At 44.7% G+C, this 57,671-nt stretch carries 52 protein-coding genes (1 of these 52 running past the window's edge); 17 read left to right on the top strand and 35 right to left on the bottom strand.

What is annotated here, in order from left to right; genetic code table 11:
* The 25 genes from RG47T_RS20765 to RG47T_RS20645 all read right to left on the bottom strand — a co-directional run.
* Positions 1-39 carry the 5' end (the start) of a hypothetical protein gene (locus RG47T_RS20765; protein ID WP_074491354.1) on the bottom strand. Its footprint begins 405 nt before the window's first position, so 39 of the gene's 444 nt are visible here — the first part of the coding sequence; its start codon is at positions 37-39; its stop codon lies off the left edge, out of view.
* Positions 36-2,054 carry a type IV secretion system DNA-binding domain-containing protein gene (locus RG47T_RS20760; RefSeq protein ID WP_074491352.1) on the bottom strand — a complete coding sequence of 673 codons (2,019 nt, stop codon included), beginning with the start codon at positions 2,052-2,054 and terminating at the stop codon, positions 36-38. The genes RG47T_RS20765 and RG47T_RS20760 overlap by 4 nt, the downstream gene beginning before the upstream one ends.
* Positions 2,055-2,134: 80 nt before the next feature.
* Positions 2,135-2,455 (bottom strand): RsmD family RNA methyltransferase, encoded by a 321-nt coding sequence (locus RG47T_RS20755; protein ID WP_245770842.1) that lies wholly within the window; start codon positions 2,453-2,455, stop codon positions 2,135-2,137.
* Between the two features lie 163 nt (positions 2,456-2,618).
* Positions 2,619-8,138: a helicase-like domain-containing protein gene (locus RG47T_RS20750; protein ID WP_074491348.1), complete on the bottom strand. Its 5,520-nt coding sequence runs from the start codon at positions 8,136-8,138 to the stop codon at positions 2,619-2,621.
* On the bottom strand, positions 8,128-8,502 hold the full coding sequence (locus tag RG47T_RS20745) for a hypothetical protein (protein ID WP_074491346.1): 375 nt from the start codon (positions 8,500-8,502) through the stop codon (positions 8,128-8,130). The genes RG47T_RS20750 and RG47T_RS20745 overlap by 11 nt, the downstream gene beginning before the upstream one ends.
* Before the next feature lie 27 nt (positions 8,503-8,529).
* Entirely contained in the window at positions 8,530-9,351 is an 822-nt protein-coding gene (locus RG47T_RS20740) for a DUF4138 domain-containing protein (protein ID WP_074491344.1), read from the bottom strand.
* Between the two features lies 1 nt (position 9,352).
* Positions 9,353-10,519 carry a conjugative transposon protein TraM gene (locus RG47T_RS20735; protein ID WP_074491342.1) on the bottom strand — a complete coding sequence of 389 codons (1,167 nt, stop codon included), beginning with the start codon at positions 10,517-10,519 and terminating at the stop codon, positions 9,353-9,355.
* 2 nt (positions 10,520-10,521) lie between these two features.
* The gene (locus tag RG47T_RS20730) at positions 10,522-10,968 is read right to left on the bottom strand and encodes a hypothetical protein (protein ID WP_139235715.1); all 447 of its coding nucleotides are present in this window, start codon (positions 10,966-10,968) and stop codon (positions 10,522-10,524) included.
* Entirely contained in the window at positions 10,946-11,560 is a 615-nt protein-coding gene (traK, locus tag RG47T_RS20725; RefSeq protein WP_074491338.1) for a conjugative transposon protein TraK, read from the bottom strand. The genes RG47T_RS20730 and traK overlap by 23 nt, the downstream gene beginning before the upstream one ends.
* Before the next feature lie 15 nt (positions 11,561-11,575).
* A complete protein-coding gene (locus tag RG47T_RS20720) occupies positions 11,576-12,721 on the bottom strand; it encodes a TraJ family protein (RefSeq protein ID WP_074491336.1) in 1,146 nt (381 codons plus the stop codon).
* The gene (locus tag RG47T_RS20715; RefSeq protein WP_074491335.1) at positions 12,721-13,500 is read right to left on the bottom strand and encodes a hypothetical protein; all 780 of its coding nucleotides are present in this window, start codon (positions 13,498-13,500) and stop codon (positions 12,721-12,723) included. The genes RG47T_RS20720 and RG47T_RS20715 overlap by 1 nt, the downstream gene beginning before the upstream one ends.
* Positions 13,497-14,162: a hypothetical protein gene (locus RG47T_RS20710; RefSeq protein WP_074491334.1), complete on the bottom strand. Its 666-nt coding sequence runs from the start codon at positions 14,160-14,162 to the stop codon at positions 13,497-13,499. Before RG47T_RS20710 ends, RG47T_RS20715 begins: the two co-directional genes overlap by 4 nt.
* The gene (locus tag RG47T_RS20705) at positions 14,159-14,830 is read right to left on the bottom strand and encodes a hypothetical protein (RefSeq protein WP_074491333.1); all 672 of its coding nucleotides are present in this window, start codon (positions 14,828-14,830) and stop codon (positions 14,159-14,161) included. Before RG47T_RS20705 ends, RG47T_RS20710 begins: the two co-directional genes overlap by 4 nt.
* 64 nt (positions 14,831-14,894) lie before the next feature.
* Positions 14,895-15,557 (bottom strand): hypothetical protein, encoded by a 663-nt coding sequence (locus tag RG47T_RS20700; protein ID WP_074491332.1) that lies wholly within the window; start codon positions 15,555-15,557, stop codon positions 14,895-14,897.
* A 1-nt stretch (position 15,558) separates the two neighbouring features.
* On the bottom strand, positions 15,559-18,006 hold the full coding sequence (locus RG47T_RS20695; RefSeq protein ID WP_074491331.1) for a TraG family conjugative transposon ATPase: 2,448 nt from the start codon (positions 18,004-18,006) through the stop codon (positions 15,559-15,561).
* Positions 17,987-18,280 (bottom strand): plasmid transfer protein, encoded by a 294-nt coding sequence (locus tag RG47T_RS20690; RefSeq protein WP_074491330.1) that lies wholly within the window; start codon positions 18,278-18,280, stop codon positions 17,987-17,989. The genes RG47T_RS20695 and RG47T_RS20690 overlap by 20 nt, the downstream gene beginning before the upstream one ends.
* Positions 18,277-18,585, bottom strand: coding sequence for a DUF4134 domain-containing protein (locus RG47T_RS20685; RefSeq protein ID WP_074491329.1), 309 nt, complete (start codon positions 18,583-18,585; stop codon positions 18,277-18,279). Before RG47T_RS20685 ends, RG47T_RS20690 begins: the two co-directional genes overlap by 4 nt.
* A gap of 72 nt (positions 18,586-18,657) precedes the next feature.
* Positions 18,658-18,945 carry a DUF4134 domain-containing protein gene (locus RG47T_RS20680; RefSeq protein ID WP_074491328.1) on the bottom strand — a complete coding sequence of 96 codons (288 nt, stop codon included), beginning with the start codon at positions 18,943-18,945 and terminating at the stop codon, positions 18,658-18,660.
* A complete protein-coding gene (locus tag RG47T_RS20675; protein ID WP_074491327.1) occupies positions 18,946-19,254 on the bottom strand; it encodes a hypothetical protein in 309 nt (102 codons plus the stop codon).
* Positions 19,251-19,586: a hypothetical protein gene (locus RG47T_RS20670; RefSeq protein WP_074491326.1), complete on the bottom strand. Its 336-nt coding sequence runs from the start codon at positions 19,584-19,586 to the stop codon at positions 19,251-19,253. Before RG47T_RS20670 ends, RG47T_RS20675 begins: the two co-directional genes overlap by 4 nt.
* 4 nt (positions 19,587-19,590) lie before the next feature.
* On the bottom strand, positions 19,591-20,235 hold the full coding sequence (locus RG47T_RS20665; RefSeq protein ID WP_074491325.1) for a ParA family protein: 645 nt from the start codon (positions 20,233-20,235) through the stop codon (positions 19,591-19,593).
* A gap of 19 nt (positions 20,236-20,254) precedes the next feature.
* Positions 20,255-21,379 carry a relaxase/mobilization nuclease domain-containing protein gene (locus RG47T_RS20660; protein ID WP_139235714.1) on the bottom strand — a complete coding sequence of 375 codons (1,125 nt, stop codon included), beginning with the start codon at positions 21,377-21,379 and terminating at the stop codon, positions 20,255-20,257.
* Positions 21,380-21,735: 356 nt separating this feature from the next.
* Positions 21,736-22,140 (bottom strand): plasmid mobilization protein, encoded by a 405-nt coding sequence (locus RG47T_RS20655; RefSeq protein WP_074491323.1) that lies wholly within the window; start codon positions 22,138-22,140, stop codon positions 21,736-21,738.
* A gap of 174 nt (positions 22,141-22,314) precedes the next feature.
* A complete protein-coding gene (locus RG47T_RS20650; RefSeq protein WP_139235713.1) occupies positions 22,315-23,277 on the bottom strand; it encodes a DUF8464 domain-containing protein in 963 nt (320 codons plus the stop codon).
* An 8-nt stretch (positions 23,278-23,285) separates the two neighbouring features.
* The gene (locus RG47T_RS20645; RefSeq protein WP_074491321.1) at positions 23,286-23,561 is read right to left on the bottom strand and encodes a hypothetical protein; all 276 of its coding nucleotides are present in this window, start codon (positions 23,559-23,561) and stop codon (positions 23,286-23,288) included.
* A gap of 727 nt (positions 23,562-24,288) precedes the next feature.
* Here RG47T_RS20645 and RG47T_RS20640 point away from each other — a divergent pair.
* The 3 genes from RG47T_RS20640 (at position 24,289) to RG47T_RS20630 (ending at position 27,123) form a co-directional block, all read left to right on the top strand.
* The gene (locus RG47T_RS20640) at positions 24,289-25,254 is read left to right on the top strand and encodes an alpha/beta hydrolase (protein WP_074491320.1); all 966 of its coding nucleotides are present in this window, start codon (positions 24,289-24,291) and stop codon (positions 25,252-25,254) included.
* A 93-nt stretch (positions 25,255-25,347) separates the two neighbouring features.
* The gene (locus RG47T_RS20635) at positions 25,348-26,265 is read left to right on the top strand and encodes a helix-turn-helix domain-containing protein (protein WP_074491319.1); all 918 of its coding nucleotides are present in this window, start codon (positions 25,348-25,350) and stop codon (positions 26,263-26,265) included.
* Positions 26,266-26,292: 27 nt separating this feature from the next.
* Positions 26,293-27,123 carry an SDR family NAD(P)-dependent oxidoreductase gene (locus tag RG47T_RS20630; RefSeq protein ID WP_074491318.1) on the top strand — a complete coding sequence of 277 codons (831 nt, stop codon included), beginning with the start codon at positions 26,293-26,295 and terminating at the stop codon, positions 27,121-27,123.
* A gap of 199 nt (positions 27,124-27,322) precedes the next feature.
* On the opposite strand, the gene RG47T_RS20625 is transcribed toward RG47T_RS20630, so the two are convergent.
* The 5 genes from RG47T_RS20625 to RG47T_RS20605 form a co-directional block, all read right to left on the bottom strand.
* Positions 27,323-28,003 carry a peroxiredoxin family protein gene (locus RG47T_RS20625; RefSeq protein ID WP_074491317.1) on the bottom strand — a complete coding sequence of 227 codons (681 nt, stop codon included), beginning with the start codon at positions 28,001-28,003 and terminating at the stop codon, positions 27,323-27,325.
* A 38-nt stretch (positions 28,004-28,041) separates the two neighbouring features.
* The gene (locus RG47T_RS20620) at positions 28,042-28,305 is read right to left on the bottom strand and encodes an RNA polymerase sigma factor (RefSeq protein WP_074491316.1); all 264 of its coding nucleotides are present in this window, start codon (positions 28,303-28,305) and stop codon (positions 28,042-28,044) included.
* Between the two features lie 76 nt (positions 28,306-28,381).
* A complete protein-coding gene (locus RG47T_RS20615) occupies positions 28,382-29,101 on the bottom strand; it encodes a LytR/AlgR family response regulator transcription factor (RefSeq protein ID WP_074491315.1) in 720 nt (239 codons plus the stop codon).
* On the bottom strand, positions 29,098-30,150 hold the full coding sequence (locus RG47T_RS20610) for a sensor histidine kinase (RefSeq protein ID WP_074491314.1): 1,053 nt from the start codon (positions 30,148-30,150) through the stop codon (positions 29,098-29,100). Before RG47T_RS20610 ends, RG47T_RS20615 begins: the two co-directional genes overlap by 4 nt.
* Before the next feature lie 70 nt (positions 30,151-30,220).
* Positions 30,221-32,662, bottom strand: a complete 2,442-nt coding sequence (locus RG47T_RS20605; protein WP_171972576.1) for a TonB-dependent receptor — start codon at positions 32,660-32,662, stop codon at positions 30,221-30,223.
* Positions 32,663-32,971: 309 nt separating this feature from the next.
* On the opposite strand from RG47T_RS20605, the gene RG47T_RS20600 reads away from it, so the two are divergent.
* From RG47T_RS20600 to RG47T_RS20555, 10 genes are all read left to right on the top strand, one after another.
* Positions 32,972-33,562 (top strand): RNA polymerase sigma factor, encoded by a 591-nt coding sequence (locus tag RG47T_RS20600; RefSeq protein ID WP_074491312.1) that lies wholly within the window; start codon positions 32,972-32,974, stop codon positions 33,560-33,562.
* 94 nt (positions 33,563-33,656) lie between these two features.
* Positions 33,657-34,814: a FecR family protein gene (locus RG47T_RS20595; protein ID WP_074491311.1), complete on the top strand. Its 1,158-nt coding sequence runs from the start codon at positions 33,657-33,659 to the stop codon at positions 34,812-34,814.
* A gap of 289 nt (positions 34,815-35,103) precedes the next feature.
* Positions 35,104-38,487, top strand: coding sequence for a SusC/RagA family TonB-linked outer membrane protein (locus RG47T_RS20590; RefSeq protein WP_245770841.1), 3,384 nt, complete (start codon positions 35,104-35,106; stop codon positions 38,485-38,487).
* Between the two features lie 11 nt (positions 38,488-38,498).
* On the top strand, positions 38,499-39,917 hold the full coding sequence (locus RG47T_RS20585) for a RagB/SusD family nutrient uptake outer membrane protein (protein WP_074491309.1): 1,419 nt from the start codon (positions 38,499-38,501) through the stop codon (positions 39,915-39,917).
* A gap of 78 nt (positions 39,918-39,995) precedes the next feature.
* Positions 39,996-40,931 (top strand): ABC transporter ATP-binding protein, encoded by a 936-nt coding sequence (locus tag RG47T_RS20580; protein ID WP_074491308.1) that lies wholly within the window; start codon positions 39,996-39,998, stop codon positions 40,929-40,931.
* 3 nt (positions 40,932-40,934) lie between these two features.
* A complete protein-coding gene (locus RG47T_RS20575; RefSeq protein ID WP_074491307.1) occupies positions 40,935-43,250 on the top strand; it encodes a Gldg family protein in 2,316 nt (771 codons plus the stop codon).
* A 1-nt stretch (position 43,251) separates the two neighbouring features.
* The gene (locus RG47T_RS20570) at positions 43,252-44,595 is read left to right on the top strand and encodes a MutS-related protein (protein WP_074491306.1); all 1,344 of its coding nucleotides are present in this window, start codon (positions 43,252-43,254) and stop codon (positions 44,593-44,595) included.
* Positions 44,592-45,917, top strand: coding sequence for a MutS-related protein (locus RG47T_RS20565; protein ID WP_074491305.1), 1,326 nt, complete (start codon positions 44,592-44,594; stop codon positions 45,915-45,917). The genes RG47T_RS20570 and RG47T_RS20565 overlap by 4 nt, the downstream gene beginning before the upstream one ends.
* A 41-nt stretch (positions 45,918-45,958) precedes the next feature.
* A complete protein-coding gene (locus RG47T_RS20560; protein ID WP_139235712.1) occupies positions 45,959-46,336 on the top strand; it encodes a hypothetical protein in 378 nt (125 codons plus the stop codon).
* Positions 46,337-46,504: 168 nt separating this feature from the next.
* Entirely contained in the window at positions 46,505-49,345 is a 2,841-nt protein-coding gene (locus tag RG47T_RS20555) for a M16 family metallopeptidase (protein WP_083627478.1), read from the top strand.
* Positions 49,346-49,552: 207 nt separating this feature from the next.
* Here RG47T_RS20555 and RG47T_RS20550 read toward each other — a convergent pair whose 3' ends face one another.
* The 4 genes from RG47T_RS20550 to RG47T_RS20535 are packed head-to-tail and all read right to left on the bottom strand — an operon-like array spanning position 49,553 to position 53,540.
* Entirely contained in the window at positions 49,553-50,350 is a 798-nt protein-coding gene (locus tag RG47T_RS20550) for a helix-turn-helix domain-containing protein (RefSeq protein ID WP_074491303.1), read from the bottom strand.
* 40 nt (positions 50,351-50,390) lie between these two features.
* Complete coding sequence (locus tag RG47T_RS20545; RefSeq protein ID WP_074491302.1) at positions 50,391-51,203, bottom strand: oxidoreductase; 813 nt, start codon at positions 51,201-51,203, stop codon at positions 50,391-50,393.
* A gap of 22 nt (positions 51,204-51,225) precedes the next feature.
* Positions 51,226-52,098 carry a hypothetical protein gene (locus RG47T_RS20540; protein WP_074491301.1) on the bottom strand — a complete coding sequence of 291 codons (873 nt, stop codon included), beginning with the start codon at positions 52,096-52,098 and terminating at the stop codon, positions 51,226-51,228.
* Positions 52,098-53,540, bottom strand: a complete 1,443-nt coding sequence (locus RG47T_RS20535; RefSeq protein WP_074491300.1) for an alpha/beta hydrolase fold domain-containing protein — start codon at positions 53,538-53,540, stop codon at positions 52,098-52,100. The genes RG47T_RS20540 and RG47T_RS20535 overlap by 1 nt, the downstream gene beginning before the upstream one ends.
* A 200-nt stretch (positions 53,541-53,740) precedes the next feature.
* Here RG47T_RS20535 and RG47T_RS20530 point away from each other — a divergent pair, with 200 nt between their 5' ends.
* Positions 53,741-54,640: an alpha/beta fold hydrolase gene (locus tag RG47T_RS20530; RefSeq protein WP_074491299.1), complete on the top strand. Its 900-nt coding sequence runs from the start codon at positions 53,741-53,743 to the stop codon at positions 54,638-54,640.
* Positions 54,641-54,715: 75 nt separating this feature from the next.
* Here the strand turns inward: RG47T_RS20530 and RG47T_RS20525 are convergent, their stop codons facing one another.
* Entirely contained in the window at positions 54,716-55,075 is a 360-nt protein-coding gene (locus RG47T_RS20525) for a winged helix-turn-helix transcriptional regulator (protein WP_074491298.1), read from the bottom strand.
* A gap of 106 nt (positions 55,076-55,181) precedes the next feature.
* Here RG47T_RS20525 and RG47T_RS20520 point away from each other — a divergent pair, with 106 nt between their 5' ends.
* The 3 genes from RG47T_RS20520 to RG47T_RS20510 form a co-directional block, all read left to right on the top strand.
* The gene (locus tag RG47T_RS20520) at positions 55,182-56,234 is read left to right on the top strand and encodes an LLM class flavin-dependent oxidoreductase (RefSeq protein WP_074491297.1); all 1,053 of its coding nucleotides are present in this window, start codon (positions 55,182-55,184) and stop codon (positions 56,232-56,234) included.
* A gap of 6 nt (positions 56,235-56,240) precedes the next feature.
* On the top strand, positions 56,241-56,591 hold the full coding sequence (locus tag RG47T_RS20515) for a SnoaL-like domain-containing protein (protein WP_074491296.1): 351 nt from the start codon (positions 56,241-56,243) through the stop codon (positions 56,589-56,591).
* 546 nt (positions 56,592-57,137) lie between these two features.
* A partial coding sequence (locus RG47T_RS20510) for an RNA polymerase sigma factor (protein ID WP_139302439.1) occupies positions 57,138-57,671 on the top strand: 534 nt, incomplete at its 3' end.

Below are 57,671 nucleotides of genomic sequence, written 5' to 3'. Positions count from 1 at the left end.
CAGCACCAGGGTGCCGGTTAAGTCATCTGATTGATTCATTTTCTGTTATTTTTTAATTGCTCTTTCATAGCGGCTTTAGGTGTGTCCACTTTGGGTGGCTGATGTTTTTGGACGATGGCAGTGATCTCCTTGTTGATCCGCTTGAAGTTTTCAGTGAGTACGGTTTCTGTGTTGTCCCCAAAATTGTAGTAGACAGGCAGCGGCTTATATCCCGATTCTTCTTTTTTAAGTTCATCAAGGTCAAGGTTGACCTTGCAATTAATGGCAGAGGACTCATATTGCCCGGTATATCCCTCTTTAGCATCAGTGGCGATCACGCCCACCAGTTCTCCGGCATTTAGTGTAGCGATTTTACCGGCCGGCACAAGGGTTTCCAATTTCTCATTGAGCGAAGTGGAAGTTTTGTTACGGTCAATCGAAAGGCCTTCGCTGATCTGTTTATTCCGGCCCAAAAGTTTTTCCAGCCAATCCAGGGTTTCCTTGCTGCGTACAGAGCCTGACAGGACATTTCCGGTCACCGAGGTAATAGTGGCGGCGGTATCTTTACCATATTGCTGCTGAAACTGCGGCAATTCCTGTAAACCCATGAGAACCGCGACTTTATTAGAACGTGCCGTTGCAATCAGGTTTTCTATCTTGTGTACAAACAGGGTCGGCAATTCGTCGATGATCAGTGCCGAAGGCTTATTTCCCTTACTGTTAATCAGTTTAGTCAGCCGGTTAATAATGACCGAATAGCAGGCAGAATTGATATTTTGCGTAGCCGGGTCGTTGGCCAGAACCAGCATGGCCGGGTTTTCCTTGTCGGATATCTTCAGGTCGAAATCGTCTCCCGAGAAGACCCAATAAGTTTCTTTGGTTGCCAGGCGCGATAAAAAAATCTTCAGTGTACCCACCTGACCTTCTAACTGGTCAAAGGCCTTGTTCTTAAAGGCAGAAACAAAGGGCGATAAAAGGGAAGCGAGTTCCGTTTGTTTAAAAAGGGTCTGGAATATTTCCTCGTAGCTGCGGTTAAGTAAAGCCAGGACATGCGGGAATGATGAGTATTTACCATCCTCATAACGGCTCATGAAATAAATGCAGGCAGATAGAAAGTTGATCGCAGATTGCGTAAAGAACTGATCTGATCCGCCTGATTTGTCGCCTTTTTTCATGGCCTCGACCAATGCTTCCGCCGTTTCACCTGCATCAGCCAGCGTCCTGATATACTCGCGTTTCCAGGGGTTGATGCGCCGGCTTTTTTCCACTTCGTTGAGGTTTACGACATGAAAATCATAGCCTGGAAGTTTGCCCTGCTGCTTGGCGAGCAGGTAATGGTAGTAAGCGATCTGCCCGAGGTCAGGAAACTTAAAATCATAAAGCGCCAAACAAAATCCTTTGGCGATGAGTTGCCGGATAAAAGGATTGACAATGGAGAAGGATTTACCAGAGCCAGGAGTACCGATCAAAAGCGTTGCGCGAAAGGGGTTCGTCAGGTTGATCCAGCCATTTCTTACCTTTCTTTTATAATAAAAAAGCATCGGGATATTGACCGAATAGTCTGTGGTTATCAGTTTTTCGGGTTGTTGGAAGCTTTCGCCTTCTACGTTCCAGACGTCCTTTCCTAAACCGGATCGTATAAGTTTGGAGATGTTATCCATCGCGATGCTGGTAAGCAATGCACCGCTGATTGACAGTAACATATAAACCAGGTCCCACCAGCGTGTATAGGCGAAAAGAATAGGCCCGTCGCGGCCGTAACAAAAAAGGCTGCCAAAAAATAAGAGCAGCCCTAATGTGAGCGGGTAAACGATGTGTTTTTTAGGTTGGAGGTCCACCTCTTTTTTGGCAAGCGTTCCGATACTGACCAGGCAGATCAGGCCCAAAGTCGCCAGCTTACTATAAACAAGGTTTGCATAAAATGGCAGCAGGCTGATCCGGAATAGCGCGTGGTGAAAAATCCCCCAGATCGGTGCCCGGATATAGATAAATATGGCCGCTTCAAGTGCGACTGACACATAGATTAAACATTGCAGGAAACCGTGTAGCTTCTGCTGCTCGTGTGTTTCTTCCATAAGGAATTGATTGATTTCATGGGGTGGTAAACTTCAGCCGTTTACCTCGTCCTAATTGAGGATACCGCTGTGGAAAGGCATTATTTAACGAACCTTTCCACGCTGGCAATCGTGTCATGGATGGCACCGCCGTGGCTGAACATCGCCACCTTTTCAACCTGGAAAGACCGGTTGCGGCCCATGACAACAGAATGATAACCAAAAGTGATTACCAGGCCACCCGGCTTCAGGCATCCGGGTATTACATCTTTAATTCTCCGGAATGGACTGCATATGATGCCTTTATAAAGCTCCATGCTCTTTCTTAATGCGTAAGGTGGATCAAGCAGGATAGTTCCAAAAGGTTCGCCCTGCCAGTTTTCCAGAAAAGCTACCGCATCCAAATGATAATCCGCCGGCATAGCCGGATCCATATCGTTGCGAATTTCATCCACTTGCAACAGTGTTGGCCCGGAGAACAAATTGAGTACGCGCCCTTCGCATTGCGCTTCCACCCATAAGCGGACGGGAGTTATGGAAAAGGTATATCGGTGCAAGGGGCACCGGTAATGTTCTAAGATCATTTTACCTCCCAATAGCCCGGCGGGGCTCGTCATCTTGTTCGTTATCCAATGAAAGGATATTATCCTCATCCTGAATCTCTGCGATTTCATCGTTTTCAGTTCCCTCTACGACCCTCAGTTGGTTGTCGCGGATAGTACCTGCAATTTTAACCTGGAGCCTGGCTGCATCTGCTTTCAGGTCGGCCAATTCCTGTTCCTTGTCAAACTCCCTGGCCATGATTCCTTTTAAGACAGGAATCTCTTTATCATGGGTAGCCACTTCTTTTTCGTATTTCTCTTTCAGAGGCACCACGCGGTCGATTGCGCTGATAAAATACCGGGCCGCGAGTTTGGGATTGTCCACGTTTGGCAGGCCGCCATTATACAGGTATTTAATACCCGACTTTGGGCCTTCGGCATACAGGGAGTTGGAATACTTGTACTCCATCAGCCCGTTGGTTTCAATACCTTCGCGCTGCTGGCGGATATACAGGTCGAACCCATAGAGCGTTCCAATCTGTTGATCCTCAGGTTCTCCTTTTGCGGGTTTCCAATTACGGTATAGATCGATGATATGCCTGCCGATGGCTTCCGGATCTGCCGATTGCAAACCGGTGATACGGATAGGGTTATGTTTCGTCCCCTCCTCGTCATGGGTAAGCAATGCTTTATAACCGCCTTCATCCAAAGCGAGCTTTTCCAGGGTAACCAGGGTTTTAGTACGTTCTTGTTCAACAACATCGAGGCGAACGCGCGCCCGTGAAACTTCCTTATAATGCGATGATCGCGAGCCTTCCAAAACGGCTATCTTTTTATCGACACGTGTTTTCTCCAGCAATGATGTATCGCCTGAAAGAATGGCGATGTATTCCGCAAACCCCATTCCACCTTGTTCATCAAAAGCACCCTCATCGATAGAACGTACGCCTAACTGGCTGCTCTTGATCTGGTCAATAAACCGTTGCTTGGTTTGTAACAGGTTAAACTTGTAATTGTCCAGTGATTTTTCGGTGGCATATACGAACCGGGGTACTTTGTTATCAAAATGCGCTTTTGCCAACCAGTTGCCCTTTCGGCTGAACCTGCCGCCGCGCTGGTTCAGGTCTGAAGGCCGCCATGGAATATCGAGGTCATGAAGGGCTACGCCACGTTCCTGCACGTTGGTTCCGGTTCCCAGCTTTTCAGTACTGCCAAGCATGATACGGATATAGCCTGCGTTCATGAGGCGAAACATTTCCGGCCGTTTTTTATCCGGCCAGTCGTGGATAAAGGAAATTTGACCGGCAGGAATAGCAAAATCCCTTATCAGCTTCTCTTTCAGCGCATCGTAAATGTTAAACTCATCACTTTTGGGTGTGCCGATATCGCAAAATACCAATTGCGTTCCCCGGTGTTCGTTGCTTAATTCATAAAATTCGGCCACTTTCCGCGCACAGGTGTTGACCTTATTGTCCGGGTGGTCGCTGTAAAGATCCGAATCGATCAGGCGCATATCAGTCGCCATCTTCTTGGCGTAATTGGTGGCGATCAGCATCCTGGCCTTATCTTCATCTTCGGTGAGTGGTTCCCGCCCTATCAACGTGGCATCGCCGGTGCTGGCAAATTCCATCAGGCGGCGGATAAAATCCTCTTGCTCCGGTGTTGGCTTGATGTTCACCAAATGTTCGTCGAGTTCCGGCTTATCCAGGTTGATTTGCTCGGCAGTCTTATAATCGGTGATCTCGTTGTAAAAGAGTGCCAGTTCAGGCACCTTTACAAAATGACGGAACCTTTCTTTCTGGATAATCTCGTTAGTGACGGAAAACTCAAAGTCCACCGTTTTGCGGGCGTATACCGCTGCCCAGCCGTCGAAATTTTCGATCTGCTGTCTTTCCAGCTCTCGCGGCCGCAGGTATTTGAATATCAGGTACATCTCCGTTAGACTGTTGGAAATCGGCGTTCCGGATAAGAAAGTGACACACAGATCGGCATCAAACTTCTTCTGTAAAGAACGTACCGCGAAAAGCATATTGAGTGCTCGTTGGCTGCCTTGGGGATTACCCAAACCTGCCACCCGGTTGTGGCGGGTGGTAAAGGTGAGGTTCTTGAACTTATGGCTTTCGTCTACAAATAAGTGATCGATCCCCATTCCCTGGAAGGTGACACCGCTGTCCTTCCTGTTTTCGATATCAAAAACTACCTGCGCCAATGCCGCCCGCAAATTGGCTTGGCGCACCCGAAGGCCCTTCAGCATTTTGCGGGTAATCTGCGCGCCCAGGTTTTCCAGGGTCTGCAGGTCACGAACCACATTGTCCATTTCCTCTTGCAGGATCTCCCGCTGGATTTCAGGGTCCTGCGGTATTTTGCCGAACTGTTCGTGCGTCATAATCACGCAGTCCCAATTATTATTTTTGATCTGGAGGAATAACTGCTGACGTTTACCGGGTGCAAAATCATCTTCCGTTGGTGCCAGAATTTTCGCATTCGGATAGGCGCGCCGAAAAGTATCAGCGATCTGGATTACATTAGCTTTCAGCGCCAGAATAGACGGCTTGGCAACGATACCCAGCCGCTTCATTTCTATGGCCGCGACGATCATAGTCAGCGTTTTGCCCAAACCCACTTCATGGTCAATCCATGCGCCCCGGTTCTGGATAATTCGCCAAGCCGCATTGCGCTGTGAATCGTATAGTGCCGGAACACCTGCACCCTTGAGATCAAGACCTGGGAAAGTGAGGTGGCTGCCATTGTATTCGCGTAGCGCGTAACAATTAAAGATGGCGTTGTAGCGTTTTTCCAGGAACAACTTTTCTTCGGCAGACAGTTCCTTTAGCCAGGCGACAAAGCGCTCGCGGATCGTTTCTATCTTTTGGTGGGCAGCCTGGGTAGCTTCATTATCCGGTATCCGTACATCCTCACCGTCTCGCTTCACTTTATAGGTAAAGAAAGGGTTGGTGTTTTCAAGCGCGTGTTCCAGGAGCGTATGCCCTTTCATTTTCTGCCCTGATTTCGGCAGTACCGCAAACTCACTGTCTGTGATTGCGTTCCCGCCTGAATAACCAACTTTAAAAGTATCGGCAGAAGGAAAATACTCTACCTGCGTATTTAATTCAAAAAGCCGGGTTGCAAAACGCTGGTAATAATCGGTCGGTATCCAGCGTTCGCCCAGGTTGAAGTCCAGCTCCAATAATTCGTAGGGTATAGCTTCAGGCTGCGCACGCTGGATAGCCGCCAGGCTGCGGGCGATCTGCAAATGGTCGGGGTTCTCCTTAAGAGCAACTTCGGCCTCGGCCAGTTTTTGAACGACATTGCCTGACAGGTAACGGTCGGTGGTTTCCCAATCCTGCACTGACGGATTAAAAATGATCTGTTTTTCCAGGTTGACAATAACCTCCTGTTCGGAAAGGCCAGTTACCCCGGAAATATAATTAAGGTCAACAAATCCTTTATCGTTCAGGCAGCGCGCAAGTGCCTCCGCCGGATCATCCGTCTTTAAGGCTTCCCGTCTCGGAAATACCGGCCCATTAAGAATATCCGCTTTAACAAAGCGGCCTTCCTCTTTTTTTTCCAGTGAATAAAGTACAGTGAAGCCAAAGGCAGGATCGTTCAGCATCCGGGACCGGTTAAAGGTCCTGTTTAGCTCGCCATAAGTTTCCGTAAATGCCTGGTAATGCTGGTTGAGTGTTGCCCGTAAAGCGGGCTGCTCGGTCAGCGTTTCCGATTCGGTATTGAATAACGCTACATAGGCATCCCTAACCTGGATATAGGCTTTGTAAAAGGCGCGCTGATCCTGTTCCTCGAAAGGAAAAAATTCAGCTTCCGTTTCACCTGGCGTGCCGATCAGGCCCGCCTTGTCGCCATGAACGACCAGCGTATCTTTAACGTAAAACGGTTTAAGGTTACGGAATCCTTTAGGCCCTTCAGGTACCAGACCAAAGGCTGGTTCCAAACTTTTGTCGCCTTCATAAACGTAGTCATGCCCGAAACCCTTTAATTTTGCAGAAAGCGCTTTAAGTTCATCGGAAAGCACATTTCCCGTCAGCCATTTGGCCGATACCTTTAACTCCGCGACATTGGCATAAAGTTTATACAGGTAACGCCCGGAAGATTTTGCCCGGGCGGTCAGCAATACCACGCTGTCATGATCAGGTCGCTCCGTTGTTCTGATGGTGCTGATCATACGTGCGGATGAAGCGTCGACAGCTGCATTGTCCATATCGGACAAATAGGCCTGCGCTTTCCCGGCGGGTTGCGGGGCGGTGTCGAAAAGTCCCAATTGAGCCACCACTTTAGTTTCCTTTGGCAGCGGAATGTTCAGGAAGGTGAGCTTTTTGGCATCCGTCTTTACTGCTTCGTTGCGACGTTCCAATTCACCTGTTTCAAAGGCCAGTTGCTGTTGCAATGTTTCAAAGCGGGCCCGGTCAAAGCGGGCATCCAGATCATTGGCCAGTTGTTCGACCATCGCCGGAAACAAGGTTTCCATGTCGCCATTATGCCAGATAACGCGTGCCGGTTTACCGTACTGGTTATGACCTTCAATAACTTCGTCCGCCATGATCAGTTCGTGATGCCTGTGCACGTAAGCGTTGAGCGGATAGGTGCCATTTTCACCGGTCTGCTCGACCGTCGCCAGCAGCGATTCTTCCGCTTCGGAAAAACTTTTTTTATGGTCGTTCTTCTGTACCAATAACAGGTGCGTCGGGGCCTCCACATTGGCATTATCCTTCATCAGGTTATCCGGCAGTATCAGCAGGCTGATAAAATCAGCCGAGGTAAACAGGTGCTTACGGGCCATATCGTTGCCCGGTGTGTTCAGGAACGCATCGGTCGTTAAAAAGGCCAGGATGCCGCCATGCCCGATCTTGTCCAGTCCCTTTGCAAAAAAATAGTTGTGGATGCGGTCGGTGATGCTGTTGTTCCGGTAGGCCGGGTCAAAAACCGAAATATTTCCAAATGGGATGTTAGAGGCGATCAGGTCATAGCGGCCCTTCTCCGTGGCTTCCGTTTCTTCAAAGCCTTTTACCTGTACTTCGGCGGGTACCGGCATGTCAGCACATATGGCGGCAAGGATCTTGCCTGTCAGCATGTCCTTTTCTATGGCCATGACGTTTTGCAGTTCCGGCAAAAGTCGGGCAGCCTCTGTAATAAATATACCGGCCCCTGCGCTCGGTTCATATAAGTGTTTCGGTAACAACCCATGATCACCCAGCACGGTATAAATAGCACGGGGTATTAGGTCAGGGGTGTAATAGGCAGTTAGCGCACTGTCCTGCAAGTCATCCAAGGCGCGCTTGTATGCGTAAGCACTTAATTTTTCCTTCAACAAGCTATGCAGGTCCATGACCTGGGGGTACAAACGGAGGTCAGCCTGGGAGGCATTTTGCTTCACCCATTCGTCGCGATCGCCTGCCGGATAGTAGACGGCCTTCAGTCCGCCGAAACCTGAATACGCTTTAAGAGATGAAAGTTCGGGTTCGGTTAGTTTGCGCTTGCCGTCCCAATCCAGCGCAACGCGGAGCGCATTGATATTGGCTGCCAGTTTTTCACGGGGATTATAGGCCATTTTTACCTCCTTCCTGTAGGTAGTCGTCTATCGCGGTGATGACCGCATAGTACAGTAAGCTGCTGTCGTCTGCTTCCGGCCAGCCGAACTCCTGCAAGGTTGCTTCGCAAGCTGAACAGATATTCTGCATTTCATAACGGATAATGCCGGCTTCGTGAAAAAGCAGCCAATGACTGCGAAAATCCTGCTCCAGCACATCTTCCAGAAAGTCGTGCGCTGAAGGCGGCAAACCGCTGACGAGGCTTTCTATGTCCTCGAATCCTGTTAAGTAGTCTTCCAGTTCATGCTCATCCTGCAGTCGGATATACAAGGCAGGGTCAAGCCGCACCAGCGCATTGGCCAGGCGATTAATGGTTTCTGCCATATGCTTGAATAAATTAAGACGGGCCGCCTATTTCGGTAAGACGTCGGCACGTAGAAGATCTTGGTAATTGGCCTTTAGGGTAAGGATACGACCTGATAACTGCTTTTCACTGAGCCCGATACTAAATACCTTGTTGCCGGGGAAGGTCAGTTTTTTAAACACGAATATGTTCCGGTAATATTTGTCGAATGCAGGGATATCCTGCAGGATGAACAAGGGCGTCACAACCACGGATTGGACCGTGCTCGCTTTCGTGACTTTTTTATCTTCAATGCTGAAATGAAGCTGATCAATGGCATAAGGCAGCTTGGTTTTGTTGTGAAATCCTATATCCAAAAATATATAATCGCCAAGCGTATAAATATGATACAAGTAGCCCTGCATACCGAAGGCTTTGGCATCCTCGATGGGATTACCCGGACGAATCGCCAAAAGCCGCAGGGCATTTGCTTTGAGTTCCAGTTGTGAAAGGCCGATTTCCGGATTGTCCAGCGGGCGGCAGTCCGATGGTTCAATAGCTATTTCCGTTTGTACGGTGCCATCGCGGTCATCCCGGCAGGGAACCACCCGGTATTGTGCAATGAACTTTTCACCGGTTATCGTAACCACGGCATCGTTGAAACGCCTAAGTGAATCCCGGACATGGATACGCAAAACATTGGGTACCGGAAGATCACCGGAAATGTCTTTGACCGATATATCCACGAAACGAATGGGCCCGGGGGAAACGAAATGAACGGAGACGTTGTCGGGAAGATAAACGACCGGAAGGTCGCGCTTATTCAATTGGGCAAAGCATTGCCCCGCTACCGCAATGATTGCGGTCAGCAATAACAAATATTTTTTCATGTTAATGGTTGTTTTGAATGGTTTGTGGATCGACCAGGTACACATAGGTGCCGTATTTGATCTTTGCTTTGTTCTTGCGGATAGCACCCGCAATAGCTGAGGAAGTGGATTGAAACACTTTATCCATGGAACTCATGAGCAACTGGTTTCCGGCGCTCCCGGATTCAATGCTCACGCCCTGCATGGTATTACCGCTCAGGTCTTTGGTGAAATCCCGGAACGCAGAGGCTGGGACATACAGACCGGGAATTCCGTCCTGGTCGTAAACCGAAAGTTTGACGGGCAGGATCTGACCTCCGGACATTACTGTACTAATCACGAAGGTGACCCGCTGCTGTGTAAAGCTGTTCACCAGCCCGTAAAGGGTAGTACCTTTTGGGATCAGGTTTTTGCCTGCCCAGATATCTTCGAGCAGGCGCAGCCTGATGCGAGAACCGGCGTAAGCAATAATTTCCTCGTCTATCATGGCGGAGATTAGTTCGCTATGCGTTTCCGGGCGGATCGTATTGAATTCCGCGCTGCCGCCAGCCGCTTTATGAACTTCCAGTGTCGCCGGCTGCCCTGCCAACGCCCTGGCTTTCTCCAATTGCTTTTGATGCTCGGCTTTCAACGCCGGGTCATTCGCTTTTTGCATACTGTCCACATAAGCCATTTGCTGTTTGAACACTGCCATAGGGTCTTTATCAGCCGGAGCATTGCTGGACGGGCTGCCTAAAGAGCCCCGAGCTTTCCTTTGCGCGGCAAGCGCATTGAGGGCTGCAGTCACTTGCCTGTCCTGCGCGGTCGCGCCCTGTTTAGTAACCGGTGCTGTCATTCCGGAACTGAAACGCGCTTTCATGGCACGGTCAATGGAATCCATTTGCGCCCGTTGCCGGTCAGAATAATTGCCGGTTAGTTTGGTAGCTGAAGCTTCGTCGGTGGTGACAGGTGCTACGGCGGTAAGACCGTCGCTCTCTTTGTAAGTGTTACGGAAAGCATCCAGCTTATCGGAGAGGGCAGTTTTTTTGACGTGGGCTGAAACGTTGCCCACATCGCTTTGTATAGCTGCGGTTTGCTTTACCGGCCCTTTATCTTTAGCTTTTCCGTGGTACACATAAAAGAAAAGGCATAAAAAGGGTAGCAGTATCAACGGCAGGATATAGCGCGGTTGTTTGAAGTTGATCTTCATAATTAATGTTGAATTTTGTGTTGCAAGTGTTGCAGGGAGTCCAATGCATGTTCCAGCCAAATGCTGTCTGCATGCGTAAGGCGGCCTTTCGCTAAGGTAGTTTCCACCCGTTCTTTAAGATCCAGGGTTCGCTTCAGGTCAGATCCTGTTTCCAATATCCTGGCAAAGCCGGCATCCAGCGGATGCGGGCTTTTTACGTTGTTCGGCTGCTGGTCCTGCATCGCAGGATGGGCAGCCGAACTTTTTACCGGATGGCGAAAAACGGTGAACGAGATCACGCCCGAAAAGAGTAAAAGTCCCACCATCATGTAAAAGATCATCCTGGGATGGTACAGACATATTGTCCCGAACTTTGACCCTGCCTTTTCAAAATACGCCCTGAACTCCCTGTATAATTCTTTCGAAAGGGTAGCGTCAGGGTCGCGGTTAGAATGAATTCTTTTGAACATCGGAGAGGTCTTTATTTTCCAGGGTCTTCCATCCGGTGATGAGGACACCGTGGGGGTTGTTATCGCTGCGCGGGATATCCTTTAGGTAACCTTCTGTTACGAGGGATCGCGTCAGCGTCGAGCTGCGCCGGTCAATTTTTAATTTACCGTAATAGCGGAAATAATGGCGCGGCACATCCAGCAATATGGAATCCGTTTGCAGCGTAAGCACGGAACTGGAGGATAAAATGGATGTAAAAAACCCTTTCTCCTTGAGGTCGTCGTATTCCCTTGCGCCGGATTCATCGATCAGGTACATCGCTTTTTTAAGCTGGTATTCGATGTATTTATCATCAGGCGTCAACGAGAAGAACAAAGTATGAAACAGGTCGACATGCGCGCGGTACTCTGCCGGGCGATTAACCTGCATATCGGTTTGCTTAGCCAGTATTGGCACATTGTTATCCAGGATGTAAACGCTTTGGCGGGCGTTCGCAACCTGCTTGAAGGCGAATACAGATACAATGCCGCAAATGATGACCGAAGAAACTAAGCTGCCCATAGCAATGACCGTCGCAAGCCGGATTTTGGCTTCGATATTTTTGATTAGCATAAATAGGAATGAATTTTACAGCACGGCGCCGCCGGCTTTGCGGGCGGCCATGACCACCATGGAGGCATTGCGGCCAAATGCTGAGGAAGCTGAGGAAATCCCTGACGTGGAAATGATCCAGGTTGAGATTGATGGCACCGTGAACATACAAACGGCACCGATAAAAAAAACAACGATCACTTCACCGAAAGATAATATACCATTGCCAGAGAATATCGCGAACTTTTCCATCAGGCCACTGGCACCTGGCCGAAGAAGTTCCTGATACTTGCTGATCTCGGAAGATAGCGCATATTTCTGCATCAGCGCGCAGAGGTACATGATCAGGTAAGCTATACCGGTATATAGGTTTACTGATACAAAACGGGCAACCCAAGTGGAAAAGCTATCCCGAAAGGCAGGCAGGATACTAACCGCGACGGCAAAAGGCCCGAGTATAATGAGGATACTTGAATAAATGATCTGTATCATAAAGATGATATAAGTGGCGATGCGGAGTATCCAAAGGCCTGCCAGTTCCAGTATCTGGGTCATCAGCAACTGAATGCTGATCTGCAGCCGAGCCTTCAATTCCATCAGGGGGGCGACCACCGTAGAGATTCCTTCCTTAACAGTTGAAGTCACCGCATCCCAGGCCTGGCCGTACCAGGTGTCCGATTCTTTTGCGGCGACTTCGGTCTGTGCCTGAAAGGTATACAAGGAATCGGCAACCTGTTTCATCAGGTCAGCCCGCTGAAAACGAAGCTGGTTCACGTTGTCCTGTTCTGAAGCGAACATCTGCTGGGTTTCGTTAGCCACCAGGTCGGTTGGGAAAGCCACCATTTTGGTGAAACCACCCCACCAAAGGATCACCATTGCCAGGCCAAAGGGCCTCAACAGCGGCATGACTTCCAGTTTTTTGTCACCCGCCATCATTTCATAGCTCTTGACCGCAAAAAAAATGATCATGAAGATTGCAGCAAGCGCCTTCGCGTCAGTAATAAACAGATCAAAGTTAGACCAGATCGAATCTTTCAGGCCGGTCAAAAAGGTCATCATGCCTGTTTCATAAACCCCATCGCCCTGAAGGAATTCCAGCGATTTTTCATAGCTGCTATCCTGCGCAAAGCAGCAAAAGCTTACCGTGCAGAGGATAAGAATCATTAAGAGTTTCTTTTTCATCAGTATTTTTTATTTGCTAAAACTTGCCTGGCCAGCTGTACATCTGTATCCGGTGTCCAGCCGGAAGTAATGACAGGACTGCCTTTGGCCATAGTTTGCTGTTTGACCATAGTGATATTTTTCTGCGCTGTAGCGACACGGGTCGCCCAGGTTGCCGCGAGTGTCCGGTACTCTTTGAGATACCGATAATAGGCCATAATGCGTGAACCCCTGTCCATATCCGTCGACCGTGCGGCGTTAATGCGCTCTTTCAACATAGCCAATTCATTCTCGTACCAGGGCAAGAGACCTTCGGAAATAACGGCGTTTCGCACTTGTGCCGTTAGTGGTGCAAGTATCGAAGCGTCTGAATAATTCAACACAGGTGCCAATGCCTGGCTATAGTACAGCAGCCATAAAGGGTCTGCATCCGACAGTAATCCGGATTGTTCGGCTATCGAGGTTAAAGCGGTGTTCCTGACAGTATCGGCATTCAGCTTATAGCTGTTATCTACCGAATTCATGGTGCCGACCAGCGCCAGGCGCTGGGTTTGCGGGCCGGTTGCCGAAAGCGGACGAAGGTCGGTTTTATGGTAATTCGGTTCGAATAGCCCCCAGGTGAGCCAGTAATATGGGTTGAGGCCAAGAAAGCCTGAAGTCGGCGTGAACTTATTCTGGTCCCATTGCAGGTAAACCATTCGTTCTTCCTGGTAGCGGACACTTTGGTCAGCGACATCCCGTTGTGCGCAGGCGCGCAAGGCGAATAGCGGAAACAGGATCATTAATATTAAGAATCTCATTTGTTTAAAAATTTTGCGTTTTGAATGATCTGCGCTGCAAAAGCGCGATCCTTATTGATGTAGCCGGCGAAGGGGTTAAGCGTTTTAAGCACGCCGCGCTCCTTCGCCCAGTACATCGCTTTCCAGGTGCCATAGGCCATACCGTCCATTATCTGGAGTTGCTGAACGACTTTGCGCAGCAACTGATCGCGGCCATTGTAATCTGCCAGCATGTTTCCGTCCGACTTGAGGATGAAGCCTGATATGTCGCTCACCATTGCGGTAGCCTTAGGCCCAAACTCATTTTGAATTTTGGTGGTGACCAACAAGAGTAACGGGTCATCCTTCGCCAGTGTAAGGCTTTCATTCAGGTAATAAATGATGTCGGCCGTGGTGCGGGATATCTGTTTGACCATCAGGCCATCCTTTAAAGCCGAGTTTACATTAGCCAGCGAATTATAGATCAGCGTCTGCGCGGCTACCACGGATGAGACGTTGGTATTGACGGTATTAACATTGTCATTGATCTTTTTAAGGTAGTTCTGATGCGTTCCTTCGGCCGCCATGCGCACGGCCTGATTTTCTTCAACGGCTATTATATGCTGGGGGTCAACGACTATTTCCTGCGAAAAAGCCGAAAGCTGCAGGCACAAACCAAAAAGAAACAAGCCTGTTTTTTTCATCGCTTCAGGTATTTGGCATTGCTCAGAATATCGCTGACCATATGCTGATCCTCATAAACGAAGTCGTCAAAAGGATTCAGGTGGTGCAACAGGGATGCAAGCGTGCCGAATTGCACATTGCGGACCAGACGGTTACTCATATCTTCGATGTTGCTCAATTCCGTAACGACGTAATCGAAAAGCAGCTTCCGGTCGGAGGCCTTCATCTGGTTAACGTCCCCGATAGATAATATCAGCCCGGCGAGATAGCGGATAAGCATTTCAGAATGTGCTGCAAAATCTATTTCCGTCTGATACGCCAAGGCTATGATCGCGGGGTTCTTCTGAGCAAGCTGGTACAGCTGTGACTGTGAGCGGATGATACTGTTAACCATCAGCTCTGCTTCAATACCGACATTGGCGGCCGTGATCGCCGTTCCCAACGTGGAGTAACGGTTCTGCAGGGTGCGGTACATATCCTTGATCTTGCCAAGCAATGTCTTGTTGGCCGTTTCCGTTGAAGTGACGGCAGCCTGCTTATCCCGCGCATCTGTTTGCAGGCTATGCTCAGATTTAGAATAAGAAACAAGCTGTAAAAGTTCAGGGACATCGAGCACCTTTCCCTGACCATAGGACCATGCCGAAAGCAAAAGGCTAAACGCCATCATCAGCAAAGTTTTTTTTATCATGATTGAAGGATTACAAGAACTAAATTGATTACCCTATTACGGGTCAAAACATAGCCGAAATTTATCAGTGCAGGTATTTAGCTTCACTTAGCACCGAATTGGCTATGCGTACATCCTCATTCTGCCAGGTCGACCAGGGATTAAGCGATGCCCAGATTCCGCGCAATTGCGCCCAATACATCGCCCGCTGCATTCCGTAAGCCAATCCCCGCAGGACATGCATTTCGGTAACAATATGATTCAGGAGTTTGCCACGTTCGGAACTGTCCATCAGGTTGTCGCTGCCTCCTTTCAATACATATGCAGAAACATCCGTCGCCAGCGTTGCCGCCCGTTTTTCAAAATCCTGGGCACCCTGCTGTGCAAACAATAGCAGAACGGGGTTACTCCGTGCGGTCTGAACCGCCTTTTCCACGTCGCTGACGATATCTGATCCCGTTTCGGCAATGTCTTTTACTGAATAAAGGTTATTGATAACCGAAGCCACTTCGGACAAACCTTTATAAATTTTGTTTTGCAAGTTATTGACTATGGTGAGCTGCCCGGTCACTGCCAGCTGCGCGGTCTGAATGGCCGTCAATTTATTGTTGGTGTTATTGAGCTGGTTGTTGATGACCGCACTGTTTGCAAGCATGGCACCCGATGTGACCGGGTCAACGACAAGCTCCTGGGCATGTAATGCCACAGATAGTAGTACCGCGAATAGTAAAAACAGAAAATTCTTCATGTTAAAGGATTAAAGGTTTGTTTTGCTGGTTGATCTTCTGGACGAAGTCACCTGCGGGTAGTCCGCTGCGTTCGATGTCGGCAAGAAATGCATCCAGCGCAGCCGGATAGGAGCCATAATGCTGCACATAAATATGGACAGCGTTCTTCTCCGGCTTTTCGGTGGTGTAGACATAATACTGCTGGCGGCTTACTTCTACGCCATAAACCTCGCCGGTGGAACCGCGGCGGATATAAACCTCGTTAAAGCGGGCGCGGCTTTCGCGGTTATCCAGCTGGTTAATCGTAAAGATTTTCCGCTGTTCGGTGGCTGAGATAGAAAGCACTTTGGCGATCTCGCCATAGTTATCCCGGAACTTTCGCTGATCCAGCAGGATGACGGTATCCGAGTTATTGATGATACTGTCTTTAACGATGGGGTTCCCGATGATGTCGGAAAGCTCCTGCGTAACTTCGATGATCTCCCCCCAGAATTTACGCACCGTCTTATTGAGGTAAAGGAGAAAGTTCGCCATGATCGGCGACATCAATGCGCGCCAGGCTTCTTCGAGAATAAGCGCTTTGCGCTGGTTCCTGCGGTTGCGCATCTTCTGAATAAACACATCCATAATGATGAGCGTAACTATAGGTAGCAGTACTAAATTGTCCTGTAAGGCATCAATTTCGTAGACGACAAAGCGTTCATTCAGCAGCGATTGGTCACTTGTTTCATTGAGGATGCTTTCATATTCGCCGCCGCGGTAGAACTTTTTGAGCACGTAACGGAACTCGTCAAGATCAAAGGGAATACGTTCTTCACTTTTGATTTCCGGTATTTTCTCCAGGGCGAATTCGTAAAAACTGTTAAAAGAAAGATCGACCCCTGAGCCGTCTAAAAAGGCCGACGCATAATACACGCTTATCGTGGCAGTCAGCACATCGCGCTCAATGGTGGATACCGAACCACCTGCACCTTTCCAAAGGAGGGCAATCAGCGTAACAAGGTTATCTTTTTTCTCCAGGTTGTACTCATCCCCGGTGATCAGGAAAGGATTCATGGTGATGGGCCTTTCATCCGACCAGGTAATGTATTTTCCACCGTAATAGGCGCACAACCCGGAATAGGAATGCCCGACGTCCACGATCACCACATCCATATTAAAGAGCAGGTATTGCTCTACTAAGGAATTCATAAAGAATGACTTACCAGATCCGCTGGGCCCTAACACAAACTTGTTGCGGTTATTGATCCGCCCGGTACGCATGGGTAGGTCAGCGGGGTCAATGGCCACCGGGATACCCTGCCGGTCAGTTAGGCGGATGCGAAATGAGGATGGCTCATCCTCCATAGCTCTTTCTTTAAAGAACAGGCAGAGCGCCGCATCGCTGGTCGTGAGGAACCAATCATAGTTCTTTAGTTCGACTCCATTGCCCGGCATGGCGGCGCGGAAGAGTTCCAGTTGATTGTAGGCATTCTGGTTCGGAATGATACCGAGTTGAAACAATGCGCTTTCTACATAATTGACCGATTTTTGTATATCCGTTGCCGGTGCTGCAACGATGATGCTGTAATGCACGTTGACAAGCAGCTGGCCATTGCGAGCAACGTCTTTCAACAACAGGTCGATGTCCTCTACACAAAGGGCGTTGGCCGGGTCTGGAATGCCTGAATGGCGCTTTCGCTTTACTTCCAGTTTATTGAGCGTGGCCTGTTGCGCGGGTATCTCGATCACCTGGTTGTACAATATGGCTTCAAAAGCCGGTACTTTATACAGGAAGGATAGCATATCCACGGGAAAACCGCGTACCGCCTCGTTCTCGTTGAGTTCAGTGAATGTGCCCAACTCTCCAGGCATATCAACATTATCGCTGTTTACCAGGGGAATGCAGCGCACCGAGCGCTCACCCATGCGGATATCGGTATCCGTCGGCTTGAAATTGTTAAGCGAAAACGGTCCGTTTCCAAAACGCATGGCGAGAATCCGGCGGACCAATTCAGTGATCTGTTTTTCGGATAAAATGGAAGGCTCGCATTTCGCGGCCTTTAACACATCGGTTACCTTATGAACGGCGGTGCGGAAGTCCCGCAGTTGTTTTGGGTCATAAGTATAAAAGCGGCCTTTTTTAACCTGCCGGGTAATGGTCAGGTAAGTATCGGTCCGCAAAGCGGCGCGGCCCGCGAAATGGGCATTGAACTTTTGTTGCAGGTACTCAGCGGCAGGTGCCGGATCAAAGGGCGTTTTGTGCAGGATATCCTGCTTTTGAAGCAGGTAACCGTCACCCAGTATCTTAATGATGCCGGTAAGCAGGTTCTGAAATTCGTCATAGTCCCCTGCGGCCGCAGCATATTGTACAACCGGGTTTTTCATAGCGATCACAACGGAAAACTCACCGCTGGAACCGTATAAGATATCAAAGTCTTCTCCGGCGTCAACGCCGATATACGGCGTTTCAAACTTCCTGGCGTTCATAAATAAAGGGGGTAACGATATAGATTCCCTTATGCCGGGTCTTATTATGTAGGCCTTTTTTCTGCCGGGAGGCGATGTAGAGCAGGCCACCGGCAATGCAGCCGATCAGGACGATCATACCCAGCCACATATTGATCACGGCCATCGTCACGGAACCCAGGACAAGGCCGGAAAGCACCGCGCCAATGCCCCAATAAATGAACTTTCCGCGGAAGCCTTTGTAAATAAGGGGCCTTTCGAGCCCCTTATAAATTGCGAATTTTCGCGTGGTCATAAACCAAAAAAGGCTTTGATGATCAGCGAAGAGAGTACCAGAAATAAACAGGAACCACCCCATCCCATCAACTCTTTGTTGATGTCCTGGTCACCCGAGTTCCACTTCGAGTAAACGCGGATACCACCGACGATGCCGACGATACCGCCGATGACCAGGGTAATATCAGTTACCGGGTCGATATAGGTTTTCAGGGTTGATGTGGCGGTAGTTAACCCGTTAACGCCACTTTGGGCAAATACGAAAATTGGGCTGACGATGAACGCCAGTACCCAGGCCAGCTTGCGCTGGATGTTTTTAAGCATGAAAAAAGCATAAAGGAGATTTTTGAAGCCGGCTTAAAGCGATCGTGCGGCTGACATGGAAAAGGGCTGGTTTTAGATACCGAAAACCGCCTGGAGAAATGCGCCCAGTAAAACCATAAACAAGGCGGAAAAGAACCAGGCGGACACTTCGGCCGTGAAGCGCTCGCGGCCCATCTGTAAATTGTGGTAGATACGCACTGCACCAATGATGCCCAGGATGGCGGCCACAACGAGCGAAAGATCACGCGCCGAAAAGAACGATTGTGTAAGGTCCGAACGGGCCTCCTGCATTTCGGTAATACCGGGTTGGGCAAAAGCCGCCGCCGGTAAAAACAGGACAAAAACGAGTAGCTTTTTCACTTAGAAAGTAACCGACTGGTTGTAAGCGATGAGCTCTAATCTGGCAAGCTGAAAGAGGTCTTTGACGTTAACGCCGCCCAGGGCAGATGCAGCCACATCCGTGGTGCTTTTCTTTGTAGGCAGCGCACTTTTGTTTTCCAGTGCTGCCGGGGCTACCAATGTGGGAGCAACAGCTTCCTCAAAATGCAGTTCCGGCGCTGCTTCTTTTGTACCGGCATGTCTGCTGCGCATCAGGTCCCAGGCCATGTTGAGCACATAATAAAAGAAGTACAGCCCGGTTAACCAGGAAATGAATTTAATCCAGGTCATAAAGTCATGTTTTGAATAAATTGTTTAATGATCGCTTTGAGTTCGGGATTTCCCTCGAATAGCTGTTGGACGGCGAAGGCCACCAGTCGGGTGACATCCACACCTGTCGCCATTTTAAAATGGTTCAGGGTTTGCACCGTTTTTTCATCGAACCGAACATGGACGAGGCTCTTATGGTTCGCGTTGTCATAGGCCCTGATCAACCGGAGGATCTCCGCTTCTTCAGCTTTCGGTTTTTTGGCCTTTGGAGTCTTGGGTTGTTCCGGGTTTTCTGCCGGCGGCTGCGCGATACGGTTGCGTATCTCATCTGCGAGTGAAGTGATCTTCGTCATCGTATTACGCCTTTGCACTCAACGCTATCCTTTCAGAAATGGCCGCATAGACCTGGTCGAATACCGGGATAATGATAGGGATAACAGGCAGCGGCGTCATAAAAGTGGTGACCCGCTGAAAATCGATCCGGTCAGGTATCATAGCAGACATGGCACCCAGCTTTGATAATTGCTTGTTTACTTCCTGCATCGTCTCGTAACGGACGTTCGCTTTTACCCGGTTGGGAATAAAGATGATCGGGATGTCCGGGTTGATCTTGCGCAATACGATGGCAAAAAGGACGGTGGAGTCAAAACTGAACTCATCATAGGAGAACGGGCAGATCAAAAGGTCTGCCGAGCCGAAGATGGGTAAGAGGCCATCGTCATCCAGCTTGCCGGGCAAGTCGATCATGACCAGTTCTTCGGGCGACTGCATAATGGCGCTCTGCAAAACCGGGTAATGCGCGAGTTGTGCCGCGACCACATCGTAGGGTGGTTTGTTTTCCAACACCTTCGCCTTTTCAAATTTTTGGGCGATAGACTGCTGATAATCCATATCGATGAGCGTTACCTTCTGGTGCTTGACCATGGTCAGGTAGTTGGCGAGTAAAAGCGCGATGGTGCTCTTTCCGCACCCGCCTTTTTGGTTGCCGATAAGTATGTTCATGAAATTTTGGATTTAAAAGTTAACGGGTGTTGCTGCGCGCTTTCTTTTGCCTGCGCCTGCGCGGCCCATGGATCTGCTGATCGTCGATGTCGTTTGACAAATAAGGCCGGAAATAAGTCAGGGGTGAATGATCTGGGCGGTTATCCGGCGACTCTTCCATCGTTCCTTTTACAGACGACGTAACACCTAAAGCCGGGTTAATCATTTCGGCCAGCTTGAGTACTTCACTGCCTTTGAACACCCGCTGTTGCGTGTGATCAATGATGGTATAACCATACGGAGGCTTGTCGCCCGAAGCATGAAAGATCAGATCTATACCGAAACTTTCTTTCAGGAAATCGCCGAGGTCGGAACGGTAAACATTGGTTTGTAATGTTCTGCCACCGGAAAGGCTCACCGTTGCCCGTTCGGGCGCAGCGTTAAAAACGGCCTGGTATTTCCGAAAGATCGCCTTTAACTGAGTGGCACGCTGTTTATCGGGCACATACGACGCCAGACGTTCTTCCATACGCTGGCCGCTGATCGCAAACAGCTGCCGGCCGAATTTATGGAGCAAAAACTGGCCGTCCTTTTCATGGATGTGGTAACCCATTCCTTCCAGTAACAGCAGCACCTGCGCTTTGGTAGAACACTGATACTGCAATACTCTACTGGCATCTATCTGCGCCTGGTGGGCTTCGTCCTTTTGCAAAAGTTTATTCAGGCCGACTATGGCCCGGCGGTGTTCAAATGCGCTGTCTATCTTTTTACCCTCACGGCTGACCCGCGTGCTGACCATGTGAACGTGAGACTGATCGGTATCCCGGTGATGTACCAACAAATAAGGTTGGTCTTTGTAGCCCATCAGGTCGAGCCATTTTCCGGCGAGTTTTGCCAGCTTATCCTTGTCAAAAGAATGGTCAGGAGCCGAAATCATCGCATGAAACTGCGGTAGCCGTACATTCCGGTTCAGGCCCGACTGTGCTTCGAGGTAATTCCGGTAATCTTCAGGGCGTACTTCGTGCAGTTGGCGCAAAGCCCCGAAACCCGAAACTTTCATCAGGGTCGCCTGTCCTTTTGCAATCTTATCAAAATTGTAGGTGATGGCTTTAAAGGAAGCACTGGCACGGAAGATTTTAACGATCATAGCACATGGGGTAACCAAAGAGCGACATAACAACAGCGCAACCGAGCACCGTAACAGGTTAATGATGTAGCGTCCTAACTAAGTAGCCATAGATCAGGACAACAACAACAACACCCGATCAAGCTAACACCCAATCAACCGAACATTCGCTCAATGGATCAATAGATCATCATAGCACGCTAACTGCAGCGCAAAGTATCGCTCTATCAAAAGATCAGTGAAACAACCTAACTGGGTAGCTATGTAACCCATCAGCCATGTATCGGCAGAGAAGGCGAACGGTATAACAGGAGAACCGGCGAGCAAGGTAGCAGCCTATCAAGCTACCGGTATAACCCAATAGCAATACATCACCATAACCGGGCAACAGGAGATCAGGGTATCAGTGACCTGATGAGTTTCCGAAACAACAAAGCCAGTTCCACCTGGTCACTTTCATGACGGCGCAGCAAACGGTTGTACTCCTCAATAACCGGCGGTGACAACAAGCCCCTTTTTTGAAGGCGGTTAGCATAACGTGCAAGCTGGTTGATGTTATTTCCGCTCCTGGACAGTTCCAGGCTGATCGCATCCAGGCGGTTCATCAGTTCCCGGGCGTTTACAACCAACCCCTTACTATCATTCAATAATTTCCGCCTGACCAGCTCGGTTTTCTTCAAACCCAGTTCCTTTTCCAATGCCTCCACCTGGCGGTACTCCGCCTCGGTAAAACGCACATCGATCTTGAAGGATCGTTTACCTTTGCCTACCGGCGGCCTGCCACCTTTGTTCCGGCTCATAAATAAAGAAATTGAGTTGCGAAATTTCTTCCCCCGGCATCAGCCGGGCAAGATTCTTTTTGGTAGACTGGAAAACCCAAAGGGGTTTCCGTCGGACAAAAAGACATCTTGCAGGGTAAAAAACAAGAAGACCCTTGTGTTACTAAAATGGTGCCTTTTCGATAATATGGACCCTTAACGCTCAAAGGGGACCTCGATGTTTTTGAAAAGGTCTTTCGGCTTTTTAGCCTCATGTTCGGCACGTGCTTCGGAGCGCCGCTTTTCGTTGTAATCGTGGTGACCCTTGAAAGCTGATATGCCGTTATTTGCATAAGGTAACTCCGTGATAAACTGTCGTAGCGATTGATGCCCTTCAGGGCTGTGGTCAAAATACACGGCCAACTCTGGATATCGCATGGCAACCTTAATAGCGGCAGGCAGCAGGCTATAGCTGTTTATAATTAATGCACTGTTTGATAAGTCGGGATGCTCATGTTTCCAGCTTAAATAGTCGAAGATATCCTTGAATACACACAAGCGCCGGCTGTCTCCCGCCAGTAAGGTAAGCCCTTTATTCGCCAGGCAGCCTTTGAAATATTTGTTGCGCACCTGCCAGCCGCCGTGTTCATTACGATATCCCGCCGCCGCATAAAGAGTGGGTTTTTGGTGTGTGTCTACCTTATGGTAGTGAACTTCCTGCAGTACTCCCTGTGCTTCTTCCCAGATCCCGCGCCGTTCCAGGAATTGCCGGATGGACGTTGTTTGGCCAAGTTCACAAACCTTGTCGATCCGGAAATAGGGTAGTTTCAAGCTTTTGCGTCGTCTCTTTCCAGCTTGTTTTACCCCAGCAACAGCGGGCAGCACCGCCTGGTGCATCACATCGTTTAGCTTACCGCAGACCTCCCGGGTAGCAAGACCGGGCCAGAAAGCCAATCCAAAATCGATCACGTTACCGCCTTTTCCGGTGCGTTTGTCATACCACATGCCGAGGGTGTCGTTGACGCAGAAAGACGGTTTTTTACCGTCCTGGTGAAGAACGCTTCGATAGACAGATTCCCGCCCGGAATTATGGACGGGTTGGTAGCCGAGCCGGGCAAGGAGTGCGGTGATCGATACTTGTTCGCGGATGGCCGCAGGATTCATTGTCGTTTGCATCATGTTTTGAATTATAGTTGGCGCCAGATTTCTAGGCATCTGACGATGGCCTCTATCTCTATGCGGTCGATACGCCAGGCGGCGGTGTGATTGCCGTCGCTGCGTATTGTCAGCTCGTGTTTGGCGAGCAATTGTTCGATGTTACGCCGGCCATAGCGCCGGTAGGCCTCCCGTTTTTTCAGATAGGGCGACAGCTTTCCGGTGCGGGTCAGTGCAATAATGGCCCCGAGTTCGGCGGCCTCGCGGACGATAGTTCGTAGTTGTTGGGTAGTTAAGGGAATTTCCATAAGCGGTGCAATAAAAAAGGGGCTCCAATTGGAGCCCCTTCAAGACAAATTCGGGACATACTCACGTCGTATTCTACAATACGGGCATCTCAGCCTGCCCGGGCGCTTTCAGTATATTGCGATTTTACGCTCACCTTCGCCCGATTTCCGCTTTTCAGCGGATAATGTTTCGTCCCCACATGTCAAATAACGCCCATTATTACTCTGCCACTGGCAGATAGGTTAGTCGGTTAACTGATGGCGATTACGGCCACAAGTTTAGCGCAACTTATTGTCGTCTTTGATGGTTGATAAGCCGACTTTCGTCAGGTTACACAGCCTCAGGATGACATTACAAAGATTGCTGGACGCTAAATTTTTGTTTCAAGAGGCACCACAGGGGGCACTAACGATTTTACTATTACATTAATTATTTATTTGAATATTAGACTATTGTATTCGGTCGCTAATTGCTTGGCTAAAAAATAAATGATTTATCAAATCAAATAGCCAAGTTTTGACGCATCACTAACCAGCCAAGAACTAATAAATGCTACTGAGATAATCAAAAATTTTACATGTACGGTAGCTCAAGAAATTAAGGCCCGCCATGCTGCTGAAATAGAAAATTACAAACGATAAATGATTAACCTTCAGTAAAAATGACTAGTAAAACCGTATTTCGTCTTATTCCGCGCTGAAAGGTATGCTGAACTTTGTATCAGTTTAAAACTTAAATTCAAGAAACATGAATACTGAAAAACAAATGCCGGCAATCAGTGAATTGAAACCAGGAAAAAATGCGGTTTATTTTGCAAGTAACGGCGAAACGTTAGGTGGCGATCTTTACCTGCCGGAAGACTTTGAGCACGGGAAAAAATATCCAACCGTAATATATACCCGCCCCGGCACCCAGGTGAAAGAACAGACCGGCGCCGTTTATGGCCAGAAATTAGCAAAAAAAGGCTATGTTTTTTTATCATTCGACCCGAAGAACTTCGGTGAAAGTACCGGAACGGTCCGCAATTTTGAATCCATTCATAATATGGTGCCCAATACGACGGATGCGATCAGTTTTTTAAGAACGCTGCCATTTGTAGATCGTGAAAACTTCTTTGGCCTGGGCGCTTGCGCCGGTGCACCTTATATCTGCACCGTGGCACTTGGCGATATGCGGATAAAGGCAGTATCAACTATAGTCGGTAATTTCGATGCCGCTGCCGCTTTATTTGGCGCCTATCCTAAAGCCGTAATCGATCATATGCTAAAAATCGCTGCTGATGGAAAACAGAAATTCTATGAAACAGGAGAATACGACACCGCCCATTTATTTGGCGGCGAAGACAAGCTCCCACCAGCTGAAAACGCCTCGCAGGCCATGAAGGACGCTTATGCATATTATTTTTTAAGAGCGGGCCAGGATAAATGTCCCAACTATTCACCTTACTTCCCGACCATCGGCCTGCCGGTAGATCCGGCACGGGTTTTCGTTAACCAGGCCAAATATTTGAGCACGCCATTTTTAGTTATTGCGGGCAGCAAAGCCTTCACCAGGGAGATGGACGAAAATGTGTTTGATATAGCCGCGGAACCAAAGGAATGGTTGGAAATAGAGGGCGCAACACATATGGATCTATATGATGTCGATCCGTACGTAGACCAGGCCATTGAGAAAACAGATGAGTTTTTCAAAAAATACTCGACTGAAAGTTAATACGTTTGTCAATAACCACATCAAGGTATAAAATACTTTGGTGTGGTTTTTCATAAGTTGCAATAAAAGAACAACTCTTAATTGAGCACGACCATGAAAGATGAAAAATTCAGTACGATAAACTCCATTTCCGAGCTGCACCGGATGCTCGGTTATGCGAAGCCCAAACATCCCCTGATCTCCCTGATCCACACGAAGGACATCAATATGCCGGAGGAGTGGTACGGAAAGAAACTGGTGCTTGACTTTTATAACATTTCCTTAAAGGAGAAATACGGCGAACTGAAATATGGTCAGAACTACTACGATTTCGAAGAAGGAACATTGATCTTTACCGCTCCGGGACAGGTTATTACGCCGGTTAAAAGAGCGCAGCCCCAGGTTCAGTCGGGCTGGTCGCTTTATTTTCATGTCGACCTGTTAAGGGCGTCCAATTTTGCCGAAAAGATAAAGGGTTATTCCTTTTTTTCCTACTTCACGAATGAAGCCCTGCATATTTCGGATGATGAGAAACGTATTTTGTATGATTGCGTTTTGAATATAGAAAGGGAATATAACCAGAATATAGACAACCACAGCCAAAACCTGATGGTTTCCAATATCGAACTTTTACTGAATTATTGTACGCGGTTCTACGGCAGGCAGTTCATTACCAGGACCCATCAAAATAAGGATACCGTCACCCGGTTCGAGCAATTTTTGCAGGATTATTACCAAAATACGCCGATAGACCGGAGAGGTTTACCTACGGTAAGTCAATGTGCGGAGGCGGTTAATTTATCACCGCATTATCTGAGTGACCTGTTAAAAAAGGAGACGGGGAAGAACACCCAGGAGCACATTCATATTTTTGTTATCGAACAGGCTAAAAATAAGTTACTGAGCACCAAGGATACGATCAGTGAGATCGCGTTTCAGCTAGGCTTTGAGTATCCGGCTTATTTTGCCAAGGTATTTAAGTCAAAGACAGGAATGACACCGGTAGCCTATAGGAAATTTACTGAAAACTAAGTTGTTTAACCGCTAAAATTAAATTTCATGAATAATCAAAAAATATGGTTTATTACCGGCGCATCCAAAGGAATGGGATTGTTGCTGGCCAAGTTATTGTTAAGCCAGGGGTATCAGGTGGCTGCCACCTCCCGGAAAGCGGAGCAATTGATAGCAGGTATAGGCGCAAAAAGCGATGATTTTTTACCGTTGGCAATGGACCTGACTGATAGCGACAGCGTAAAGGCAGCAATTGATCAGGCCATAGCGCATTTCGGTGGTTTGCACGTGGTGGTCAACAACGCCGGTTTTGCCTTCGTGGGCAGCATAGAAGAATTGACTGACGCGGAATTCAGGACTGCGCTGGACGTAAACCTGTTCGGCACGGTAAACGTGATCAGGGCTGCCATGCCGCAGTTGAGAACACAAGGGAGCGGTCATATTATCAATATTGCCTCTGCCGGCGGCTATGTTGCGGTGGCAAATGTGGCCAGTTATGCCGCATCAAAATATGCCATGGTAGGGTTAACTGAGGCTTTGGCGCAGGAAATAGCGCCATTCAATGTCAAGGCAACCGTTTTATTACCCGGCTCATTCAGAACTAACTTTTTAGAGGAAGGGTCACTTACCTATACAAAACATCCTATTGACGGCTATGCCAGCGACAAGACGGTCCAGGGGATGTCGGCTAGAGCCGGTAAGCAGCCCGGTGATCCTCAAAAGTTAGTGGCCGAGATCATCAACTTAGCCAAACTTGAAAATCCACCAGTTCACCTGATCCTCGGTCCGGATAGCTATAAACTGATCATGGATAAAAGGGCCAAAGACCTGGAGGAATTCGAGGCCTACAAAAACGTTACGATGTCCACAAACTTGTAAGTGTCGGCTAACTGGTCAGCCATATTTCAAAGACAACACTATTTCCAAACCGTATAACGGCGATATAGTTGATTAGCCGTTATCGTAAATGCCGCTCCTTGCACGGAGCGGCGTTACTTGTTAACTACTAACAGATCTTATAAAGAACGTTGTGCAAAAGATCAAAATATCCTGCCGGTTGTCCGGCCCTTTAGTGATTTTAGTTGAATAAGGATGCCAGTTTTTTGTACAAATCGTCACCCCTTAAGTTCTTGCCGATGATCTTCCCGCTTGGGTCAACCAGGAAATTCTGCGGGATGGCAAGAACGCCATATTGCCTGGCAACCGTGTTTTGCCAGAATTGAAGGTCAGAAACTTCGGTCCAGGTAAGTCCGTCGGCCTTGATTGCTGACATCCAGGCATCCTTCTTGCCGGGCTGATCTAAGGAAACCCCCAGCACGGTGAAATTTTTGTCCTTATATTTCTCATAGGCCTTAACGACGTTTGGGTTCTCTGCACGGCACGGACCGCACCAGCTTGCCCAAAAATCTATCAATACATATTTGCCCCGCAAATCTGTCAGGCTTACGGGTTTATCGTTAACATCATTTTGCGTAAAAACCGGGGCCATGGCACCTATGGCGGTCACCTTAGCTGTGGCGATTGTTTTTGCCAATTGCTGACCTGACGTGTTATTTTGCAACTGCGGCGATAGACTTTTGAACAAGGGTTCTATTTTTGCCGGGTCCGGATTAGGACCGGCAATTTCTGAAAGGGCAGCCAGACTTAAAAAGGAGCCAGGGTTTTGTTTAATGTAGACGGTCATGGCATCTAACTTTGCATCAACCGCTTTTGTAAAACGTGCCCTTTGGCTACTTTCATAAGCCGTATCACTGTGCATGGCCGCAGTCGCGGCATTGTATTGCTGAGTTATCGCCTTTATTTTAAGATTTTATTCCGGAGGGATTGGTACAGATAGCCGGATACGTTGATTTGAAATTCTATAGTGGCACGCCTGGACCATAAATAGCTAAAAACATCCTGAACTACATCCTTCGCTTCTTCGCGGTCCTGTAATTTTGAATAAGCGTGGGTGTATAATATACCGGTATAGCGGTAATAAATTTCTTTATACGCGTTGGAATCATCCTTTTTAATGAGGGCAATAAGTTCGAAATCGCTTAGATCAGTGTAAAAAAGCATTGTGCGTATAGTCGAATATACGATAAATTATCTAATACAAAGTATAGGTAAGCAGATTCAGCTTGTTTCCGGAACCTTACTGAAAATTTAATTTCTGACTGACTTTTTTCAGGTAGGAGTTCCCAATGGGAATAATTATTTTATCGATCTCTATTTGGGCCGCTGAATAGGCACTGATATGGTCAAGTGAGATAATGAAGGAACGGTGTACCCTTAAAAAATGATTGGCAGAAAGCATTTCTTCAAAGGAAATCAGAGAGCGGTAAGTGACCAGGCTTTTTCCTTCGAAATGGATCTTGACATAATCCTTCAGCCCTTCAATGTAAAGGATGTCCTTCAATTGTACCCTCACCATTTTCTTATCCGATTTGACATAGATGAAACCATCCGGACTGGCGTCGACGGCCCTTTGATTGCTGAGGTTAAAGTTTTTGGGATTCCTGAGCGATTCGTATCTATCGATGGCCTTTATAAAACGATCGAACGAGATCGGCTTCAGTAAGTAATCAATTACATTTAACTCATACCCTTCGAGTGCATACTCCCTGTAAGCGGTAGTTAGTACAATTGCGGGCGGATTTTTTAAGGTGCGTAAGAGTTCTATCCCGGTCAAATGCGGCATGTGTATATCTAAGAACACCAGGTCAACCGCGTGTTTTTCCAGCATATTGTAAACTTCAGCACCGTTGGCGCACGTGCCGGTGAGATTTAACTTCTCTAACCGATGAACATAATTTTCCAGGATATCTCGCGCGAGTGCCTCGTCATCTGCTATCAGGCAATTAATCTTTTTCATAAGTTAATTTTAAGTTCAGCTTCAAAAAGGCCATTATCGGCCGACAGGTTAAGTGTATAATTTCCGGGGTAAGTCAGCTCCAATCTCTTCCTGACGTTTGCAAGCCCCAAGCCGTGGCCGCTTTCTCTGGCATGATCGGGATAGCTGTTTTCAACCTTCATAAAAAGTCTTTGTTCAGTCAGTTTAATCGCGACGGTAATCCAGCCGGCATCATTTTCTATACCATGTTTAAAGGCATTTTCCACAAAGGGGAGCAGTATTAAGGGCGCAATTAGTTTGCCTTCGACAGGACCCGAATAATGGAAAGAAAGGTCCACACGATCAGCAAAACGCATTTCCTCTACCCTCATGTAATTCTCCAGATGGCTGATCTCATCAGTTAACAAGATTTTATCCGCCCGGGTCTCGTAAAGCATATAATGCATCAGATCGGAAATCCGGAGCGCGAATTTTCCGGCATCATCCGATTTTTTTAAAATCAGGCTATACAAGGTATTCAGGGTATTAAAAAAGAAGTGTGGGTTAATCTGTGCCTTCAGCAAACCCATTTCGGCCGAGAATTTTTCCAGCTGGAGCTCGCGCAGATTTTTTTCCCGTTGATATGCATTACGCATCAACTGAATCACCATGGTTATCGCCAACATAGGAAGGGCCTCAATAGAAAGCCTTAAAATGCGTACCGGTATCCAAAAGTGTTTATTTTCCATTTTATACCTCACCGGGTCATGCAACTGCTCCCAGGGCAGTATCACCTCATGCGTAAAAAAGCGGATCAGCAAGCCTCCTGTCAACAGCAAAACAACCAACCCGAATATATACCTGATATATCTCTCCTGGTAAAAATATAGAGGCATTAAAACGTATAAATTGATATAGGTTAATAAGATCGTGACCGGTAAAGTGGCAACGATAACTGACGGCGCTAACCGGAAGGTAAGCTGATCGGTGTATTCCCAGCCATAGCTGATGGCCTGGTACAGCATATAAACCAGCCAAAATAACAGATGCTGCGTAATGGTTTTATAGGTTACCTGACCTCTCATTTCCATGGTTCAAATTTGAACATTCTTTTCTTAAACAAATAAACTCGGCAAACAGAAATTCCCGGACCCGTGCAGATCAGGGCCTCACCCGGTTTTGTTCTTCATCCGAACTTTTTTGATGTTGCCTGGCCGCCTTGATATTATTGCTGCCAAACCGGTAACTACAGGTTAACCGAGCGATCCTGCTTTCCGCTTTTACGTAATTATTATAATTCTGCGAAGGCAGCGTGCTGTTCGTGACCAGCTTCCAGGAATTGAGCAAATCGTCCACCGCAAACTTAAAATTCAGCTTTTTAGAAAGCAATGATTTGCTAATGCCCGCATCCAGCCGGTGCTGGCTTTGAATCGTAAAAGTTCCTTCCAATCCCCTGGTTCGGTACCTACCCGATACTTCAAGATCCATTGTTGGCGTCAGCATAACGGTTTGGATCGTATTAAAACTAAATACCACTCTGCCACTGCTGTAAGGCATGCCTAACAGGTCAGGGGAGCTGAACCTGCCGTAAAAAGCGGTCAGGCTGTTGTTGGTGGTCCACCAGCTGGTGATGGTTACCGGTGCATCAAAGTTGAAATCGAATGATGTATAACGGGCTATATTCTGGGGCGTATTATAAAGGGTCTTCCTAACTGTATCCGTTGTTACGACCTGCGAGATCACGTCATTGGTGTGGTTGTAACCAAAGGTGACGTTGAACGTCTTGTTGTAAGCATATGACAGCTCAAATGAATTGGTGAACTGCGGCCTTAAATAGGGATTGCCAACCGCATAAGTGTACAAATCCACGAATTTGATAAAAGGGTTGAGTGAAGCGTAGTCCGGACGGTCAATTCTTCGGCTGTAGGAAAATCCGACTTCATTATTTGTTGACAGTACATGGTTAATAAAAACACTCGGGAATAAATTTAGATAATGGGAGGCAACCACACTTTGCGAGGTCAGAGAATTTCCGTTAGAATTGGTTTGCTCTGCACGTAATCCTAACTGCACTGTTGTGTTTTTAAATTCCTGCTGAACACTGCCATAAGCCGCGTTTATATTTTCGCTGTAGATAAAATGATTGCTGTTCAAATTGTCAGCTTGCCAATTATTATTCAGGAAGTTTTGAAAGATTGAATTGTTATCTGTCTTTACATAACTGCTTTTCAGACCAGCATTAAATTTTAAGTCCTTAGTTATGGAATAAGTATAGTCGGCTTTAACGGCCCAGATACGTACTTTGGCCGGTGTGAAATTTCTGAAGATGTCCGCAGGACCTGTTGTTAAGCCGGCTGCATTCGAAAAGAAATTGTTGTAGCTATCGAGCCGGTCGCGGTTGTAGACGGAATAATCCATATCCATATTGATCTCCTGACCGAGGGTATCCAACACGCCCTTATAGTTGAGGTTGTAAGTGATGTTCCTGTTCCTTGCTGTGGCAGTGTTGTTCGCCCTGACCACTGAGTCCGTCGTCATTGGCCGGTTACCGATCAATGTTAATACGTTGCCATTATCATTCGCATTGCCTGAGTTGCCGTTCACCGCGAATCCGAGCGTATTCCTAGAATTGATGAAATAATCTAATCCGGCTTTATAATTTGTATTATATCTCTGGCCGATCGTTCTGCCCGTTTGGGTAAAATAGGTAGGATCTGTAACCGTATTATTAATCCTGGTGATATCGTTATCCAGCCACCTTTCATTATGATTATAAGACAAGTTTGCAAATACGTTGAGCTTTGCTTCACGATGATTGATGGTGACGTCGCCATTTTCCTTGGCAAATTTACCATAACCCGCACCAAGCGCAACAGAGCCATTGGTGCCAAAATTCTTATTCCTCTTCATTCTGATGTTGATGATCCCGGCAGTTCCGGCGGCGTCATATTTTGAAGAAGGATTGGTGATCAGTTCTATCGTTTTGATCTCACTGCCTTGCGTAGCATTAAGCAGGTTGGTCAGATCTTCACCTGATAGGTAGGTGGGTTTTCCGTCCAGCATAATCGTGACACCCTGTTTACCTTTTAAACTGATTAAACCGTTTTGGCCCACTGAAACTCCGGGCGCTTTTTGCAGGATCTCCAACGCAGTATTGCCTGCCGCGATTGAGCTGTTCTCAATATTTAAGACGGTCTTATCGACCTGCCTTTCTATTAATGGCTTACGATAAACAATGCTGACACCAGCCAATTGTTGAGCTGCCGGGGTCAATTGTATATCGCCAAGACTAAAAACTTTCTGATCAGCTTTTATCGAATACGGGCCTTTAACAATCTTCAAATAGCCCATCACGCTAATGGAGAAAATATAGCTGCCTTCCGGCGCATCCAGCGTAAATGTTCCTTTATCATTAGAAGAGCTACCTTTTATAAAAGTGGAATCAGCAGCTTTTAGTAAATTGATTGTCGCATAACCGAAGGGATTTTTATGCTCATCAATGATCTTTCCCGTTATTTTACCTTTTTCCGAAATTTGCGCTTTTACCTGGATGGCTAACAGGCCCATCAGGCAAAAAATTAATATAAACTGCTTGTTCATCATCTGATTATTGCACACCGGCGCTATATGGCCATGTTTTTTATGGATGCAAATAAAAGAAGTTGTAATTCCGGAATTTTGGTTTTTAGCTAAACAGGGCATTTGAAGCCACGAAGAGTGATTTTTACACGGTGCCTTAGATAAGCTCAATGCCTATCATAGCAATTAAGCTAAAAAATAATCGCTTAATTTGATTTTATTTATGATTTGATGTTAATTCCATTAGAACTGCAAGTGGATAGGTGCTCTTTTGGGATAATTCAATAAAATTAGGTTAACTTTTAGTAACTTTATAGTGACAAAAGCATAAAGATGGCAATAAAGTCCCTTCATGATGAGAGTGAACTGCTGCAAAAAGTAGCTGAAGGGGATCAGCGTGCGTTCCGAATCCTTTATGACCGATATTATCAGAATATTTATGCCTTTTCGCTTCACTTACTGAAATCTGAGTTATTAGCTGAAGAAGTGGTACAGGAAACTTTTTTAAAATTTTGGAAGCTCGGGTATGAACTAAATAGTCTCATTAACCTGGAAAGTTACCTGATCGCTATTGCCCGTAATCGATCATTGGATCTGCTGCGGCGGAACAAACTTGAGGTCAGGGCAGATCAGCAGCGTCATTTCGATTGGTCGGAATCCCATAATGATACTGAAGAAAGCATCATTTTAAATGACACCCGTAAAATACTTAAAAACGCAATAGAAAAGCTTCCGCCACAACAAAAGTTAGTTTATGAACTCTGTCATCAAGAAGGTTTAAAATACGAGGAGGCAGCGCAGCGACTTAACTTATCAAGTTTTACCGTACAGTCTTACATGAAGCTTGCACTGAAAAGCGTCCGCAAACATATTAGGGAAAACACAGACATTGCGGTGTTACTTATCATATTTAAAATTTTTTAGTTTCAATACCCCCGAAACATTCAGCGCTTCGTCTACCATAAAAAAGACTGTTAATTTAGTGTGAACCCAACGCTAAATTACTAAGCTTATAAAGATGAACAAAGACAGGATAATTTACTTATGTCAATGCTATCTCGATAACTCGGCTTCAGAAGATGAACTCCGCGAATTCGAAAGTGTATTAGCCGATCCACAACAGGATGCTCTTTTGAAAAAAACTTTCGATAGCAGTTATTATACGCTCGTCAGGAGCCAGCAAGCTCCTGTTAACGAGGTTGCTAAGGAAAATTCATTTAAATATATCATTAGCCAACCACAAAGTAAAAGACTGCGTAGTTTCTGGCCGCGATTTGTCGCCGCAGCATCAATTTTGCTAATCCTGGGATTTGGCAGCTACTTCCTGATTAAAAAACAACAGCCGCCACAAATTGCCCAAAATCAAAAACAAGATCTGGATCCGGGTGGTAACCACGCTATTCTAACTTTAGCGAATGGACAGAAGATCATATTGACCGGAATAAAAAATGGGCAACTGGCATCACAAAATGGTGCTTTGATTAATAAAACTGCCGATGGGCATGTAGTTTACCAACCCGACCCGACAGGATCCAAAATAGTTTATAATACGATGAGTACGCCACGCGGAGGCCAATACCACCTAACGCTGGCCGATGGTACCAACGTTTGGCTTGATGCAGCTTCATCGATTACTTATCCGGTTGCCTTTAGAAATACTGACAGGGAAGTGACAATAACCGGGCAGGTTTATTTTGAAGTGGCGCACAAAGCCACAGTGCCTTTTAGAGTAAAAGTTAAAGGTCAAACCGTTCAAGATATAGGTACGCATTTCAATATTAACGCTTATGATGATGAATCAAGCATAAAAACCACACTACTTGAAGGAAGCATTAAAGTGTCTAAAGATGACGTATCAAAAATATTAGTTCCAGGTGAACAAGCTTTTACCTCAGCTGCAAATGTGGGAATCAAAATCTCTCAAGTCGATACCGAAGGCGTTATCGCCTGGAAAGAAGGCCATTTTCATTTTGATTCGGATGATATACAAACGGTTATGCGCCAATTGGCCAGATGGTATGATGTAGACGTAGAATATTCCGGAAGCGTACCGGTAAGAGAATTCAGCGGCAATATCAACCGTAACACCAAAGCTTCAGCCGTACTAAAAATCCTGAGTCTATCTAAAGTGAATTTTAAAATTGACGGCAAAAAGATAATAGTTACACCTAAGTAATGATAAACATAACTAACAGATTGATTAACCCTTAAACAATAAAAATGGCAAAACAAGTACAAAGATAGACCGCATTTATGCGTGGGTTATAATGAAAAAACCGCGGCAGTGCTTCGACCTACTGCCACGGAAATATCCGGATTAACCCTTCCCGAGAGAACTCGGGATAAACAATTTGAATCAGAGTTTAAAGTATTAACCCAAACTGTACAAATGTATGAAATTTAGTGCTACTAGCATAGCTGTGTCTAAGCCAGTCCGGCTTAATGTCTCCAAAATATTATTGATTATGAAGCTTACTACGCTTTTACTGATAATAGGCCTTCTTCAGGTCAGCGCAAAATCATTTAGCCAAATAACGCTGAATGAAACAAATGCGCCTGTTATTAAAGTTCTGGAATCTATAAGAAAGCAAAGCGGTTATGATTTCTTTTATGATAAAAAGGAATTAAAAGATCAAAAGATTAGTATCAAAGTAACAAATTCTTCATTATCTCAAACTTTATCTCAATGTTTTAAATCAATCGCTTTTGATTACCAAATAGTTGAAAAGAACGTAGTAATTACGGCAAAAGAAGACGTAATGCCTTCAGTAAAATTAGTTACAATTGCTGCCGACACGTTAAATCTTCACTTAACCATAATCGGTGAAAATAACAAACCGCTTCCAGGGGCAACCATTACCGTAAAAGGCAGCGATATGAATTTTAAATTCGTTGGTGAATCTTTATACAAAGTCGCAGCCGGACCTGATGGAATCGTAGACCTTAAAGGAATAAAGAAATCGGCTTTAATAAAAGTATCTTATGTTGGATATATTACAAAAGAAGTTAAAGCTAAGGCTAATTTATCCACTATCTCGCTTGAAGTGGGTAATTCATCTCTTGATGAAACACATGTTATCGGTTACAGTTCAGAGTCACGCCGTTTCAGTGTTAACTCCACCACGGTAATAACTGCTCAGGAGATTGCCGATCAGCCGGTAACTAACGTTTTACAGGCGCTGGATGGAAGGGTTCCGGGATTAAACATCAGTTCTACCAGCGGTGCGCCAGGATCACAGGTTCGCGCACAAATACGCGGTCAGAACACGTTGCCGGTTTCTGTCACTACTGCTGGTTTAAATAATTATAATCAACCATTGTTCCTTTTAGATGGTTTGCCGATTCCGGCTCAAAATACAAATATTGCTGCACTTCAATCTTTTGGAGGTAATAATGGCGATGTCCCAAATAGTGGTATAAGCCCGATAAATGGCTTAAATCCAAGTGATATAGAAAGTGTGACCATATTAAAAGATGCGGACGCAACTTCTATTTATGGCTCGCAGGGGGCAAATGGCGTAATTCTGATTACTACTAAAAAAGGAAAAGCCGGCAAAACTCAATTTAATTTGCAGGTTAATGATCAGGTTAATACTAATACCCGCCCTTATCAGATGTTAAATACCCAGCAATACCTGCAAATCAGACAGCAGGCTTACGCAAGTGATAAAATTACGCCGACAGCTCTAAATGCGCCGGACCTAACCGTTTACGATCAAAATAAATATACAAATTTCGCTAAAAATTTTTTTGACAGATCATCGAGCAATACAGATATACATGCAAGTCTTTCAGGGGGCTCTGATAATTCGACCTTTTATACTTCTCTGGGTTATACCAACTCCAATTACAATTTCCCAGGAGATTACGCGGATAAAAGGTTAACCCTCCACACTGCGTATCATTATAATTCTGTGAATAAAAAGTTGACGGTTGATTTTGGCACTGATCTGTCGAATGATCATAATAACTCTTCTGCGTCGCCCAATATTGCGACTGCATTATCATTGCCGCCAAATACACCGGATTTAACTGATGCTAATGGCAATTTGATATGGAATTATAAAGGCGTTGATATCACCAATTATCAGATTGAGGCTTATTTAAAACAACCAGCTTCCCTTCAAAGTTTTCTACTTAACAGTACGTTTAATCTTGGCTACGAGATATTGCCGGGATTAAAAATAACCTTAAATGCAGGATATGGCCGGGGAAATACAAATGAATATTTAGCCTTTCCTTTAGGGTCGCAATCGCCGTTGATTACTACAACAAGCGCTTCATTTGCTCAAGCCACTAATCAAACTATATATGTAGAACCGCAAATCACGTACAAACGTATAATTGGTAAAGGGGTTTTTAATGCTCTGTTAGGTGGAAGTTACAAAAAACAATTTGGTGACCAATTAAGTCAACTGGGTACTGGCTTTTCAAATGACGCTCTTTTAGGTTCTATTAGTAATGCTGCTGCGATAACAGCAACTGATAACCCTACTATATACAAGTATGCAGATGTGTTTGCCCGGTTGGGATATATATATAATAACAAATATATTATCAGTTTAACTGGTAACAGAGACGCGACAAGTGATTTTGGCCCTGGACGCCAGTTTGGTAATTTTGGATCTGCCGGTCTTGGATGGATATTTTCTGAAGAAGTAGGCTTTAAAAAACTATTGCCTGTTGTCAGTTACGCTAAACTTTCCGCCAATTATGGTACAACGGGAACAGATCCTGGCAGCGCCTATTTATTTCATGATTTTGCTGGTGCAAATCCTAATGGTTTACCTTTTCAGGGTACCAGTACCTTATATCCTCTCAACTTAAACAATCCCGTGTTTAGCTGGGCTACCAAGAAGGCATTGAACGTAGCTTTGGATTTTGGGTTATTTAATAATAAACTCTTAATAAATACAAGCTATTATATCAATCGTACAAGTGATCAGTTGATAAATGCAACTTTACCTATCCAGACCGGATTTAATACGGTATATGAAAATCAAAATGCCACTGTTCAGGATAAAGGTCTGGAAATTACAATTACTTCAACAAATATACGAACCCAAAACTTCAGTTGGACAACGTCTTTCCAGATCAGTGGCAACCGGAATAAATTGGTGGCATTTCCTGGCCTGGCTACCTCTCCTTATGCTTCGCAAATTACTATTGGATTACCGACAACTGAAATATACGCATATCAATACAAGGGTGTAGATCCAGCTACGGGTATATTTCAATTTTACGGTGCAGATGGAAAAACAGTTGTTCAATATCCCAATCCTTCATTAGCAGCCCAGGGTGGAGATAAAGTGCCGTTGGGCGATCTGGCTCCAAGGTTTCAGGGTGGGTTTGGCAATACATTTAAATATAAAAACTTGAGCCTATCGATCTATTGCTCATTCTCTGACCAAAATTTAGCGCCGAATTACTTATATGGTATGTATTCTAATTCCGTTATGGTACCTGGCACGGAACGAAATTTTCCAACCTCTATACTGGGCCAGTATTGGGAAAAACCAGGAGATAGCAAACCGCTCGAAAAACTAACGTCGGGAAAGGGCGGATTCTTTAGTTCATTCCCTGTAACCTACGCGGCTAGTAATTTTATAAATTCATCTGGTGCTTATAGTAAGGATTTCTATGTACGTGTAAAAACTGTAGCACTTTCATACACCCTGCCTGCCGAATGGGTTAAATCGTTACACATGAGCAATGCCAGAGTATTTATTAATGCTGAAAACTTGCTAACCTTTACCGGTTATAAATTCTTAGACCCAGAAACACCAGGATTATATTATACGCTTCCATTACAGCGAATTGTTAGCGGTGGTTTATCTCTTGACTTTTAATTCAACACAAAATGAAAAAAATACAATCAATCAAAAATAAGATCAACTGGGTGATATTTGTCTTATTTATTGCGCTGAGTTTTTCCTGTAAAAAGCTTATTCAAATCCCTGTACATAATGCAAACCAAATACCAATTACACAGGTGTTTGCTGATAGCGCCAGCACACTCGCATATGTTAAAGGAATTTATAATAATTTCAACGTAAATGTTGGTGGAACTCTAACGAGTGGTTTGCTTGACATTATTCCAGGCCGTACTGCAGACGAACTTTCCTATATAGGTGCCGGTGATGAAGATCAGAATACCATCTTGGTTTCTAACCCGGATATGGAAACCTTTTGGAGCAACGCATACACTAATATGTATCAAATTAATAGTTGTTTGGAGAATATTCCATCAAGCACGGTATTAAGCCAGCCATTAAAAAAACAATTATTGGGAGAAATCAAGGTAATACGCGCGTTTTATTATTTTAATCTGGTTAATCTTTTTGGTGGTGTGCCATTGGTTACCACTACAGATTATCATTTAACCGAATCGCTTCCGCGTGCCTCTGTCGATTCTGTTTACAGTTTAATTATTTCAGATCTGACTAGTTCGCAAAAACTACTTACGGCTACTTATCCTCAATTTACAACCACGCAAAGGGCTCGCGTTAACTTATATGTGGCCGATGCTTTGTTAGCCAAAGTTTACCTGTACAGGCAGCAATGGGCGCTCGCTGCAAGTACATCCAGCGTAGTTATCAATTCAGGAATTTATAGTTTGGTTTCTCTGAATAACGTTTTTTTAGATGGAAGTAATGAAGCTATCTGGCAGCTCCCGGCTACAGGCCTATATACTCAAACATACGATGGTTCAGCTTTTACGCCTTATCCAAATAGTATTCCGGCTTATCAGATTGCGCCTGCGCTCAGTAACGCTTTTGAAGCAGGAGATTTGCGTAAAACAGACTGGGTAGGAACGAACCCAGTAAATGATGGTGTCACTACTACGCTATATTACTATCCTGCTAAATATAAAAATAACACAGCCGCCGCAACACCCGCCGAAGATTTAATGTTTTTAAGGTTAAGCGAGCAATACCTGATACGTGCTGAAGCTTACGCGCATTCGGGTAATGCGCCGGGCGCTGTAGCGGATATCAACCAGATTCGAAACCCAGCACGTGTAGGTTTACCTAATTATACAGGACCTACTGATCAAACATCATTGCTCAATGAAATAATGCATGAACGCCAGGTTGAACTATTTTGTGAATGGGGAAATCGTTGGTTTGACTTGAAGCGGACAGGTACTATCAATAATGTATTAGGTGCTGAGAAACCTGGCTTTCAGCCATTTGCGGCGCTTTATCCTATACCTCTAACAGAGATACAAAACAACCCTTTTCTTTTGCAAAATCCGGGATATCCGGGAGCTAAATAAGCGAAACTACTTACCAATAATTTAAAAGTTTTCGGGATATAATTTATATCCCGAAAACTTTTATTTCAAAAATTAAGCATGGAACAACAAATTTTAAGTATTAAAAGTCTGTCTCATCGTTACAGCAGCAGCTGGGCAATACAGGACATTAACCTGGAAATAAACAGCACCGGTATTTTAGGCCTGCTCGGTTCAAACGGAGCCGGAAAATCCACCACCATGAATATTATGTGCGGGGTATTGAACCAAACTGAAGGCGATGTTTTTATAGGTGGGATCAATATGAGGGAAGACCCGGAAAAGGCTAAAAAGATGATAGGTTTTTTGCCACAAAACGCACCATTATATATGGATTTTACGGTAGACGAATATTTAGAATATTGTGCTTTCTTACGTTTAATAGAAAAAGATAAGATAAAGTCCGCTATTGGGTATGCAAAAGAACGCTGTGGCATTTCGCATTTCAGCAACCGGCTGATCAAGAATCTGTCAGGCGGTTATCGCCAGCGGGTGGGTATCGCGCAAGCCATTATTCACACCCCGCAACTGGTGGTACTGGATGAACCCACAAATGGTCTTGACCCCAACCAAATAGTAGAGGTACGGGCATTAATTAAAGATATTGCGACGGAACGAGCAGTGGTATTTTCTTCACACATATTATCAGAAGTACAGGTGCTTTGTAATAATGTCACGATGATAGAAGGCGGTAAGATAGTTTTTGCTGATACCATGGATGCATTCAATAATTATGTAGAGCCACATAGTGTATTGGTAACTATGCAAAATCCTCCGTCAACAGAGACATTGAGTAAAATTCCTGGTATAACAAAAGTTGAGGTGCTTACAGAAAGACAAATGCGGTTATTTTTTAACGGTGAAACGGAAATCACAGGTAAAATAATTGAGCTCAGCGTGCAAAATAGCTGGGAACTAAGAGAAGTTAGCCTGGACAAAAGTTCGGTTGATGAAGTATTTGCACAACTATCTAACAATAATCTTGCTAAAAAATAAACAATGAAAGTAGCACTTAAAATAGCTAAGGCCGAACTGAGTACTTTATTCTATTCGCCAATAGCCTGGTTTCTGGCCATCGTTTTTCTTTTCCAATGCGGTTTAACGTACACGTCCATGTTAGGGGAGCATTTAACCTTCCAGAACCTTGGCGGCTTCTATTTGTCGAATAACAAAGCGATGACACAGCAACTGTTTCCGGGTGGTGTATTTTATCTCGTTATAGGAAAGGTCTATTTATATATCCCGTTGCTTACCATGGGACTAATCAGCCGGGAACTCAATAATGGAACCATTAAATTACTTTACTCTTCACCTATTAAAATAAGCCAGATCGTCATCGGTAAGTTTATGGCTATGATGGGTTATAATTTTATCCTGATCCTGATTATATTCATGTACGAGGTCACCGGAATGTTCAATATTCCTTCTTTCGATTTGGGTATCTTATTAACCAGCCTTTTGGGAGTCTACTTGCTTTTGTGCGCTTATTCCGCTATCGGACTTTTTATGTCCAGCCTTACCTCTTATCAGATCGTTGCGGCTATCGGTACACTGGTAATGTTTGCTGTACTTCAATATATCGGAACGGTATGGCAGGATATTGATTTTGTCCGTGACCTTACCTACTTTCTTTCTATTTCCGGGCGAACTACACGCATGTTGCGCGGACTTGTCAGTACTAAGGACGTGATCTATTTCGGCCTGATCGTTTTTGTTTTTCTGGGATTTAGTATAATCAGGCTACAGTCAAAGCGCGAATCAAAACCCGGAAGAATAATAGCCGGTAGATACGCATTGATTTTTTGCTGCGTATTAATAATTGGGTATTTCTCGAGCCTGCCAGCATTAACCGGCTACTATGATGCCAGTGCCGGGAACCAGTGGACGCTCACATCAAACTCCCAAAAGATCATCAGCGAACTAGGTGATGGCCCATTGGAAGTCACTTCTTATATTAATTTGTTAGATAGCTATTATTTTTCCGGTAAACCCGATCAACGTAACATAGACCTGGATCGCTGGCTACCTTATTTACGTTTCAAATCGAATATTAAACTCAACTATGTTTATTACTATGACGATGTAATTCCGCTTACCGCAAAGACTATGCCTGCGGTTGCAAAAACAAAAGGACAAAAAGGGCCGGTAATCCCGGTGTGGGGAGCAGCTCAATACGCAAATGCTTATAAAGTGGATTTGAAGGACTTTAAAACGCCTCAAGAGATCAGGAAAATTATTGATTTACGGCCTGAGCTTAATCGTTATGTCATGCAGCTCAAATATAAAGGGAAAACCACTTTCCTTCGTATTTTTCAAGATTCCCGTGTTTTTCCTTCGGAAACAGAAACGGACGCCGCATTAAAACGCCTGATAACAAAACTTCCGAAAATCGGATTTTTAAATGGAGAACTTGAAAGAAGTAAAGATAAACTAAGCGACAGGGATTACCGCGTATCGACTAACATGATACCCTTCAGGTATTCTTTAATTAACCAGGGATTTGATGTGGAAAACCTGTCATTGCAAACCGGAGAGCTTCCGACTGAAATCGCTGCGTTGGTGATAGCAGATCCTAAAACCACTTTCACATCGGAAGGATTGGCTAAGATTCAACGATATGTTGCTGGCGGAGGTAATCTGTTTATAGCAGGCGAACCCGGAAAACAGTCAGTGGTAAACCCTATTCTCAAATTTTTAGGCGTACAAATGATGGACGGTGTTTTAGTGCAAAACGCTACTGACGATGTACCCGATTTGATCAAAGTTGGGTTAACCAAAAACGCACTCGATCTTTCAAACCAACTTCAGCAGTTGGTAATAAATAATAAAGGTGTTTCTATGCCCGGTGCAGTGGGGTTAACTTATACCGGCGGTCCATTTTCTGTTAAGCCTATCCTGATGACTGATAGCACAATAAATTGGAATAAAAAGGGCAAATTGGTGACGGATTCCGCAAAAGTTGTTTTTTCAGATGCAGATGGGGATACTAAAAAAGCGGTACCAACTATATTGGCACTTACCAGGCAGATCAATAATAAAGAGCAGCGCATCATTGTTGCCGGGGACGCCGATTTTTTATCAAATTCAGAATTGCAGAAGAGCCAGGAAGGTAATTTTATTTTTGGCGTTGGCATTTTTAAATGGTTTTCAAATGGTCAGTTCCCCGTTGATACAGACAGGCCGGAGAGTAAAGATAACCGGTTGAATATCACAGATAAAGGAATAAAAGCCCTTCAGATTTTATTCTTGGGGGTCTTACCAGGCTTATTAATACTAATCGCCGCTATTTTCCTTATCCGTCGTAAAAGAAAATAGTATGTTATTTACAACAGACAAGCAAACGCAAGATGATTTAAATATCTTCGGAAAACAGGGAACGGGATCAATCCTGTCCCTGTTCAACCGAACCTCGACACTCAACGGTGCTCAAATTTTGGAAGAGATGTTCAATTATCCGCTATCAGATGCAGAAGCGATTAATAAGCGGAACGAAGCAATCCGTTATCTAAAAGTAGCACAAGTTGTTTTTCCGTTCAATTCCGAGCTATTCGACCGTGCACAGCAATATTTAGCCAATACCGACGAGCGGTCCAAACTTTCAGCCGTAAAACCATCGCTTGAAAAAAAACTAACTAGCTTGATAGCCGATGATGCAGATCATAAGCAGATAATTAGCGGAATTACTGCTCTGGTGGAAATTGTAAGAGTGTTAGACAGCCTACTGAAGAATAACTTGCTGCAGGCAGGCAGCCCCTTTAGAAGTGACCCGGAAACAATAAATGTAGGTGCATTATTAACAGAAAAACCTACAAGCCTTCTGTTGCAGGATGAACCTAAGAATAAGTTTTCACGTGAAAAGCTGGCAACATACGATATGTTACTGAGATTCCGCCACCGGGAAACGATACAACAAATATTGCGATATATTTACCAGTTAGATGTATACATAACCGTAGCCAAAGTAGCCGCCGAACGCAACTATATATTCCCCAAGGCGCTGCCTAAAGAAGAGCATGTGATCAAACTACAAGGACTCTACCATCCTCATCTTAAGAAGGCGGTACCAAATACAATCCACATTACGCCTAACAGCAACATAGTTTTTTTAACGGGGGCTAATATGGCCGGTAAATCCACATTTATGAAATCGTTAGGAATAGCAATGTACCTGGCACATATGGGATTCCCGGTAGCAGCGAAAATGATGGAATTTTCAGTATTGGATGGAATTTACACCACGATCAATTTACCGGATAACCTCGGGATTGGGGCTAGCCACTTTTATGCAGAAGTATTGCGGATAAAAAAGGTGGCCAAAGAGCTAAATGCGGGCAGGAACATCTTTGTGATTTTTGATGAATTATTCAGGGGGACCAATGTAAAGGATGCTTACGAAGCTACGATTGCCATTACATCAGCATTTGCAAAAAAGCGCAACAGCATGTTTGTGATTTCTACTCATATTATAGAAGCCGGAGAAATATTGAAGCAGCAACATAATATCAGTTTTAAATACCTGCCTACCCACCTGAATGGAACTATCCCCGAATACACTTATACCCTTGAAAGTGGGATTACCGATGACCGGCATGGTATGATCATCATTAATAATGAAGGTATACTGGAGCTGTTAAAGAAAGGAAAGGAGGTATCGTCATGAGTTTTATAGCCGATAAACAAACACTGGAAGACATGAACTTGCTGGGCAAATACAAACAGCATTCTATCTTTAGCCTGTTTAATAAGGTGAGAACATCTGGTGGCGAACAATTGCTTACCAAGATGTTCCAAACACCGCTTATTGATCCTGATGCGATCAACACGCGCAGCGATACCTTTAAATATTTTCAAAGCAAGCAAGTTACGTTCCCATTCAGCAACGAACAATTTAGCGCGATGGAAAACTACCTTAGCGGTAGTAGTGGTACAAATTACCCTGTAATATTCATAAACCTTGCAAAAAAGAAATTGCTGGCTATCATCGTACGTGACGAAGAATATCCAAAGGTTCAAGTCGGCTTACAGCAAACCATAACGGTGCTTAAACAATGTAAAACATTTATCAGCCAATTTGAAGCGGATAACCGTCATGAGCATCCGTTTTATAATGAGTTGTTAACCGTAAAAAACATACTGAATAACCCTAAACTGGGATGGCTGACAGAAGAACAAAATGATTCTAATCAATACTCCTTAAAAAAAGCCGCAAAATATGACCATGTGCTAAGGCATAAAATGCAACAAGCCCTGCAAACAGTAATAGAAATTTTTTACCAGCTTGATGTTTTTATAACGGTAGCTAACTTAGCAAAGGAAAAAGAATTTAGTTATGCTAAAGCTTTTCCAAAGGAGACACATTACTTAACAGCAAGTGCTTTAAAGCATCCCAATATCCCAAAGGCAATAGCCAACCCGGTATCCTTAAGCCAAGGTAGCAACATGATCTTTTTAACCGGCGCAAATATGGCTGGTAAATCTACTTTCATGAAAGCATTTGGAATTAATATTTACCTGGCGCACATGGGGTTCCCGGTAGCAGCGAGCCATATGGAGTTTTCAGTGAAGCAAGGCATTTATTCCTCTATCAACGTGCCGGACAACCTGGTTATGGGATACAGCCATTTTTATGCGGAAGTGTTGAGGGTGAAAAAAGTAGCCGCGGAAGTGAGCAGCGGTAAAGACCTGGTAGTCATATTTGATGAACTCTTCAAGGGTACCAATGTAAAAGATGCATACGATGCGACGCTTGCAGTAACCGCTGCCTTCAGCGAATACCGAAATTGTCTATTCATTATTTCTACACATATTATAGAAGCTGGTGAAGTATTAAAGCGGCAAAGCAACATCCAATCACTATATCTACCTACTATCATGAATGGCATTATTCCAACCTATACCTATCAGCTGCAGCCGGGTATTTCTAGCGACAGGCATGGCATGATGATCATTGAAAATGAGGGTATATTAAAAATGTTAGAATAAATGTAATCATATATAACGAAAAAAATTAAACGATGAGAACAATGAAATGGATAACTACACTAATCTTAATTGTTGGAATAGCGGCAAATTCTTTTGCGCAGGCACCAAAAACACCTGCTGAAGAGGCTAAAAAATTACAGGTAGAATTGAAGCTTACTGATCTACAGACAACAAAAATAACGACAATTCTGCAACAAACTGAAAGTAAACAAGCAAATGATAAAGCTGAGCAGGCTAAGATGAAAAGCTGGCAAACTACTCATAATACCAAGGCGATATTAAACTATTTGATTGAACAAATGAATGCTGTCGCTCGGAAGGTGGAAGCGGTTTTGACAGCCGAACAGAAAAAGCCCTTCCAAGAAATGTTAAACAAACGTCTTGATGCTTTTAGAAAAATAATGGCTTCTCAGCAGTAAAGTCAGTTATGCGATTGGCAATTAACGACAAATAATAAGTGCAAAGTCTAAGATATTTCATACTGGTAATTGTTTTTCGTTAAATAAATTTAAGAATGAACAAATGCAGAATTAGCTAAATTAACTTATATACCTATCAGCTACAATTTTGTGGCACAAAACGATAAAATGAAAAAACGCTTTTATTACATACGCTATATACTATTAATAACCATAGTAAATTTATTTTATGTCAATGGCATTTGCCAGCAGGCAAAAAAAATTGAACCCGCTCTTCCCTTAGATTCCGCGGTACGTACAGGAAAACTTGCAAATGGTTTTACCTATTACATACGCCATAATGAAGAGCCCAAAAAACGTGTAATGATGTATCTTGTGAATAAAGTAGGCTCGGTGCTGGAAGATGACGATCAACAGGGATTGGCTCATTTCTTGGAGCATATGAGCTTTAACGGGACTACACACTTTCCGCATAACCAACTTATAGATTATTTGCAAAAGGCAGGAGTTCGCTTCGGTGCGGATATTAACGCTTATACAAGCTTTGATGAAACAGTTTATGAGTTGCCAATTCCTTCGGACAAACCGGAACTGCTTAAAGGCGTTTTGGAAATTATGCGCGATTGGGCGCATGAGGCACTTCTCGACCCGGGAGAGATCGATAAAGAGCGTGGTGTAGTGCTGGAAGAGAAGCGCTTAGGTAAAGGTGCTAGCGAAAGGATGCAAAGGCAATATTACCCAGCTATCCTGAATAACTCCCGGTACACGGTACGGGTTCCAATTGGATTGGACACTGTCCTAAATAATTTCAAGCGCCCCGTTATCGCTCGTTTTTATAATGATTGGTATCGACCAGATTTGCAGGCTTTGATTGTTGTAGGCGATATAAATGTCGATCAGATCGAAACACAGATAAAACAACAGTTCGCCAGTTTAAAAAACCCTCCACATGAAAGAGCACGTATCAAATATATAGTACCACTAACCGGCAAAAACCATTTTTTAGTAGTCACGGATAAAGAAATGACGACCACTGAAGCCGAAATTTTAATAAAACATAAAGCACCCGGATTAAGAACTAAGGATGATTACCGCACTGCATTGATACAAGGCCTATTTGACCAGATGTTAGCCGACCGTTATGCAGAATTACTAAATCAATCCAATCCGCCGTTTGTGAGTGGTAGCGCAAATATTTCAGGTTTTATGGGCGGTTTAAATTCTTATAATGTCAGCGTACAGGCGAAACCGGGTGAGTTAGAGCAAGGATTGAAAGCAGTGTGGCGTGAAACAGAGAGATTGAAACGATTTGGCTTTACATCGACAGAACTCGACAGAGCGAAAATAGCTTACTTGAACGGAATTGAAAGCGCTGTTAAGGAAAAAAGTAAAACCAATTCAAACAGTTATGTAAGTGAATACAAAGCTTATTTTTTAACCGGCGAGGCATCCCCCGGAATAGAAAGGGAGTACCAGTTAACCAAAGAGGAAATACCCGGCATCAACTTAACAGATGTTAATGATCTTGCTAAAACATACATCACTATTATCAACAGGGATATACTCATTTTAGCACCTGAAAAAGATAAGAATAGCCTGCCCAACGAGGTTATTGTCAACACATGGCTTAACAATGTCGAAGCAGAAGACCTTAAGCCTTATAAGGATGATATAAATGCCAAGCCGCTTATAAGCACGATGCCTGTTCCTGGAAAAATTAAAAGCGAAACGAAAAATAATGAATTTAATATTACGACCCTCACCTTAAGTAATGGGTTAAAAGTACTATTGAAACCAACTGACTTTAAAAACAACCAAATAATCTTCAGTTCTTTCGCTCCAGGTGGAACTTCATTGTACAATGATGCTGATTATCAATCTGCATCCAGTGCCGCGGGCGTTATTGCAGCAAATGGCATAGGGAATTATAATATTGACGAATTAAGTAAATACTTGGAAGGTAAGCAGCTAAGCGTGCAACCCTATATAACAGAACAGTACCAAGGCATAAATGGTTCCTCTAGTGTCACCGACCTGGAAACTGCTATGCAAATGATCTACGCATATTTTACTGAGCCAAGAGCGGATTCCGCAATTTTCAATGGACTCATAGCGCGCTCCAAAGCAGGTTTAGCTAATCGGAGCAATGATCCTTCAAGTGTGTTTAAAGATACTGTAAGCGCAGTTATGGGAAATTACAATAGCAGACGAACCGGGCCAACCCTGCAGAAGCTGGAGCTGATCAACTTGCTAAAGGCCTATCGAATTTACAAAGAGCGCTTTGCAGACGCGAGCAATTTTACCTTCACATTTGTAGGCAGCATTGATACTAATACCATTAAACCACTTTTAGAAAAATATCTGGGCTCGTTACCTTCAACAAATCAGCATGAGATGGGAGTCGATTTAAACATTCATGCGCCGAGTGGTCGAATTGAAAAAATAGTATATAAAGGCAGTGAGCCCAAAGCCACAGTTTACCTTGTGTATACCGGCAAGTATGATTATAATCCGGATAATAATGTTAAAATGGATGCTTTGAAAGAATCGCTGGAAATACGCTTGTTAGAACGGTTACGCGAAGACGAAAGTGGCGTATATAGCCCTGGTGTTGAAGTCAGCAAGGCAAAACTACCGCAACAGCGTTACAATTTTATCGTGCATTTTGGGTGCTCACCACAAAATGTGGACAAACTAATCGCTTCGACATTGGATGAGATTAATAAGTTAAAAACTAACGGTCCGCTACAGGGTAATGTCGATAAGTGGCGTGCAGAGGACAAAACCAGTTTTCAACCCCAATTAAAAACCAATAATTTCTGGCTGGCCTACTTGAATCTCCAGTTGCAAAACAGCCAGGATTTCGACCAGGTTAATCATTACGATAGTTTGATGAATGGCGTAAAACCCGAAGATGTTAGAACAATGGCCGGCAAGTATTTAAGTGGCGAAAATTACATTAAGCTGGTCCTGATGCCTGAATATCTTAAAAAGCTGGATAATAATTGAGTCAAAATTATAGTTCTGACATGCAATCAATAAAATTTGATCCTCCGCACAATCGTTCATTTTAGGATCGGTAAATAGTTAATTAATAGAAGTAGCGCTGCTTAGTGCAGGCTGCGCATACTTTTTTCCAGAAATATAAACCGCAAGCCGTTGAGAATTTGTCAATCGCTGATCATGCCGGTTTTTATAAACCGTATCCTGCAAATATCAAAGCGTTGATGGGTTATAGCCAAATAGCTTTTTAAACGAAGTAGAGAAATGAGCAAGATTCTCGAATCCGACATTCAGGTATACCGCAGACGGCGTTTGATTTTGTTGCGCGATCAGGAAGTGAGCCTGCTCCAGCCTCTTTTGAACCAGCCATTTTTCCGGTGAATTTTGAAAGACCTTTTTAAAATCTCTTTTAAACGTGGCCAAACTTCGGCCCGTCAAAAGGGCAAATTGTTTTATTGGAATGTTATAGGTATAATTTTGACTCATAAATGCTTCCAGATCAATCTTAAAAGAGGCACTGAAATCAAATAAAAGATTGCTTAATGAGTCATGCCTCAAAAGCAACGCTATGGCTTCATTGGTCTTAAGGTTAGCCATTAAATCCGTTAAGGGAACGTCGGTGTTGAAATACGGCAAAACGGAATCAAAATATCCCTTAATAAAAATATCATCAGATAAGTCAACTATAGGGTTGCCCGCATAAACGCCATTGGCAGCTGTGTTTTCCTGCGCGCGATACTTTTTAAGACTTTCCTGATCTAAAAAGATATTGAATGACTGAAACGCCGTCCCATCCGCCGCCGGGTATTTTACAGATTTTAATAAAAGGTTTTTCCGCAGTAAGCCAATCGTACCAGCACCATAGCTGAACATCCCCTGGTTAGTGTGGAATTGAACCTTTCCGGATAAAACATAACACAGGACATGTTCCGTAACTAGTTGTTCCCGACCGCGCTTTCGTTCATCGGTGCAGGAATATAAAATATTAAACTGAAGCTCATCTTTTTTCATAATATGGCCAAGCCTGATTTAAAGATAATATTTAAAATGTCTATTTCAACTGGCTCATAATTATTTTATCGAACAGGCCGTCGCTCAACCATTTTTTAGCCATTAGCGTCGGTGTTGCGAGATACCCTTTTACATAACGCGCCTTAGGCTTGTCCGCTTCAATGGCTGTTTTAATAAGCTCCGCTATTTCAATAGGTTCGACATTTTTTTCTGCTGTTTTTTCATAAATACCCTCTGCTTTAACTGTAAGATCTTGATATATGGTTTTGCCGGATACCTCCTTCGCGTGGGCAAAAGCGATATTTCCCCACTCCGTTTTAACACCGCCCGGTTCAATGATGATCACATCGATACCAAACGGTTTCACCTCTAATCGAAGACTGTCGCTTAATCCCTCTACCGCGAATTTACTGGCATGATACCAACCGCCAAGCGGGGTCGCCATTTTGCCGCCGATGGAGGTAATATTAACGATTTTTCCATAACGCTCCTGCCGCATATGCGGCAATACCAACTGAATCAATCTTGCCAGTCCGAAAACGTTGACCTCCATTTGATAGCGGGCATCTTCGATGGCAACATCTTCGATAGCGCCATACAAACCGAAACCCGCATTGTTGACGAGCACATCGATACGGCCCTGTTCAGCAATGATTTGGTGTATGGCATTTACAATTGATTCGTCTTTCGATACATCCATAGCTATCGTTTTTATACCAGCATCTATAAGATCATTCATTTTGTCTATACGGCGTGCTGCACCATAGACAGTATAGCCATTTGAAGCTAATAAGCGGGCGGTTTCCGCGCCGATGCCGGCAGAAGCGCCGGTTACTAATGCTACTTTATTCATTATTTTTTGTTTACAGCGTTATTTATTCCTTAATATACTTTTTACGGAACCAGCATCGCTTAGCGCTGATACCGCCATCCTTGATCAAATCAGAATTGTAATAGTCCAGCAATTTCCTTTTTCGTTTCGATTGCGGAATTGATATTATATCCAAAGCCCCGGTTAGTATTGCCGGGGTGTCCGGAATTACGGTATTAGAAGCCACAGTTGTAGTGCCGGGGATAATTGTGGCCAAAGATCGGGAATTCAGGCTGTCATCAGCTTGATTTATGCTGCATTGCGTCGTATCAGGGTCGTTAGGTACCAACGTGCGTTCAATTACTACGGGGGGCTTTGCAATTACCTGCATAAACTGTTTTGCCGGTCTGTTAACTGGTTGATTCAGCACCGCGTTTGAGCTGGCTGCGGTTGTAACCTGTTGGTAGTATTGTTCATTAAACTTCATGGAATAATGCTCAAATACAGATAATAATATGCCCGATGCCAATGTGCCAAGCCCGACACCAAGCCAGAATGGCCGGCCGATAGTAAGTGATAAAATTAATCCGCCAAAACTCAGTATTCCCCAGAATAGCCGGATGCCTGACCAGGACTTATGTGTTTTCTCAACTTTAACGGATTCTTGTTCCAGGAATGTTGCCGGATCCTTCCTGTATTGTTCCACACGCGCGGGAATAGCTTTGCGGGTTACAAAGCTACTCGCCGCACCACCTATGCCAACAAGAAGTCCGATCAGCACCATTGGCCATGACAGCCCTTTCAGAAGGGATAGCGGCCCCGCCCATTTCCATAGCAAGGCACCGGCAATCAGCAGCAGGCCCCCGAGAAGCGCGCCATAGAAGCCGTGACGTACTTCACCGTTATAATAATGGATAATGGATTCCAATAAATTCATTAATTCCCAGATTTAAGAAAGCCGAGCTGCTGAAACATACTCAACAAATCTTCAGAAAACCAGGCTTCGGCTATTTTTCCGTTGCTGATCCGATAGATTCCCATACCATCCCAGGCAGCATGCTTGCCGGTCGCCTTGTTACCCATAAATGGTCCGATATTTTTACCACTGTTCTGGAAATAAACAACTACTTTGTTACCTGAGGCGATAATGTTCCTGATGGATAAATGCATAGCTGAAAAAGAGCCTGATACGCTGGCTTCCATCATTTTTTTGTAAGCAGGCAGCCCGGTAATATCTCCCATACTGCCACCGTGCCAGATCATATCTTGTGCCCATATTTCGCCTAACAATTCAAATTTTTGACCGTTGATCACTTCGATGATAAACCTTTTAACCAATGCCGTATTTTTTGCAGTATCTGCCTGTACCAGCTTGTAATAGAGGAACTGCTGTACAGCCTTTCGGTTTTCTGCAGCCTCTGGCAAATCGGGATAGCTCTGAAAAGCGTGCCACATCCCCTCGGCAACCAGCAGTTCGGCGTTTCCGCCAGCGTTGCGTATTTTCCAATGGGTGCGCACAGCGTTACTTAAAAATAAGTCGCGGGTCGATGTCGCCAATATTGTTGCCGGGAAATCGCTTGGGTAGGTAGCGTACACCGGTGAAACTAGGGGATCTGTCAGGCTGGCATTTCCGGCAAATGGGGCGGCAAACATTTTATCCGCCTGGTTCCTGTAGCCCAGAATATCCCTGCCGTCGTTCGATTTTACAGCGTCTCCGTTGCCGCTGATATCTGCGGCCGGTGATAACAGGGCCATGGAATTAATCATCGGCAAACCGTCCTGTTTAGCCTTGATAAGCATAGCCAGCATATGCGTACAGCCCGCGGATATGCTCCAACATGTAATGTTTTGCGGCTGATATTGTTGGACAAGATGTCGGTAAACGGTTACGCATTCGTTCATAGCAACCGGGAATTTAGCTTCAGGTGCCAGCGAATAATCAATTGAAAAGGTTTTAATGCCCATTTCATTAGCCATTAACATACTGGTACGATCAGTAGGTGAACCCATAATAAATCCACCTCCGTGAATATATATCGCAATTTTACCTGCGTACGCTGGATTAATATGAACCGGCGTGATAATTTTAACTTTAACATCACCGATGATAGTATCCGTAATCAAAGGATTAAATCTTGCCATCATATCTTTCAATTCACCTGCTTCATGCAATCCAAACTGTCCTCTCGCCTTAATCAACAACTTGTCCGACGGCTTAATTATTGGTAAACGAATGACTTTGAAATTTTTCAGCGTGTCAACAGACGGACGACTCATGGTTGCAGCCTGTTGAGGCGTAATAGAAATTTTACGCGAGCAACTGGCATTCATTAAAGTAAACATCACCGCAACTGCCAGTATCTTCTTTGAATTTGTCATATAAAGATTTTATCATACAAAGAACGGCTTACCTACAACTAAAAGGTTTTGCCAGAAGCTCAAATTGCTTTTTTGAAAAGCTCATAGGGCATTTAAAGCCTTAGATCAGAAAACATTTATTAAAAAGCGCTTGTTAGATTATTGATTATGCTGTAACCGGAAGCGATGACTTTCGCTTTTTAAGTTTTTAAAAAATATATATGACAGGAAATAAAAATGATCCCCATCTAACTGGAAGAATAGCCGCAACAGAATGGCACCTACCTTTTGAATTTGAGTATGAGGGCCAGCGCGTAAATTATGGCGTTATGGGAGAAGGCTATCCGCTTGTGCTTTTGCATGGCACCCCCTTCTCTTCCGTTGTATGGCGTAGAATATCACCTTACCTTGCGACACATCGTAAAGTATATTATTTTGACTTATTAGGTTACGGAAAGTCAGAAAAAAAAGATGGACAAGATGTCTCATTAGGCGTCCAAAACCAGCTGTTTGCTGCGCTTTTAAAATATTGGGAAATAAAAAGGCCGGATGTTGTAGCACATGATTTCGGCGGCGCAACTGCATTACGTGCGCATATTTTAAATAATGCCGATTACCGGTCATTAACCCTTATCGACCCTGTTGCGCTAAGCCCTTTCGGTTCACCCTTTGTACAGGCAGTAAGAAATAACGAAAAGGTTTTCTCGGATCTGCCGGCTTATATTCATCAGGCAATAATAAAGGCTTATATCGGAAATTCGGTGGTCAATGAGCTAAATGATGACGTGATGTCCCTCTATACAGAACCTTGGTTCGGTGAATTAGGACAATCCGCTTTTTACCGGCAGGTAGCACAAATGAGTGATCAGTATATCAAAGAAATAGAACCAGGATATGCACATATGCGTTGTCCTGTTTCTATTTTATGGGGCGAAAAAGATGAGTGGATACCAAAAACTGAAGGTGAAAAATTACACAAACTTATATCAGGGTCTTCTTTAAGGCTTATTGATAATTCCAGTCACCTGATGCAGGAAGACGCTCCTGAAGCCATCATTGCCACTGTTCTTGACTTTTTAAATAAAATAGATATCGCAGAAATGCAGCACGAGCAATTATGAATAATCGGATGACCTGACGTCAGTGATATGCTTTTGCTGGTATTGATATTCAGGAATAGCTTACCCCTGAAGCAATTATTCCTGTAATATTTTCGCCCGGTGTATTTCGCCCCATTTGGCCATTTCGTCAATAATGGGCGCTATCGTATTTCCATACGGCGTAAGTTCGTATTTTACAGTAACTGGTTTGGTGTCGTAAACCATGCGCTTAACTAAACCGTTTACCTCCAGCTCCTGCAATTCCTTCGAAAGCATTTTTGATCCGATGCCCTCTACTTGCCGCTGTAACGACATGAAATAATTTGGGCCAAAGCCGAGTGTTCCGATGATGCGGATCTTCCATTTTCCGGCTAACAGATCCATCGTGTCCTGGATGGATTGCAGTCTCCTTCTGCAGCCATCAGAAAGTATAACTCCTTCGTTTTTATTTGGCATAACTCAATTATTAGTTTCCCACGGGAAAGCGCTTTACATTTGGAAAGCCCTTTCAAATCTAAAGTATATCTTACAATTTTGCAACGCAAAGAAATATTAGATAATTATGGAATTAGGAATAAGTGTATTCGGAGAAGTGTCACCCGATATGGGATATGGACATGCTACCAATGCTCATAAAAAAGTTCAGGAAATGCTGGAACAGGTAAAGCTTGCCGACGAGGTAGGTTTGGATGTATTTGCATTTGGTGAGCACCACCGGCCGGACTTTGTTATCACCGCGCCAGAGATCATGATGGCGGGAGCAGCATCCATTACAAAAAATATACGTCTTTCAAGTTCGGTGACTGTGTTGAGCTCGACTGATCCTGTAAGGGTGTTTCAGAATTTTGCTACGGTAGATCTGCTATCCGGAGGACGGGCCGAGATCATGGCCGGCAGAGGGTCATTTACGGAGTCATTTCCATTGTTCGGTTATAGCATGAGTGATTATGATTCATTGTTTGCGGAGAAATTGGATTTGCTTTTAAAGATCAATAAACAAACCGTTGTGACCTGGAAGGGCCTGCACAGGCCTTCATTAAAGAATCAAAGCATATATCCACGCCCTTTGCAGGAATCTATCCCGGTTTGGCTCGCTGTCGGTGGTACACCATCATCAGCCATCAGGGCAGGAATGCTAAACCTACCTATGACCCTGGCTCTCCTTGGCGGCTCACCCAGCCAGTACGTACCATTAATTAATAATTACCGGCTTGCTGCAGAAAAAGCAGGACATGACAGCAGCGCGTTACAATTAGGTATTCTTACCCAGTTTTATGTAGCGGAAGATTCACAACGTGCTGATGACGAGTTTTATCCTTCTTATGAACAGATCATGAACCAGGTAGGGCGCGAAAGAGGCTGGGCTCCGATGAATAAATCCTCATTTGAATATTTACGCAATAATGGTCCCCTGATCGTCGGGAATGAACAGCAGGTAATTGATAAGATCATGCACCTGCATGAATTATTCGGTAACACACGTTATATGGCGCAATTAATTACCGGGAGATCAACTCACGAGCAAATTATGAAGGCGATTGAGCTATATGGCACAAAGGTAGCACCAACCATACGAAAAGAAAGTAAATCAATAAATACAATTTTTAAAAAATAACAAATCATGGAAATTAAACAAATCGCTGAAGAACTGGTAAGCCTGGTTCGCGAAGGAAAAAACAAGGAAGCCAAAGAAAAATTTTACTCAGCTGATATCATCAGTATCGAAGGTAATGGAGATAAAGTTGAAGGCATAGCCGCGGTTTACGAAAAAAGCAATGCCTGGATGAGCCAAATCGCTGAAGTTCATTCAGCTTCGGTAACAGATCCATTAGTAGCGGCGGACCATTTTGCGATTGGAATAAAAATGGATATCACTTATAAAAATGGTTACAGAGCTGTTTTGGACGAGATTGGTGTTTACGATGTAAACGACGGGAAAATTGTTGCCGAGCAATTCTTTTTTAAATCTTAAAAACTGTAGTTGAATAGCGAAAACTGTCTTTTGGCAGTTTTCGCTTTGGTAATTAAAGGTTAAGATCATTTGGCACTTGCGATCAAACGTCATCTTGGATTAAATTAAGCCTTAATTATTTTATTTCGGATATGTTCGCCGCTTTGCGATTTTAAGCTTTAAATGAATATAAAAAACTAAGACAAATATATATGGACTCTTTGGGTTTATTGGGCAATAGTGTAGCAAGGTAATTGAATCCATTGGGTTGTTTATCTGGGAGTTTATTAAAAAAAATCACTCTTGTCAACGACAAAGCCAATTTAATAGTCAAGCCTGACCGAAAGTAATAGATTTTGACTTGGAGCATAAGTTTATTAAAAGAGAACCAAATGCTGGTTTGGGTCTCGATGTTTTTCATGCGAAGCTTTGTTGACGATATGGAGCGGTTAGCAGTACCGAAGGCCTAAAGGCCAGTTATATAGCTTATCAGCTTATAGACCAGCCCTGTCTAGCGGTGAAGGCTTGATTTTTCAAAAATTAAGAGTAGATTCGTTTTGGCGAATAATGGCGATTAAACCCCTGAATGATGAAACAGAACTGCTGGCAAAGGTTGTACAGGGGGATCAGCGCGCTTTTACAACAATCTTCGATTACTATCAAAAATATGTGTTTGGCTTTGGCCTGAAACTGACCTATTCTGAGGATCTGGCTGAAGAAATCGTTCAAGATATTTTTTTAAAGGTATGGTATGGCCGGGATAAGCTCAATACCATTGAGAGCTTCGGTGCTTACCTTAACCGCCTGGTGCGTAATCATGCATTTAACCTGCTGCGCCAGGTCGCCAGCCACGCTAAAGCCAACAAACGCATTGGCGAAGGCTTATCAGAATTAGATAACAGTACCCAACATGACCTGGATCTCCGCGAGACTACACGGTTACTGGATGAGGCTATCCAACTGCTGCCGCTGCAACAAAAAAAGATTTATATCCTTTGCCGACAGGAAGGCCTGAAATATGAGGAGGCCGCCCAACAGCTTAATATTTCTCCTGATACCGTACATTATCACATGAAGCTGGCATTGAATGCTATCCGTGAA

The sequence above is a fragment of the Mucilaginibacter polytrichastri genome (assembly GCF_001911425.1).
GTDB classification, from domain to species: domain Bacteria; phylum Bacteroidota; class Bacteroidia; order Sphingobacteriales; family Sphingobacteriaceae; genus Mucilaginibacter; species Mucilaginibacter polytrichastri.
Note: the sequence above shows the minus strand (reverse complement) of the source record. Positions and strands in the feature narration are given on the sequence as shown.

Coding starts and splice junctions, on each gene's coding strand:
- RG47T_RS20760 (WP_074491352.1), bottom strand. CDS start 2,054: ATGGAAGAAACACACGAGCAGCAGAAGCTACACGGTTTCCTGCAATGT.
- RG47T_RS20755 (WP_245770842.1), bottom strand. CDS start 2,455: ATGCCGGCGGATTATCATTTGGATGCGGTAGCTTTTCTGGAAAACTGG.
- RG47T_RS20750 (WP_074491348.1), bottom strand. CDS start 8,138: ATGGCCTATAATCCCCGTGAAAAACTGGCAGCCAATATCAATGCGCTC.
- RG47T_RS20745 (WP_074491346.1), bottom strand. CDS start 8,502: ATGGCAGAAACCATTAATCGCCTGGCCAATGCGCTGGTGCGGCTTGAC.
- RG47T_RS20740 (WP_074491344.1), bottom strand. CDS start 9,351: ATGAAAAAATATTTGTTATTGCTGACCGCAATCATTGCGGTAGCGGGG.
- RG47T_RS20735 (WP_074491342.1), bottom strand. CDS start 10,519: ATGAAGATCAACTTCAAACAACCGCGCTATATCCTGCCGTTGATACTG.
- RG47T_RS20730 (WP_139235715.1), bottom strand. CDS start 10,968: ATGTTCAAAAGAATTCATTCTAACCGCGACCCTGACGCTACCCTTTCG.
- traK (WP_074491338.1), bottom strand. CDS start 11,560: ATGCTAATCAAAAATATCGAAGCCAAAATCCGGCTTGCGACGGTCATT.
- RG47T_RS20720 (WP_074491336.1), bottom strand. CDS start 12,721: ATGAAAAAGAAACTCTTAATGATTCTTATCCTCTGCACGGTAAGCTTT.
- RG47T_RS20715 (WP_074491335.1), bottom strand. CDS start 13,500: ATGAGATTCTTAATATTAATGATCCTGTTTCCGCTATTCGCCTTGCGC.
- RG47T_RS20710 (WP_074491334.1), bottom strand. CDS start 14,162: ATGAAAAAAACAGGCTTGTTTCTTTTTGGTTTGTGCCTGCAGCTTTCG.
- RG47T_RS20705 (WP_074491333.1), bottom strand. CDS start 14,830: ATGATAAAAAAAACTTTGCTGATGATGGCGTTTAGCCTTTTGCTTTCG.
- RG47T_RS20700 (WP_074491332.1), bottom strand. CDS start 15,557: ATGAAGAATTTTCTGTTTTTACTATTCGCGGTACTACTATCTGTGGCA.
- RG47T_RS20695 (WP_074491331.1), bottom strand. CDS start 18,006: ATGAACGCCAGGAAGTTTGAAACGCCGTATATCGGCGTTGACGCCGGA.
- RG47T_RS20690 (WP_074491330.1), bottom strand. CDS start 18,280: ATGACCACGCGAAAATTCGCAATTTATAAGGGGCTCGAAAGGCCCCTT.
- RG47T_RS20685 (WP_074491329.1), bottom strand. CDS start 18,585: ATGCTTAAAAACATCCAGCGCAAGCTGGCCTGGGTACTGGCGTTCATC.
- RG47T_RS20675 (WP_074491327.1), bottom strand. CDS start 19,254: ATGACCTGGATTAAATTCATTTCCTGGTTAACCGGGCTGTACTTCTTT.
- RG47T_RS20670 (WP_074491326.1), bottom strand. CDS start 19,586: ATGACGAAGATCACTTCACTCGCAGATGAGATACGCAACCGTATCGCG.
- RG47T_RS20665 (WP_074491325.1), bottom strand. CDS start 20,235: ATGAACATACTTATCGGCAACCAAAAAGGCGGGTGCGGAAAGAGCACC.
- RG47T_RS20655 (WP_074491323.1), bottom strand. CDS start 22,140: ATGAGCCGGAACAAAGGTGGCAGGCCGCCGGTAGGCAAAGGTAAACGA.
- RG47T_RS20650 (WP_139235713.1), bottom strand. CDS start 23,277: ATGATGCAAACGACAATGAATCCTGCGGCCATCCGCGAACAAGTATCG.
- RG47T_RS20645 (WP_074491321.1), bottom strand. CDS start 23,561: ATGGAAATTCCCTTAACTACCCAACAACTACGAACTATCGTCCGCGAG.
- RG47T_RS20640 (WP_074491320.1), top strand. CDS start 24,289: ATGAATACTGAAAAACAAATGCCGGCAATCAGTGAATTGAAACCAGGA.
- RG47T_RS20635 (WP_074491319.1), top strand. CDS start 25,348: ATGAAAGATGAAAAATTCAGTACGATAAACTCCATTTCCGAGCTGCAC.
- RG47T_RS20630 (WP_074491318.1), top strand. CDS start 26,293: ATGAATAATCAAAAAATATGGTTTATTACCGGCGCATCCAAAGGAATG.
- RG47T_RS20625 (WP_074491317.1), bottom strand. CDS start 28,003: ATGCACAGTGATACGGCTTATGAAAGTAGCCAAAGGGCACGTTTTACA.
- RG47T_RS20620 (WP_074491316.1), bottom strand. CDS start 28,305: ATGCTTTTTTACACTGATCTAAGCGATTTCGAACTTATTGCCCTCATT.
- RG47T_RS20615 (WP_074491315.1), bottom strand. CDS start 29,101: ATGAAAAAGATTAATTGCCTGATAGCAGATGACGAGGCACTCGCGCGA.
- RG47T_RS20610 (WP_074491314.1), bottom strand. CDS start 30,150: ATGGAAATGAGAGGTCAGGTAACCTATAAAACCATTACGCAGCATCTG.
- RG47T_RS20605 (WP_171972576.1), bottom strand. CDS start 32,662: ATGATGAACAAGCAGTTTATATTAATTTTTTGCCTGATGGGCCTGTTA.
- RG47T_RS20600 (WP_074491312.1), top strand. CDS start 32,972: ATGGCAATAAAGTCCCTTCATGATGAGAGTGAACTGCTGCAAAAAGTA.
- RG47T_RS20595 (WP_074491311.1), top strand. CDS start 33,657: ATGAACAAAGACAGGATAATTTACTTATGTCAATGCTATCTCGATAAC.
- RG47T_RS20590 (WP_245770841.1), top strand. CDS start 35,104: ATGAAGCTTACTACGCTTTTACTGATAATAGGCCTTCTTCAGGTCAGC.
- RG47T_RS20585 (WP_074491309.1), top strand. CDS start 38,499: ATGAAAAAAATACAATCAATCAAAAATAAGATCAACTGGGTGATATTT.
- RG47T_RS20580 (WP_074491308.1), top strand. CDS start 39,996: ATGGAACAACAAATTTTAAGTATTAAAAGTCTGTCTCATCGTTACAGC.
- RG47T_RS20575 (WP_074491307.1), top strand. CDS start 40,935: ATGAAAGTAGCACTTAAAATAGCTAAGGCCGAACTGAGTACTTTATTC.
- RG47T_RS20570 (WP_074491306.1), top strand. CDS start 43,252: ATGTTATTTACAACAGACAAGCAAACGCAAGATGATTTAAATATCTTC.
- RG47T_RS20565 (WP_074491305.1), top strand. CDS start 44,592: ATGAGTTTTATAGCCGATAAACAAACACTGGAAGACATGAACTTGCTG.
- RG47T_RS20560 (WP_139235712.1), top strand. CDS start 45,959: ATGAAATGGATAACTACACTAATCTTAATTGTTGGAATAGCGGCAAAT.
- RG47T_RS20555 (WP_083627478.1), top strand. CDS start 46,505: ATGAAAAAACGCTTTTATTACATACGCTATATACTATTAATAACCATA.
- RG47T_RS20550 (WP_074491303.1), bottom strand. CDS start 50,350: ATGAAAAAAGATGAGCTTCAGTTTAATATTTTATATTCCTGCACCGAT.
- RG47T_RS20545 (WP_074491302.1), bottom strand. CDS start 51,203: ATGAATAAAGTAGCATTAGTAACCGGCGCTTCTGCCGGCATCGGCGCG.
- RG47T_RS20540 (WP_074491301.1), bottom strand. CDS start 52,098: ATGAATTTATTGGAATCCATTATCCATTATTATAACGGTGAAGTACGT.
- RG47T_RS20535 (WP_074491300.1), bottom strand. CDS start 53,540: ATGACAAATTCAAAGAAGATACTGGCAGTTGCGGTGATGTTTACTTTA.
- RG47T_RS20530 (WP_074491299.1), top strand. CDS start 53,741: ATGACAGGAAATAAAAATGATCCCCATCTAACTGGAAGAATAGCCGCA.
- RG47T_RS20525 (WP_074491298.1), bottom strand. CDS start 55,075: ATGCCAAATAAAAACGAAGGAGTTATACTTTCTGATGGCTGCAGAAGG.
- RG47T_RS20520 (WP_074491297.1), top strand. CDS start 55,182: ATGGAATTAGGAATAAGTGTATTCGGAGAAGTGTCACCCGATATGGGA.
- RG47T_RS20515 (WP_074491296.1), top strand. CDS start 56,241: ATGGAAATTAAACAAATCGCTGAAGAACTGGTAAGCCTGGTTCGCGAA.